32 protein-coding genes (2 of these 32 cut by a window edge) are annotated in these 57,671 nt (G+C 42.5%); 24 read left to right on the plus strand and 8 right to left on the minus strand.

Features of this window, described 5'->3' with window-relative positions; translation table 11 throughout:
• Window positions 1-497 carry the beginning of an acyltransferase family protein gene (locus KTO63_RS10680; RefSeq protein WP_217791270.1) on the minus strand. 649 nt of this gene lie to the left of the window's left edge, so only the first 497 of its 1,146 coding nucleotides appear in the window; the start codon lies at window positions 495-497; the stop codon falls past the left edge of the window.
• A gap of 605 nt (window positions 498-1,102) precedes the next feature.
• Between KTO63_RS10680 and KTO63_RS10685 the strand changes: the two genes are divergently transcribed.
• The 4 genes from KTO63_RS10685 to KTO63_RS26445 all read left to right on the plus strand — a co-directional run bounded on the left by KTO63_RS10685 (window position 1,103) and on the right by KTO63_RS26445 (window position 8,649).
• Window positions 1,103-4,183, plus strand: a complete 3,081-nt coding sequence (locus KTO63_RS10685; RefSeq protein ID WP_217791271.1) for a SusC/RagA family TonB-linked outer membrane protein — start codon at window positions 1,103-1,105, stop codon at window positions 4,181-4,183.
• Window positions 4,184-4,318: 135 nt separating this feature from the next.
• Window positions 4,319-5,962 carry a RagB/SusD family nutrient uptake outer membrane protein gene (locus tag KTO63_RS10690; RefSeq protein ID WP_217791272.1) on the plus strand — a complete coding sequence of 548 codons (1,644 nt, stop codon included), beginning with the start codon at window positions 4,319-4,321 and terminating at the stop codon, window positions 5,960-5,962.
• Between the two features lie 306 nt (window positions 5,963-6,268).
• Complete coding sequence (locus KTO63_RS10695) at window positions 6,269-7,018, plus strand: rhamnogalacturonan acetylesterase (protein WP_217791273.1); 750 nt, start codon at window positions 6,269-6,271, stop codon at window positions 7,016-7,018.
• 5 nt (window positions 7,019-7,023) lie between these two features.
• Entirely contained in the window at window positions 7,024-8,649 is a 1,626-nt protein-coding gene (locus KTO63_RS26445; protein WP_317195755.1) for a glycoside hydrolase family 43 protein, read from the plus strand.
• A gap of 492 nt (window positions 8,650-9,141) precedes the next feature.
• On the opposite strand, the gene KTO63_RS10705 is transcribed toward KTO63_RS26445, so the two are convergent.
• The 6 genes from KTO63_RS10705 to KTO63_RS10730 all read right to left on the minus strand — a co-directional run bounded on the left by KTO63_RS10705 (window position 9,142) and on the right by KTO63_RS10730 (window position 17,649).
• A complete protein-coding gene (locus KTO63_RS10705; RefSeq protein WP_217791274.1) occupies window positions 9,142-10,194 on the minus strand; it encodes a LacI family DNA-binding transcriptional regulator in 1,053 nt (350 codons plus the stop codon).
• Between the two features lie 155 nt (window positions 10,195-10,349).
• Window positions 10,350-10,763, minus strand: a complete 414-nt coding sequence (locus KTO63_RS10710; RefSeq protein WP_217791275.1) for a helix-turn-helix domain-containing protein — start codon at window positions 10,761-10,763, stop codon at window positions 10,350-10,352.
• Window positions 10,764-10,792: 29 nt separating this feature from the next.
• Window positions 10,793-10,975: a type II toxin-antitoxin system HicA family toxin gene (locus KTO63_RS10715; RefSeq protein ID WP_217791276.1), complete on the minus strand. Its 183-nt coding sequence runs from the start codon at window positions 10,973-10,975 to the stop codon at window positions 10,793-10,795.
• A gap of 62 nt (window positions 10,976-11,037) precedes the next feature.
• Window positions 11,038-13,062, minus strand: a complete 2,025-nt coding sequence (locus KTO63_RS10720) for an aceric acid hydrolase (protein ID WP_217791277.1) — start codon at window positions 13,060-13,062, stop codon at window positions 11,038-11,040.
• 76 nt (window positions 13,063-13,138) lie between these two features.
• The gene (locus KTO63_RS10725) at window positions 13,139-14,572 is read right to left on the minus strand and encodes a sialate O-acetylesterase (protein ID WP_217791278.1); all 1,434 of its coding nucleotides are present in this window, start codon (window positions 14,570-14,572) and stop codon (window positions 13,139-13,141) included.
• A gap of 278 nt (window positions 14,573-14,850) precedes the next feature.
• Complete coding sequence (locus tag KTO63_RS10730; RefSeq protein ID WP_217791279.1) at window positions 14,851-17,649, minus strand: family 78 glycoside hydrolase catalytic domain; 2,799 nt, start codon at window positions 17,647-17,649, stop codon at window positions 14,851-14,853.
• Between the two features lie 287 nt (window positions 17,650-17,936).
• Between KTO63_RS10730 and KTO63_RS10735 the strand changes: the two genes are divergently transcribed.
• The 14 genes from KTO63_RS10735 to KTO63_RS26450 all read left to right on the plus strand — a co-directional run bounded on the left by KTO63_RS10735 (window position 17,937) and on the right by KTO63_RS26450 (window position 44,232).
• Entirely contained in the window at window positions 17,937-21,440 is a 3,504-nt protein-coding gene (locus KTO63_RS10735) for a malectin domain-containing carbohydrate-binding protein (protein WP_217791280.1), read from the plus strand.
• Window positions 21,441-21,710: 270 nt separating this feature from the next.
• Window positions 21,711-24,440: an alpha-d-galacturonidase gene (locus KTO63_RS10740; protein WP_232373119.1), complete on the plus strand. Its 2,730-nt coding sequence runs from the start codon at window positions 21,711-21,713 to the stop codon at window positions 24,438-24,440.
• Window positions 24,441-24,506: 66 nt separating this feature from the next.
• Window positions 24,507-26,054, plus strand: coding sequence for an MGH1-like glycoside hydrolase domain-containing protein (locus tag KTO63_RS10745; RefSeq protein ID WP_217791282.1), 1,548 nt, complete (start codon window positions 24,507-24,509; stop codon window positions 26,052-26,054).
• A 55-nt stretch (window positions 26,055-26,109) separates the two neighbouring features.
• Window positions 26,110-27,666, plus strand: coding sequence for a glycoside hydrolase family 28 protein (locus tag KTO63_RS10750; protein WP_217791283.1), 1,557 nt, complete (start codon window positions 26,110-26,112; stop codon window positions 27,664-27,666).
• 75 nt (window positions 27,667-27,741) lie between these two features.
• Window positions 27,742-30,570 (plus strand): glycoside hydrolase family 95 protein, encoded by a 2,829-nt coding sequence (locus KTO63_RS10755; RefSeq protein WP_217791284.1) that lies wholly within the window; start codon window positions 27,742-27,744, stop codon window positions 30,568-30,570.
• 2 nt (window positions 30,571-30,572) lie between these two features.
• A complete protein-coding gene (locus tag KTO63_RS10760; RefSeq protein ID WP_232373120.1) occupies window positions 30,573-32,969 on the plus strand; it encodes a glycoside hydrolase family 2 TIM barrel-domain containing protein in 2,397 nt (798 codons plus the stop codon).
• 240 nt (window positions 32,970-33,209) lie between these two features.
• Window positions 33,210-36,560 carry a glycosyl hydrolase gene (locus tag KTO63_RS10765; RefSeq protein WP_217791285.1) on the plus strand — a complete coding sequence of 1,117 codons (3,351 nt, stop codon included), beginning with the start codon at window positions 33,210-33,212 and terminating at the stop codon, window positions 36,558-36,560.
• 420 nt (window positions 36,561-36,980) lie between these two features.
• Window positions 36,981-37,442: an IS200/IS605 family transposase gene (tnpA, locus tag KTO63_RS10770; RefSeq protein ID WP_217791286.1), complete on the plus strand. Its 462-nt coding sequence runs from the start codon at window positions 36,981-36,983 to the stop codon at window positions 37,440-37,442.
• A 386-nt stretch (window positions 37,443-37,828) separates the two neighbouring features.
• Window positions 37,829-38,935: a glycoside hydrolase family protein gene (locus tag KTO63_RS10775; protein WP_232373121.1), complete on the plus strand. Its 1,107-nt coding sequence runs from the start codon at window positions 37,829-37,831 to the stop codon at window positions 38,933-38,935.
• 307 nt (window positions 38,936-39,242) lie between these two features.
• Window positions 39,243-39,689, plus strand: a complete 447-nt coding sequence (locus KTO63_RS10780) for a MaoC family dehydratase (protein ID WP_217791287.1) — start codon at window positions 39,243-39,245, stop codon at window positions 39,687-39,689.
• Complete coding sequence (locus tag KTO63_RS10785) at window positions 39,689-40,861, plus strand: CaiB/BaiF CoA transferase family protein (protein ID WP_217791288.1); 1,173 nt, start codon at window positions 39,689-39,691, stop codon at window positions 40,859-40,861. Before KTO63_RS10780 ends, KTO63_RS10785 begins: the two co-directional genes overlap by 1 nt.
• Window positions 40,862-40,863: 2 nt before the next feature.
• Window positions 40,864-42,012 carry a CaiB/BaiF CoA transferase family protein gene (locus KTO63_RS10790; RefSeq protein WP_217791289.1) on the plus strand — a complete coding sequence of 383 codons (1,149 nt, stop codon included), beginning with the start codon at window positions 40,864-40,866 and terminating at the stop codon, window positions 42,010-42,012.
• Window positions 42,013-42,254: 242 nt separating this feature from the next.
• Window positions 42,255-43,118: an amidohydrolase family protein gene (locus tag KTO63_RS10795; RefSeq protein WP_217791290.1), complete on the plus strand. Its 864-nt coding sequence runs from the start codon at window positions 42,255-42,257 to the stop codon at window positions 43,116-43,118.
• A gap of 70 nt (window positions 43,119-43,188) precedes the next feature.
• Window positions 43,189-44,232 carry a Gfo/Idh/MocA family protein gene (locus KTO63_RS26450; protein ID WP_217791291.1) on the plus strand — a complete coding sequence of 348 codons (1,044 nt, stop codon included), beginning with the start codon at window positions 43,189-43,191 and terminating at the stop codon, window positions 44,230-44,232.
• 317 nt (window positions 44,233-44,549) lie between these two features.
• On the opposite strand, the gene KTO63_RS10805 is transcribed toward KTO63_RS26450, so the two are convergent.
• Entirely contained in the window at window positions 44,550-45,461 is a 912-nt protein-coding gene (locus KTO63_RS10805; protein WP_217791292.1) for an AraC family transcriptional regulator, read from the minus strand.
• Between the two features lie 153 nt (window positions 45,462-45,614).
• Here KTO63_RS10805 and KTO63_RS10810 point away from each other — a divergent pair, with 153 nt between their 5' ends.
• The 6 genes from KTO63_RS10810 to KTO63_RS10835 form a co-directional block, all read left to right on the plus strand.
• A complete protein-coding gene (locus KTO63_RS10810; protein WP_217791293.1) occupies window positions 45,615-46,307 on the plus strand; it encodes a DUF3826 domain-containing protein in 693 nt (230 codons plus the stop codon).
• Window positions 46,308-46,384: 77 nt separating this feature from the next.
• Window positions 46,385-49,759 carry a SusC/RagA family TonB-linked outer membrane protein gene (locus tag KTO63_RS10815; RefSeq protein ID WP_217791294.1) on the plus strand — a complete coding sequence of 1,125 codons (3,375 nt, stop codon included), beginning with the start codon at window positions 46,385-46,387 and terminating at the stop codon, window positions 49,757-49,759.
• Between the two features lie 34 nt (window positions 49,760-49,793).
• Window positions 49,794-51,785: a RagB/SusD family nutrient uptake outer membrane protein gene (locus tag KTO63_RS10820; RefSeq protein WP_217791295.1), complete on the plus strand. Its 1,992-nt coding sequence runs from the start codon at window positions 49,794-49,796 to the stop codon at window positions 51,783-51,785.
• Between the two features lie 290 nt (window positions 51,786-52,075).
• On the plus strand, window positions 52,076-53,764 hold the full coding sequence (locus KTO63_RS10825) for a pectate lyase family protein (RefSeq protein WP_232373122.1): 1,689 nt from the start codon (window positions 52,076-52,078) through the stop codon (window positions 53,762-53,764).
• Between the two features lie 166 nt (window positions 53,765-53,930).
• Window positions 53,931-54,605, plus strand: coding sequence for a DUF3826 domain-containing protein (locus tag KTO63_RS10830; RefSeq protein WP_217791296.1), 675 nt, complete (start codon window positions 53,931-53,933; stop codon window positions 54,603-54,605).
• Between the two features lie 389 nt (window positions 54,606-54,994).
• On the plus strand, window positions 54,995-57,671 hold the 5' portion of the coding sequence (locus tag KTO63_RS10835; protein ID WP_217791297.1) for a DUF6298 domain-containing protein. 476 nt of this gene lie beyond the right edge of the window; the window shows 2,677 of its 3,153 coding nt (coding positions 1-2,677); the start codon lies at window positions 54,995-54,997; its stop codon lies beyond the right edge, outside the window.

Raw genomic sequence — 57,671 nt, forward strand, 5'->3', positions numbered from 1 at the left:
GCATAAAAGATATTGACCACATATTCATAGAACAATGACCAGGCTGGGCCATTGAGTGGGTATGTTTCTGCCCAACCGCGGATATCCATAGAAGGAGGGATGGGTAACATTGTGCAACCTATCACCATTATAAGCAGCATTTGCCATACCGGTGTTTGTCCTATTATAGGAAATACGCCAGACGACTGAAAATAATAACAAACCGCGCCGATGATTGATCCCATGACAACCATTGGTTGCAGCCTTATAAGTCGGCGTTTGAAAAAATTGCCAATTGTCATTTTGCCCCATCTGTCGTCATAGGCATATCCTATAACAAAGCCTGAAAGCAAAAAGAAAAAATCTACGGCAAGGTAGCCGTGGTTAATGATCTGATCCTGGTGACTGGTGGCGTGCGCTTCGCAAAGGTGAAAAGCAACTACCATCAGTGCCGCAACACCGCGTAAGCCATCCAGTATGGCATAGTGCGGTTTCGTAGATAATGAATTCGTCTTCATGTCGTCAAAAGTAATGTTGGGTTGAGCTAATGGGCTGCAAAATAGCATTTAGTGATGAGTTGAGAGTGATGAGTTTTGAGTAGGGAATGAAGAATATTGAGTGGTGAAAGATAAGAGCCGTAAGCTCTGAAGTATAAACAATTGACTGTGCACGGAATAAGTAAACTTCTGGTGCACCGAATTCATACCTGTTGGCTTTGCCAGCGGAAGGGCCAGCCTTTGTGTTAAGCCAACAGGCGAAGGAATTGTAAGCCTGTTCGGGGTGCCAACTCACAACTTAAAACTCACAACTCACCACTTTTCTCGGGAACGTTTGCGTACAAATATATCGCTCATCACTTAGTGCAAAGATTTGATTTTGGTATTTTTAGCTGCGGATCAAATAACGTTTGCCAAATGAAAATTTCTTCATCAGACCTAGGTCGTCGACTTAGCCGTCATAACCTTTGCAATGAAATAAATTCCAGCCAAAGTACACTGGGATTATTATTTCTCCTCCGTCCCCGTTTGTCTTCCGTCGTTTTTTCCAATTCTGTTTTGATGAGATAAGAGAACTCTACAAATTGACTTAAGCGTTTTAAATACATACCACAACAATTACTATTATGAAACCATTACTAACGATTGCCCGGGAGCATTTGTGTAATACAAATCCTCTCCTAAGAAAAGGCGCCATCTTGTTGGCTGCATGCGTGCCTTTGGTGTCATTGGCTTCGCCATCCATTGAATTGAGGCGGCATTTGAATGCTGTCGTAACAAATTTAGATTCAAATCATCCACTGGGTATTATTACGGGTAAAGTAACTGACGACAAAGGCGAGGCGCTCGCTAACGTTTCTGTTATGGTAAAAGGCCAGAAAAAAGGTGTTTCCACCAATTTGCAAGGCTTGTATTCCATCAATGCAGAAAACAATTCAGTGCTTGTTTTTTCATTTATTGGTTATGATGCGCAGGAAGTAGTGGTTGGTGGCAGAGCCACCATCAATGTGTCACTCGCCACTAACAAGAAAGAATTGGAACAAGTGGTGGTAGTGGGTTACGGACAGGTGAGGAAAAAAGATCTTACCGGTGCCGTAGTCTCTATCAAGGGTGATGAAGTTAAAAAAGTGGCCGGCAACAACGTGATGGAAAGTGTGCAGGGTAAAATGCCGGGTGTTGATATCGTAAGGACAAGCGGTGCTGCAGGTGCGGGCGTGAACATCACTGTTCGCGGTAACCGTTCGATTCAAGCGCAGAACAATCCATTGTTTATTGTAGATGGTATTCAATATTCCAGTTACCAGGATATCAATCCCAATGACATACAGTCAATGGAGGTTTTAAAGGATGCATCTTCAACCGCCATTTTTGGTGCAAAGGGTGCAAACGGTGTTATCATCATCAGTACTAAAAGAGGTACCAGCGGAAAGCCTCGTATTAGTGCGGGCGCATATTACGGGCAAAGCAAAGTGGCCGGTTATCCTAAACCAATGACAGGCCCGGAATTCGCTGATCTTAAACGCCAGGCGTACCGCACAGCAGGTATATGGAAATCACCTGCTGATGACTCGCTTGTGTTTACAAGTGCATCAGAACTGGCGGCTGTAAGAAACGGCGTATCTACATACTGGCCAGGATATTTGATACACAATGGTTCCCAACAGGACTATAACATTGGCGTTGCCGGTGGCAGCGAGAGAACAAAAGTGTACTTCTCTGTTGACTACTTGAGAGAAACAGGTATTCTTTCCAACGACTATAACAACAGATACGCAGTTCGCCTGAACATTGAACAAATGCTGGCGAAAACATTTAAAGTAGGACTGGAAAGCCAGTTGACCTACTATAAAGGAAACTCAAGGCAAGATGGTGTACTAACAGTTGCAAACAAAGTATTGCCATACTACACACCATATAATGACGATGGAACGCTGGCAAAATATCCCGGCAATGGTGCGCAATTCAATCCATTGATGGAAGAGGTACCTGGTGCATACATTAACGAAACCAATACCACACGCATTCTTTCAACAGCGTACGCAGAATGGAAACCGCTGCAGGGGCTTACTATCCGTTCAAATTTGGGTATTACCAACAATAACTCACGCAACGGATTCTTTGAAAGTGCCAATACCATTGATCGTGCATTGTCTTCCGGTTCTTTATCAAGAGTTTCAAATGCATTGGGCACAGATCTTATCTGGGAGAACATTATTACTTATCAGAAAAAAATCAATAAACACAATTTTGAACTTACAGGCGTAACCAGCTATATTGCTAACAAGCTGGATAGTTCAAGGGCAGAGGGAACAGGGCAATTGCTTCCCAGCCAGTCTTATTACGCTTTGCAGAACAATCCGGCCAATCTTCTCGTCTCAAGCAGTTACGTTGGTAGTAATTTAATTTCCGGTGCATTTCGTTTGAACTACAGCTATGCAGGAAAATATTTACTGACAGCAACTGTACGCGCAGACGGTTCTTCCATTTTGTCAGAAGGAAATAAATGGGCCTATTTCCCTTCTGTTGCTGCTGGCTGGCGCATAATTGATGAAGACTTCATGAAAGCTCAGCATATTTTCTCAGAACTTAAATTGAGAGCCAGTTATGGTGTGGCCGGCAACTATGCTGTGGCTCCATATGCAACGCAGAGTTTATTAGCGCTCATTCCTTATCAATACAACGATAAAAGTACACTTGCTTATGGCTTTAGTCCTCGCGCAGGAAATCCAAATTTGAAATGGGAGCTGACCAATACGCTTAATATTGGGCTTGATTATGGATTCTTTAAAAACAGGTTGCTGGGAACATTTGACTTCTATGATTCAAGAACACATGATCTTTTGTTAAACAGAACTTTGCCAACAACTTCAGGATATTCGCTTATCACACAGAATGTTGGTAAAACACGCAACACTGGTTTTGAAATTGGTTTGACTAGTGTGAACATTGAGAACAAAAATTTCTCATGGTCATCAACTTTAACTTTTACGCACAACAAAGAAAGAATTGTTGATCTGGTAGACGGACAAAGTGATATCGCGAACAGCCTTATTATTGGTTACCCGGTGAAATCATTTTGGGACTATGAAAAGATAGGTATTTGGCAAACATCAGAAGCTGCAGATGCTGCGAAGTACGGCTCCAATCCTGGTGATATTAAGGTGCGTGATCTTAGCGGTCCTAAGGGTGAACCCGATGGTAAGATTGATTTTAACTATGACAAAAAAGTTGTAGGATCTGCAGTGCCGAAATACACCTTTGGTTTTGGAAACGATTTGAAATACAAAGGCTTTGATTTTAATATTTTCATAGTTGCGAGAGTAGGACAAACATTTGTTTCTGACTACGCGAACAAATTCGAACCAAACGCAATTGAGAATGGCGCTGTTGTTGATTACTGGACACCAGAGAATGCAACAAACGACTACCCAAGACCAAACTCAAAAATATCCAGAGCTGCATTGCCATATGCAACAACACTTGGATACAAAGATGGTTCCTTCCTGAAGATAAGAAGTATGACTTTGGGTTACACACTACCAGCTACAGTTAGCAATAAAATGCATGTTAGCTCACTGCGTTTTTATGTAAGCGCGAAGAATTACTTCACAATGTCTAAAGTTAAAGACTACGATCCGGAAGGAAGCGGTTCATTCGAAAGACCGTTGACAAAACTGATTTTAGGAGGTTTGAATATTGATCTGTAAACCATTTAAGAAGTCAATTATGAAATGAGCATAATAACAATTTTGTCACTCAAGACGTGATTGTTCGTGCGAATTCCCTGCCCGACAAGGTCAGTCAGGCGGGCATCTGACCAAAATAAAATAAAAAATAAACAGATGAAAAAGAATCATCTATATATATACTTCGTTGCACTGACCGTTATCATTTCGGCGTGCAATAAAAAGCTGAACGAATACAACCCCAGCGGAATCACGCCTGCAAATATGTACACCAATGCCATCGGTTTTGAAACCCTGGTAAATGCTGCTTACAGTTACGACCGCTTTTGGTACGGAAAAGAAGAAGGCGTAAGTGTTTCTGAAATGGGCACCGACATCTGGACAAGCGGAAGTGGTGATGTGTATCCACAATTAACGCAATACCTCAATTTGCATTCGGTGGGTAGTAATACCGCGTCGCTTAGTTTGTTGTGGGATAATTTCTATGCGGCGATCAACTTGTGTAATACTGGTATTGCAGGTGTCAACGCGGTGACGGATTATACCGATGCACAGAAAAAAATGAGAGAAGGTGAATTGCGTTTTCTTCGTGCGTTTTATTATTGGCACATAGTAGAAACATGGGGCGGCGTAAACTTTACCACTGCACCAACTGTAGGTGTTGTAACAACCGCCAATCGCACTCCTGTTGATACTTTCTATCGCCAGATATTTACTGACCTGCAATTTGCTGTAGCTAACCTTCCGGCAACTACCAGCGATTATGGTCGGGTAACAATTCCAGCTGCCAAAGCATTTTTGGCAAGGATGTATCTGACCCGTGGTATGAATGCCGAGGCTGCTGCTCTGGCAAATGATGTGATAAAAAATTATGGATTTTCTTTGCTCAGCAACTACGTTGATTTGTGGAACATGGGCAACCTGAAAAACAAAGAAGTGATCTGGTCCGTTGACTATTCAACAAACTTAACACTTAATGATCTCGCAACTAATGCGTATCCACAAGGTCACTCGCGTGGTTCAAACAGCGACCACCTCTTGTATTTAATGGTGTACGACCAGGTGAACACTGCAGCATTGATTCGTGACATTCCTAATGGTCGTCCTTTCAACCGTTACATGCCAACCCTGGCTTACCTTAAAATGTTTAATAGAAATTTTGATTCACGTTACGAAGGCTCTTTCCAGTCGCTATGGAGAGCCAACAAAGCAGGTGGCGGATTTAAAGTGGGTGATACTGTGTGCTATGCCACTCCAGACACCGTAAAAGATATTGCATCAAAAAAATATAAAGTGTACGATGTTACGCAAGTGTACAAAGCCAATGGAGCATCATTGCAAAACAAGTTCTATGTTTCTCTTTCCAAGTTCAAAGATTCAACCCGTGCAAGCCTGGCGGAAGCTCAAAGTGCAAGAGATGTATTTGTAATTCGCCTGGCGGAAATGTACTTGGTTGCTGCAGAAGCAAAATACAAACAGGGCGATCTCGATTCAGCGGCTTATTTCCTAAATGTAGTAAGAAAGAGAGCTGCACTGCCGGGGCATACAAACGATATGGTGATTGCATCAGCCCAGGTAAATCTGGATTTTATTTTGGATGAAAGAGCAAGAGAACTTGGCGGCGAACAATTGCGTTGGTTCGATTTAAAACGCACTGGCAAATTGATTGACCGTGTAAGAACCATGAATCCGGATGCGGTGCCTGTATCGCCAGATGATACCTTGCGTCCTATACCGCAAAAGCAACTGAACGCGGTAACGAATAAAGGAGAGTTTACACAAAATAAAGGATACCAATAGGCAATTAATAATTAATAATTAATAATTAGTCACTGTGAGTTTAGTTTGATTTAATTGATTTGAGAAAACATTGGCAAGCTTGGTTTAATAAACCGAGCTTGTCGGTGTTTCCAACTTAATAAGTTTACAAATGAGACTATCAGTTTTTAAGAATTTAAAAAAATAGAACCGAAAAATAGAGTAAGTATGATACTTTTATCGTTGCACAATAATTCATCTGCATCATCTCTCGTTACCAGTAACAAGCAGGGAGCTGCACCCTTATTAATTTTTAATTATTAATTATTAATTCGAAATACTACAAGAATGAAAAAAAGTTTCGCTGTTCTCCTCATCGCGCTCGCCTCCTTCGCTCTTCCGCCTAAGAAAATCAAAATATGGTTGGTAGGAGATTCAACAATGTCTGATAAAAAAACAGAGGCTTATCCTGAAACAGGTTGGGGCATGCCGTTTAAATATTTTTTTGATTCTACAGTTGTCGTTGATAACCGTGCACAGAATGGCAGAAGCACAAAAACATTTATTTCTGAGGGAAGATGGCAGGCAGTTATGGATGGCTTGAATGAAGGCGATTACGTGTTCATACAATTCGGTCATAACGACGAAGTGCCCACAAAAGTAAATAGCTATGTGACGGAAGATGTTTTTAAAAGCAATCTTCAAAGATTTGTAAAGGAAGTAAGAAGTAAAAACGGCGTTCCTGTTTTATTGACACCTGTCGCGAGGCGAAAGTTTGACAACGCAGGAGTAGTGGAGGAAACGCATGAAAAATATGCAGCAGTGGTGCGCAATGTAGCAAAGGAGGAAAAAGTATTGTTCATAGATCTTGATGAGAAAAGCAAAGTACTATTGCAGCAATATGGAGTGGAAAATTCTAAATTGTTGTTTAATCAATTGCAGCCCGGCGAACATCCAAACTATCCTGAAGGCAAAGAAGACAACACTCACTTCAATGAGTTGGGTGCAAGAAAAATGGCGGAGCTGGTACTTGCAGAAATAAAGGAACAGAAATTCGATATTGCAAACAGAATAGTTCAAGGAAAAAACAAAAAGTAAAGGACGTGCGAAACAAGAAAATCATTGGTGCATTTTTAATTACTACATTTTTAACCACCATTCACGCAAACGCTCAGGTATCAAAAGTTTGGGTTTCAGACCAGGGAAACGGAACCTACAAAAATCCGGTGATCAATGCAGATTATTCAGATCCCGATGCGATTAGAGTAGGAGATGATTATTATCTCATTGCTTCAAGTTTTGACGCAGTACCGGGATTGCCGATACTTCATTCCAAAGATCTTGTGAACTGGACAATCCAGGGTTATGCGTTACTTCGCCAACCGCCGTTTGATCATTTCTCTACAACGCAACATGGCAATGGCGTTTGGGCGCCAGCCATCCGTTATCACAACAACGAGTTTTACATCTACTATCCGGATCCTGATTTTGGTATTTATGTAACGAAAGCAAAAAACATCAATGGTCCGTGGAGCGATCCTGTGTTGGTAGAAGCCGGCAAAGGTTTGATTGATCCATGTCCGCTTTGGGATGACAATGGAAAAGTCTATCTCGTGCATGCCTATGCTGGAAGTCGCGCAGGTATCAAAAGCATTGTTGTTGTAAAACAATTGAGCGTTGACGGAAGCAAAGTAATTGACGAAGGTAAACTTGTATATGATGGTCACGAAACCGATCCAACATTGGAAGGTCCGAAGTTTTATAAACGCAACGGCTACTACTACATCTTCGCACCAGCGGGTGGTGTAAGCACCGGGTGGCAATTGGTTTTACGGTCAAAAAATATTTATGGCCCGTATGAAAGAAAGGTTGTAATGGACCAGGGAAAATCTCCCGTCAACGGCCCGCACCAGGGTGCATGGGTAGATACAAAAACAGGTGAGCATTGGTTCCTGCATTTCCAGGATAAAGAAGCATATGGACGTGTCGTGCATCTGCAACCCATGACATGGAAAAACGATTGGCCCATTATCGGCGTTGACAATGACGCCGATGGCAAAGGCGAACCCGTTGTAACGTATAAGAAACCTAATGTTGGAAAAGTGTATCCAATCACGACACCTGCAGAAAGTGATGAGTTCAATGGAACAACGCTTGGTTTGCAATGGCAGTGGCAGGCAAATCCTAAAGCTACGTGGGCATTCATGAACACAGCAAAAGGAGCATTGCGTTTGTACGCATCGCAAATTCCTGATTCTGCAAAGAGTTATTGGGATGTCCCTAACGTGCTTCTTCAGAAATTTCCTGCGGAAAAATTTGTGGCCACCACGAAACTTACTTTCACAATAAATCCGAAAATAAAAGATGAAAGGGTAGGGCTGGTCATTATGGGACAAAGCTATGCCAGCATAGGATTGCGTTCTGCAAAGGATGGACTGAACATCGTCTATGCAACATGCCGTAACGCTGTTAACGGCGAACGTGAAACAGAAAAAGTGCTGGGAAGTTTATCCGGCAAAACAGTTTACTTCCGTGTAACGGTGAACGAAAAAGCGAAATGCGAATTCAGCTATAGCCTTGATGGTGAAAAATTCATCAGCACCAATGAAACATTCCAGGCAGAGCCCGGTAAATGGATCGGTGCGAAAATGGGATTGTTTTGCACACGTACAGTTGTGACGAATGATGCGGGATGGGCTGATGTGGATTGGTTTAGAATAACTGAGTAACCGAATAACTGAATAACCGAATAACTGAGTGACTGAATAGTCCGTCTGCAACAATCCCGTAAAACAAGACGGCGCCGCCATTGCGAGCCACTGCATTAAAAGTATGTTCAAGTAAGCAAAGGCGAGTTTCATTAAAAACGAGTGTGGTGAAGCAATCTCCAAAGAGATTGCTTCACCACACTCGTTTTCGGTTTGTCAGGTTGTAAATATGCATGCTTCATTCTCCGCAGTGGCTCGCAATGACGATGCGGTCTTGTTAACGATGGGACAACGGAGGGATAAAGTGGAAAGAAGTAGTATTCATTGTTCAATAAATATTCAAATGCTGAAGTGTGCGACGCAACGATGTTTAATTAATAATCTATTGCTGAGTTCAAAATAAAGCTCTTGCACATTTTCACAATGTAAGATAGTCCTTGAATTATCAACTAAATATCCTAGAGATCAGTTGTTAGAGGGAAGGTTGACAGTAAAGTTCAGTTATTCAGTTACTCAGTTATTCAATAATTCAACTGTTCGCTTCACGCTCGAATCCCTTACTACCAGCTCTGCAGGCAGTACACGATTTTCAAAAACTTTTACAGCGCGATTTGCCTCCATAATATTGATCAGCATTTCGGTCGCAATTTTTCCCATTTCAAATGCAGGTTGTTTGACAACCGTAAGAGAAGGTTGCAAGAGATCCGTTGTTTCGGAGTTTGAAAAACCAACCACCGCAATGTCGTTCGGCACGCGGATTCCGTTTGATTTAAAATATCGCAGCACACCCATGGTGATCTTATCCGAACTCGCGAAAATAGCGTCTGGCCTTTGTTTTAGCATAAACAATGCATTCATTTCTTTTTCGAGCTCTTCGTAAAACAAACCACCGTGTGCACAATACCTGATCAGGTCTTCATCGATGGGAATATGATGATCGCTCAATGCTTTCTTGTAGCCGTTCAATCTTCCCTGCGTGATAAAAGAGTGTTGAGAAAGAGAGATACTTGCGATCCGGGCAAAGCCATTTTCAATAAGGTGAGTAGTCGCATTGTAACTGCCTGTAAAGTTGTCGACGGTTACTTTGTGTGTTTTGATGTCATTAGCTACCCTGTCGAAAAATACGATCGGCAAACCTTTGTTCTGTAAGCTTTTGAGGTGATCAAAGTTTTTGGTTTCTGCTGATACTGAAATCAATAAGCCATCAACGGAACGTGACGAAAGATAATTGAGGCCAATCATTTCCCGCTCGAAAGACTCATGAGTTTGTGAAATAATTACATTGTAGCCCCTGTCATAAGCGATTGATTCAATGCCGTTTATTACTTGTGAAAAAAAACTATTGGCTATTTCGCAAACCACAATTCCAATAGAACGGCTCCTTTTTTCTTTCAGGCTTAAAGCGATGGGGTTAGGCCTGTAATTGTGCTCCTCTGCATATGCACGAATGAGTTTTTTCGTCTCCGGACTAATCTCATGACTATCCCTCAATGCACGGGAAACCGTGGATTTGGATAATCCCAATGCAGTGGCGATGTCTTTTATCGTAATGGCGTCAAACCTCATAAATTGGCACTAATACAGCATGCTAAAAATAGACAATTTAGTATTATGGCAATTTGTTGATTATTAAAAGGTTAGTTCGACGCTGGTTAAAAGTTTGTTTAAAAACAAAAGGCCGGCAAAGCCGACCTCGTATGAAAGCTCAGGAGAAATAATATTTAACTACCGCCATAAAGGGAAACTGCCGCCAGTTCTTTACCAAGCTCCCTTATCACTGCTTCAATTTTTTTAACCTGTTCAAGTGATGGATGTTTTATGCCTGATTTGTATTGCCTCACCAGACTGGCATTTAGTCCAGCCATTTCAGCAATATAGGATACTGTCAAATAATTGTGCTTTTCAAAGAAGGCTTGCACATCGTAAGCAAATCTAAATTTTAATTTGCCTTCTTGAAATCCCTTCCACGATCGATCGGTTTTACCCTCATGATTCCAGTAGTCCACTGCCAGCTCACGTAAATTACTTTCAATTTCATTTTCCGTTTGCCCCGCAGTGGTTGCAAGGTAGTTTCCTTTTTGAAAGCGACCCCACAATTCGCCATCGCCTTTTTCAATTATTATTTCTAGTGTCATAGATTGATGGTTATGAAAGTGGCAGGGTTTTACAACCCCGCCTTTTTCCAAATTTGTCGTAAAGTTCCGGAAGGAATGTCCTTTTTCCCATGTTCTGGTATTGTTACCAGGTTCGGATTGTCCGGATGTTTAAAGGTTTTATGAGAACCTTTTTGACGTTCAAAGACCCAGCCATGCTTCAAAAGAACTTTAACGACCTCAGAAGCTTTCATAAATCAAAAGTAACGCCTGTGTTACTTTTATCCAAATCTTTTTTTGTCGCCATTTCTTGTTCTTATCTGCTCACAGGCAGCCACACACTCATCTCGCTGTGTCCGCGATTGGCCCAGGTATAATAGGGAATCAGCTGTATTGTTGTCTCTTTCGTTTTGTTTGAAAACTCCTGGTACAGCCTGTTTTGCCAATTGTTGTTGTTCACGCGGCATGCTGCTTTACCGGTTAGCGACATTACCTCGCTGCCTGAAATATTGATCGGTTGGAGTGTAAATTGTATAGATGCAGGAAGCATGATATCAGCAACTTTCTCATCTTTCGGCAAATCAGTTGATTCAAGACAATACACTACCGGCCCGCGTTTTACAGCCACCATGTTGCGGGAATCTTCCACTAGCGGATTCGACTCCATCAACTTTGTTTTCATCGGCAATGTAAGAACGATGCTGTCATTTTTCTTCCACGCTCTTTCTACTTCAACATAAGTCTCGGCATGAATATTTTCAACAGGTTGTCCGTTTACAATAATAGTTGCTTTACTGCACCAGCTTGGAATACGCAGGAACATGGAAAACTTTTTGGAAGGCACCTGCTGCATTTTAATAACGATCTTGTCGCTCCACGGATAGTTTGACTCTTGCGAAAGTTTGACAACAGAACCATCTTTCAGTTTTGTAGAAAGTTCGTTGCCACTGTACAAATTGCAATAAATCCCTTTGTCTGAAATGCTGTAAGCATAGTCGGAAATTTCTGCAATAGTGCGAATGATATTAGGAGGGCAACAGTTGGACAACTTGATATATGCTTGTCTTCCGCCTGCCCATCGAAGTGTGTAAGGGAAATTATCAAACGAACTTAATGGGTTTGTGTAGAAAAATTCATTGCCAGTTAAGTTGATGCCCGACAAAATACTGTTATACAAAGTTTGTTCCAGCACATCAATGTATTTTGAATTGGCTGTAGCCTGGAACATGCGCCAGTTCCACAACAGGTTGCCAATATTGGCGCAGGTTTCATTATATGCCATCGTATTGGGCAACTGATAATCGAGGCCGTAAGCCTGGTGTGTTTTTTGAATTTCATTGGGATTGTAAGATGTGCCGTTTGGCGAAACGCCATCATACATAGCGCCACAACCGCCAGTGATATACATTTTCTTAAACACAAGATCGTTCCAGATATGATCGAGGCAATACATTAAAGAATCATCCTTCGTTTCTGCATACACATCAGTTACGCCAGCGTACAAATAATTTGCACGCACCGCATGTCCGATCGCTTTTGTTTGCTGGCGAAAAGGTACACGATCCTGGTTGTCATCTGTACCGTCATTAGTATACCCGCGAATGTCGATCAGGTTTTTAGCGAGGTTCAAATATGCTTTATTGTTGGTCGTTCTATACAATTCTATAAGTCCCATGTAATGCGAAGGGCAAATTGCATTACGCGCCAACTCTGGTGACGCATGTTGATAGTAGGCGTCCAGGAAATCAGCAGCCTTTATGGCTATATTGAGCAATGTTTTTTTTCCTGTCGCACGGTAATGAATACAACCGGCAGTCATCAAATGTCCGAAGTTGTATGCTTCAAAATTGATGCGCTCCGCAAATGCTTTGGCCTTGCCCGGATCTTTTCTTGCCTCTATCAATGCAGGCGTATAGATGTAACCGTCTGTACGTTGTGCCTTTGCGATTACAGCAATCGCTCCATCCATCATGGAATCAAGCCTCTTGTCTTTTGTTACCGCATACACTGCAGCAACAGCCTCCAGCACTTTGTAAAAATCTCCGTCATGAAAAGAAGGACCGGAATGTGAGCCGGTATCAATGCCCGCTGCGATTTTAAAATTCTCGAACGAGTGGCTTATATTGGCGTCTGTATAAACGTGCCAGATGTTAGGAATCATTTCGTTTTTACAAACATCAAAACGTTCTGCCCAAAAGCCTTTCGTCCATTGCACGTCGCCCATGTTTGTAGAACTCAATTTTACGTTCGGACTTTGCGACGTATTAACAAGGCTTCTGTTTTGTTGCGCAAAAACATTTGCAGTTAGAAATAGCATCCAGGCAAACAGAAATCTTTTCATGTAGTTTCAGTTTAAGAAATCGTTACAAAAAAATCATCACAAATCATGAGAATCATGAAAATCAGTGTTCCTTCACTCACCAATTATCGGTCCTGAACGAGGACGCCGGCAGCCCTTCAGTGCTGAACAGCAGCCCATCTTCAGGAACGTCTTTAAATGCATAACGAACAGCAACCGGTTGTTTTACCTGTGGTGAAGAAACGATTACCGTATTTTTTGAAATGCTTGCAGTGGCAGGGTAGAAGACCTTGTCGTTTCCTGCAATTTCAAAATTGGCTAGTTTTTTTCCATAAGATGTTAACCAATTCTCTGCATTTTTAAAAGATACAATAGCAGACGTGTCTTTTATTTTTATGGAATCATAAAGTGGAGCCAGGTATCCAAAGCCTTTTGCATCGTAGCTTTTAGCCAGTGCAATGTAAGCAAGACGAAGTCCCGGCGTTTCTTTATTCATCGGGTGAATTGTTTTTGCATCTCCCGCGTCAAGCAAAACAGACATTGCTGAGTTAGGAATCAACTCAACAGATTTTCTTTGAGCGTCACGCAAATAGGCAGAGTTGTATTTTTCTGTAGCATTTTTATCTGCGAGTTGCTTGTAGCCATACGGCGCAATTTGTGTGTAATAAAAAGGAAAGTCGCCAATGCCCCATTCACTGCGCCATTGCTTCACTGCAGCCGGCAACAGCTTTTCGTACAGATCAGGATCTTCGTAGTTAGATTCGCCCTGGTAAAAGATACAACCTTTAATAGTGTAACCTTCCACCGGATGCATCATGCCATTGTATAGCGTAGTGGGGGTACGGCTCACGACTTTTATGGAATCGTCTTTTTTAGGAATGGTGATGGATGGAAATGTTTTCAATGTTTCAGGATTCATCCATGCCTGGATAGAGGAACCGCTGTAACTGCAGTTGATCAACCCGATAGGAACGTTGTCCATTATGGCATTCAGGCGTTTGCCAAAATAATAACCAACTGCACTGAAGTTGCTTACCGACTCGGGGTTTGCTTCCTTCCATTCAGAAGGTTTGCTGTTTTCTTGTGGTGTAGTAACTGACGAACGTGGTACGGTATACAGTCGGATGTTTTTATTTTTCGACAAAATGATCGCTTCATTGGAGCCGATGAGTGGTTGTCCCTTGAAGCCCTTCATCGCCATCTCCATATTCGATTGTCCGCCACATAACCATACTTCTCCAATCAGAATGTTCTTCAAGGTTACCGGTTTGCCATCACTAATTGTAAGTTCGTAGGGGCCGCCGTAAGAGGGCGTCGCAATTTTTAATTTCCACTTTCCGTCGGCATTTGCCTGGGCTGTATATTTTTTCTTGTTCCATGAAGAGGTGACCGAGATGTTTGCGCCGGCCTTTGCCCAGCCCCAGATGGCAACATCCGATTGCTGTTGCAAAACCATATTGTCTGTAAATAAAGACGCGAGCTTAACCTGTGCTGACATTGAGCTGTAAGCGATAGACAGGATAAATAGCAGTGATGATATTTTAAGTTTCATATGTTTTTTTAGAAAGAACGCAGATTTTCATGATTGTCATGATGAGAAAGATTTTTTTGACCAAACAATTTTTCCGAAAACATGGTGGCCATATTTAGTTGCGAAGACTGCTTGTCATCCCGACGAAGGAGGGATCTGGGTGTTTACTTAAACTGCCTGTTAGTGCCAAACTCAGATCCCTCCTTCGTCGGGATGACAAGTGCCATCTTTGGGTTTTTTTAAACAGGTTAACCTGTTTGAAAAATATCAAATCCGTCAAATCGTGACAATCATGAAAATCAGTGTTCCGTATTTTTTATTGTGAACCAATATTCTCCAGAGCCAATGTTCACGGCTGTTCTACCGTTTTCATCGCCTAGAATTTTTATCTCACTTTGCTTTGATAATAATCGATTGCTTTCAAAAATTTTCGATTGCTCCGTTGTCGGTAAATAGACTACTGCGGTAGTGTTACCTGGAATTTTTACGTGTATAGAGAATACGCCGTTCTCTGTTTTCCAATCACTCACAATAGTGCCATACATGGTCTCGTAACTGCCTTTGGCAAAATAAATATCACCCACAATCTCTGGCTTAATAACAATACTCTTGTAACCCACAGAACTGTCGACCTGGTTTATGCCAAGCAAGCCATTGTAGAACCATTGCATGATATGGCCGAGCATCAGGTGATTGTTTGACACATCCTTCAATGCCTGCCACGACTCCGTAAGAGCAGTCGCGCCTTTTTTAATTTGAAAACCATAACCCGCAACATCATCGCGATTGTTCATTTCATAGATCAATTGTGAAGCATTGCCTTCATGAAGGGCGCGTACCAGGAAGTGATAACCAACATCTCCGGCAGTTAGTTTTTTCCCTGAAGCGCCAATGGAATCGACAAGATTTTTCATCACTGGCGGTCTGTTTTCTTCGTTTACCAAACCTACGCAAAGCGGCATTGCCATTGATGTTTGACTGCCTGTTGCATAAACATTTGTAGCGACGTTAAAGAATTTATCGTTGAATGCTTGTTTAACCTGCTGCGATAAAGTGCTGTACTTGTCTGCGTCCGTCGTATTGCCGAGCAATGCGGCTACTTTATTCATCAAACTCAAATCATAATAATAGATGGCCGTTGCAGTTAAAGGAATGGGCGTTAGTTGAGCCACTCCCGGGTGATTCGGTCCGTAGTCGTACCAGTCGCCAAGTCCATAAGAAAGGATATGATTGGCTGATCTGCCCTGAAGGTAGTCCGCATACTTCTGCATCATCGGATAGGCGATAGAAAGTATATCTTTATCGCCATACCATTTGTAAATTAACCATGGTACAATGATGGCAGCGCTTCCCCATTCCGGAGAGTCGCGGAAACCAAAACCATGATCATCAAAGAAGGCAAACTCGGGCGCAATGTCAGGCACCAGGCCCTCCGCAGTTTGTGCATCCATCATATCATACACCAGCTTGCGATAGAGATTGTAAGTTTCGAAATTGCTTTTGATGCCATCGCCCATTAAGTAATCCTGTTCCAACCAGCTCAGTTTTTCCCTGTGCGGACAATCCGTTAACACACTTTGCATATTGCTTTTTATGGCCCAGCGTATGAGCGTATTGATCTGGTTGAACAAATGATTGGAGCATTCAAAGTTTCCCGCAGTGGGCGAGCTGTTTCGAGTGTGCAGGGATGTCAGACTTATGATGGAAGGCAAATTACTTTCTTGTTTTGTATTTGCAGGAGAGCCACCTTCCACCTGTACATAACGAAAGCCATAATAGGTAAAGCGTGGCCGCCATGTTTCAAGGCCGTCACCTTTTAGTGTGTAGGAAAAATAGTAAGGCTTGCCTGTTGCTTTTTGATTCGCAAGGCTGTCGTCGGTGATTAATTCTGCGGGCGTCAATTTAATGGTTTGTCCTTTCTTGCCGGTAACTTTTAGTTCAACAATGCCGGAAATGTTTTGTCCGAAATCATACATGTAAATTCCTTTCGCTGGTTGGGAAATGACCGGCTTGTTAAATGCTTCGAAAACCTGCACAGGGTAATCTTTCTCCGCTTCCAGCCTGCCTTGCGGAGATTTTACCAATATTGCATTTTTCCATGCGGTATCAGAAAAAGATGCCGTGTTCCAACCTTTTTGTTCTAGTGTGGCATCGTAGTCTTCGCCGCCATAAATGCTCGAGAATGTTATCGGTGATGGCATGGTTTTCCAGCTATCATCCGATACTATATTTTGCACGGTGCCATCGCTATAAGTAAGCTGGATCTTGCAGATAATTGTAGGATTGCCATAAACGGCAATTGCTTTGAAGTACCGCTCCCTGTTGATATTGTAAAAGCCATTGCCCACGATAACGCCAATTGCATTTTGTCCTTTCTTTATTAAGGAGGAAACATCGTAAGCGTTGTACAGACAGCGTTTATCGTAAGACGTCCATCCCGGCGCAAGAAAACTGTTGCCCACTTTTTGGCCGTTAATACTTAGTTCATAATGTCCCAATCCACTGATAAAAGCCAATGCTCTTACAATCGTTTTATTGGCCGCGAAAGTTTTCCTGAAAAGAGGAACAGTGGTTCTTGCTTTCGCTTTGTCGGGTCCCAATTTTTTCTTTACATCCGGACTGTGAACGCCGGGCACAATGCGCGATGTGTCAGGTAGTTCTTCATAGCCGATCCATTTTGCATTGCTCCAGTCATCATCTGTGAAAAGGCCCGTGGTAAAAGAAGTTGGTGCGCTCCAACCAGATGCCTGTTGCTGGTTGTTCCAGCTTTTTACGCACCAGAAGTAAGTCGTTGCAGGTTGTAATTTTGTTCCGTTATAGGGGATGAAGATATTTTCAGCACTGGATACTTTTTCTGAGTTCCAAATTTCACCAATGCCCTTTTGCAAGTTGCTTTTGTTTTTTGAAACAAGTATTTGATAAGCCGTTTGACTGCATCCGCGATTGCCTTTTATTTTCCAGCTAAACTTTGGTTGAACTGCATCAATATTTAAAGGAGCAAGTTTGTCTTCGCATTTTAAATCGTAAACGGAAATGTTTTGTGCAGAAACGGCACAGCAAAAAAAGCAGATCAATAAAGCCAGGCAAAATTTGTTCATAATCAGCGATCGTTATTTGTATTGCAGGCGATAAAGTTAATCAATACACGTTACGAAAAACACGCAATGCTATCATTAAATGTTCGCAAAAACAATATCATTTTTCGCTGATTTAATGGACTATTTTACAACAGGAAAGTTTGCGCATGAAATTTTTGATCTTTTGCAATCCTTGTTATTGTTGGGTTGCGACAGTTTCCTATTTTTAATGCGCTGGCTGGTTTTGTGAGAAAATGTACTTTATCGCTCATTGTGCTGTAGCCATGTTTAAATATCCATTAACGATTATGCTCAAACTTAAACGGATTGCCTTTTGTCTGCTGTTCATTTTTTCTTGTGTGAAGATGTTCGCACAAGGGGGGCGGAAAGATGAATCCTTGAACGAAGGGTGGTACACAAAGATGGATACTTCCGACAACGTGGTGACAACAGCTTTCAATGTAAAAGACTGGCAAAATGTAAATATTCCGCACAACTGGGATCAGTATGATGGTTACAGGCGACTGAAGCATGGCAATAGGCACGGAACGGCCTGGTACCGCAGATCCTTTTCCTTTAAAAATATTGATAAAACAAAGCGCTACTTTCTCTGGTTTGAAGGGGTAGGTTCGTACGCTACAATCTGGCTGAATGGAAAGCAGATTGGGCAACATGCGGGTGGTAGAACGACCTTTACCCTGGATATCACAAATGCGATTGACAAGGAAAATGTATTGATCGTGAAAGCTGCGCATCCAGCTATGATCAACGATTTGCCCTGGGTCTGCGGCGGTTGCTCCGATGATCGCGGCTTCTCAGAAGGTTCACAGCCGCTTGGTATTTTCCGGCCGGTTCATTTGATCACCACCGGTGAAGTGCGCATTGAGCCATTCGGCGTGCATGTGTGGAACGATAACAAGATATCAAGTGCTAGTGCGGAGTTGCATTTGGAAACAGAAGTTAAAAACTATGGAGCCCAATCAAAAAAGATAACAGTAGTTAATACGTTGTTTGATGCATCTAACAAGGTGGTTGATGTGTGCAGGGAAAATGTAACATTGATTGCCGGTGAGTTAAAAACAATTTCGCAGCAGACAAAGACTATTGCCAATCCTCATTTATGGTCTCTTGAAAATCCTTATCTCTATAAATTACAAACAACAATTGAAGAAAAAGGGAAGGTTTGCGACCGGGACGCTACTGCTTATGGCATTCGCTGGATCAGCTGGCCGCAAAACAGGAACGACGGATCGAAGCAGTTTTTGTTAAATGGAAAGCCAGTGTTCATCAATGGCACTTGCGAATACGAGCACATGATGGGCAAGAGTCACGCATTTAGCGAAGCGCAGATAAAAGCAAGAGTTAGGCAGATTGAGAGTGCAGGTTTTAACGCTTTTCGTGATGCACATCAACCGCATAATTTGTTGTATCAAAAATACTGGGATCATGACGGCATATTGTGGTGGCCGCAGTTTTCTGCGCACGTTTGGTTTGATTCACCTGAGTTTCGCGAAAACTTCAAAACGCTATTGAGGGAATGGATAAAAGAAAGACGAAACAGTCCATCAGCAATATTGTGGGGGCTGCAAAATGAGAGTGTAATGCCCGCTGACTTTGCTAAAGAGTGCTCCGATATTATCCGCGGGCTTGATCCAACGGCAACCAATCAGAGAATGATAACAACCTGCAATGGCGGTGAAGGAACGGATTGGAATGTGCCGCAAAACTGGACAGGTACTTATGGTGGAGACCCGAACACATACGGAGATGATTTAAAGAAACAACTGCTCGTAGGAGAATACGGCGGATGGAGAAGTCTTGGCTTACATGCAGAAAATGCAGCACAGCAAAAGATTAACAGCGAAGAAAAAATGACGGAGTTGATGGAGTTGAAAGTGAAATTGGCTGAGTCTGTGAAAGATTCCGTATGCGGACATTTTCACTGGCTGTTTGCTTCGCACGAAAATCCCGGCAGATCACAGGGAGGAGAGGGTTTGCGAGAATTGGACAGAATTGGTCCGGTGAATTACAAAGGTTTGTTGACAGCATGGGGAGAGCCGACGGACGCATTTTACATGTACCGCTCAAACTATGCAGATAAGAACAAAGAACCGATGGTTTACATTGTATCACACACCTGGCCTGACAGATGGATCAAGCCCGGTTTGAAAGATGGCATAATAGTGTATTCCAATTGCGATGAAGTGGAGTTGTTTAATGATGCGGACAAAACTATTTCACTTGGCAAAAGAAAACGAAACGGCATCGGTACTCACTTTGAGTGGAACCAGGTGAATGTGCAGTACAGTGTGCTGTATGCTGAAGCTCGAGTAGGTGGTAAGGCGGTAGCACATGATATGATTGTGTTACACCATTTGCCACAGGCGAAACAGAAAACTGCAGCGGTTGAAACCGCTATTACAAAAGGAGCAGCGGGTTATAATTATTTGTATCGCGTTAACTGTGCTGGTGGTGAATACAAAGATGTGAATGGAAATCTGTGGCATGCAGATGTTGATCAAAAATTGACTTCAGATTGGGGCTCAATTTCATGGACAAAAGATTTTCCGGGCATTTCTCCATTTTATGCAAGTCAGCGCACAACCAATGAACCAATCGCCAATACTAGTGATGATGCATTGTTTCAAAGCTTCCGTTATGGCATGGATAAGTTGCAATATGATTTTCCGGTTGCCAATGGTGACTATCTGGTAGAGTTGTTTTTTGCAGAACCGTGGTACGGCGCGGGTGGTTCATTGAATTGCAAAGGCTGGCGGATGTTTGACGTATCGATCAATGATAAAGATGTCTTGCATGATTTCGATATTTTTAAAGAAGCTGGTTTTGCAAAAGCGATAAAGAAAGCCTTCAACGTGCATGTGACCAATGGCAGGATTAAAATTTCGTTTCCTGATGTTAAGGCCGGAGAAGCAATCATAAATGCAATTGCAATTGCGACGAAAAGTAAAATTGCTAAGCCTGCGCCCGCATCATCTCCTTTAATTGGCGAGTTCAAAAAAACTGCAGCTGCAGGTAATTGGGAAACCGGCTCCTGGCTCAATGCAGGCGACAAAGTGTATGCTGATAAAGACATTTTATTTACAGCATTGCCTCCTGAATTGTATGGTGCAGAATGGTTGAAGGTTTCATTCGGAAAGCAATCCGGAAACAATGTATTGGCAAGCTTTACGACAAGCGAAGCTGCCGACGTGTATGTGGCAGTTGCCGACACTATAAGAGAGTTGCCCGCGTGGTTAAAAGGTTTTAATGATGCTCAGAAAAAAATAGTAACGGATGAAAATGGTGGTAGAGAATTTTCGCTGAAACACAAGCGTGTGGCCAAAAACACCGTGATTGAGGTAGGAAATAATTACCCCGTTTTTGTAAATCCTGCATCCAATATGGAAGGAGCATATGATCTGAAGCCAACAACCAAATACGAAACAGAGAAGGCTACATTAATCGGTCTGCAAGTGGCGAAGGATGAATTGTATGGCAAGCAATATGTGCAATTTGATAATGGCGTTCAAGGCTCCATTGCATGGAATATTTACACGGGCGTTGCGGACGTATATTCGTTGCATTTCAAATACCTCAACACGACCAGCAAAAAAATCATGATGCGAATGAAACTGGAAGCAACCGATGGCTTGTTGATAACCGACACGATTGTTGAGTTTCCCGTTCGGGAAGGAAAATGGGGCGTAGCAGACAGTTCAACCGGAACATTCATCAATGCCGGAACCTATAGGATTATTCTTTCTCCGGTGGATGAGGGTGGGTTGATGGTGGATGCGTTGGAAGTGCAATGAATTTGAAAATTTGAAGATTTGAAGATTTGAAAATTCATTCAGTGCAAGATGCTCTGTTTCTATTTTGGCTATCGAACAGGGCTCCATTTTCAAATTTTCAAATTCCCAAATTTTCAAATTGTAAAAAAGTCCATCCCAAGACGTGAAAAAGGCATTTTTTACAAGTGCTCACTCGAATAAATTTGTAAGCTATTAACCTGCAATTATTTACGAATGCTTCCTGTATTGAAGAATAGAACTAGTTTGTTTTTGTTTGTCATCGTGTTTTGCATGATGAATATTGCTGCCAATGCACAGAATAAAAAGGCAGACAAAGAAATCAATCTCCTCCTTTCTGCAAATGCATCCAAACGTGCGCAATTCGGTGCAGGAAAAATTTCCGATGCGTTATATCAATCCGGGTATGTTGCGAAAACAATTGTGGGTGGAAAGTCCGCTGCAAAAAGTGTAACGATAGTTATTGGAAAGTTGGATGATGATATTTGCAGGAATGAAATTGCACAGAATAAAATTGCCATCGAAAAGCAGCCGGGTAAAGAAGGCTTCGTAATAAAACAAATTTCTTCTAGTAAAATCCTCGTTGCGGGCGCAGATGAAAGCGGTGTTTTGTATGGATCGCTGGCACTGACGGACAGCATAAAAAAAAACAATAAGGTTCCCGAAAAGTTGAACGTTACTGATCAGCCGGAAATGGTGCTGCGTGGCGCTTGTGTGGGTTTGCAAAAGCCTGCCTATCTGCCTGGCCGCAATGTATATGAGTATCCATATACCGAAGAAACTTTCCCCTGGTTCTACGATAAAAAATTGTGGCTGCAATATCTCGATTCACTTGTTTCATACAGATTGAATTCACTGTATTTGTGGAACGGTCATCCGTTTGCTTCTTTAGTTAAACTGAAAGATTATCCTTACGCAGTAGAAGTGGACGATGCTACTTTTAAGAAGAACGAAGAGATGTTCACGTTCCTCACTGAAGAGGCTGATAAACGTGGTATTTGGGTGATTCAATCATTTTACAACATTATCGTTTCGAAACCTTTCGCAGAGAGAAATAATTTAAAAACGCAGGACAGGAACAGGCCGATCATTCCGATCATCGCAGATTATACAAGAAAATCAATTGCTGCATTTGTAGAGAAATATCCAAATGTTGGCTTGCTTGTTACGCTGGGAGAAGCGATGGAAGGAGTTGGCCAGGATGATATCGACTGGTTCACTAAAACAATTATTCCCGGAGTGCAGGATGGTTTAAAGGCGCTTGGCTCAAATAGGCAACCACCAATCGTTTTACGAGCACATGATTCCGATGCTCCATCTGTAATGAAGTATGCATTGCCCTTGTATAAAAATTTGTACACGATGGCGAAGTACAATGGCGAAGCGCTTACGACATACACTCCACGTGGTTCCTGGGCCGAATTGCATCGCACACTGAGTCGCATTGGAACCGTGCATATAGAAAATGTACACATCATGGCGAATCTTGAACCGTTCCGTTATGGTTCTGCCGATTTTATTCAAAAATGTGTGCAGGCAATGCACAATGTTTACGAAGCAAATGGCTTGCACTTGTATCCTGAAGCCTCTTATTGGGACTGGCCTTACACTGCTGATAAAAGTTCTCCGCGCTTGCTGCAAATTGAACGTGATTGGATATGGTACAAAACATGGTCGCGCTATGCGTGGAACTGCCATCGGGATAGAGGAGGTGAGATCAATTATTGGGGCGGTGAGTTGGGTGACAAATATGGTTGTGATTTGTTACAGGGGAAAAATATACTGGAGGCTTACGAACAGGCCGGAGAAATAGCGCCAAAGCTGCTCAGACGTTTTGGTATTACAGACGGCAATCGACAAACATTGACACTCGGCATGTTGATGCCGCAGTTGATCAATCCCAACAGGTTTGGCTTGTTTACATTGTTGTATACTTCAGAAAGCCCTGAAGGCGAAATGCTGATCGAGTATGCGGACAGGGAATGGAAGCATCAACCTCATGTTGGTGAAACGCCAGTGCAAATTGCCGGTGAAGTGGTTGAACATGGAAGAAAGGCAAAAGAAGCCATTGACAAAGCGGCATCGTCTGTAACGAAAGACAAGGCAGAGTTTGAACGGCTGAGAAACGACGTTTATTGTTATGATGCATTGGCGAGATCGTATTCGGAGAAAGCAATTGCGGCCTTGTCTGTATTGCGTTACAAGTACTCAAAGGATAATGCTGACCTGGAAACAGCCTTGGATCATTTGAAAAAAAGTGTAGATGCTTATGAAGAGTTGACGAATCTTACAAACGATACCTACTTGTATGCAAACAGCATGCAGACTTCTCAACGCAAAATTCCGATTCGCGGTGTGGATGGCACTTTCAAAACATGGAAGGAGTGTTTACCTGTTTACCAGCAGGAGTATAATTATTTGAAAAAGAATATTGACTCGTTGAAGACTTCAAGTCAGGCCGTAAAAATTAAAACACAACCTGTAATATTGAAGAATGCTCCTGTTAAGTTGTTGAGTAAGGTTGAAGGTGAATATGTTGTTGGAAGTGGAGCTTCCGTTTTTAGTGATACAGCATCTGCAATTACAGGTTATGCTCCTGAAATAAAGGATTTGAAAGGTATTCGTTTCTCAAGGACAGAGCAAAAAAAATCAGGTACAGAGGTGACATTCAAGAGTGACAAGGCGGTGAAAGTTGTGGTTGGCTTTTTCAAAATAAAAGACAAAGCGAATTATCTTGCTCCGTCTGATCTTGAAACGGATGCGACCGCAAATGATCTTGGGCAGGCGGATATTAAACTGGCGAATGCCTTATCCGTGGCAGGGTTTCCATTGTTGAACATTCATACATTTTCATTTCCTGCAGGAACCAATACCTTGAAGCTGTCAAAAGGTGCATGTCTTGTGTTGGGCTTCATTGATGGTTCGACAGATGTGCCGCGTTACAATGCAGGCGTTGGCATAACGGGAGAGAATGAGGATGTTGATTGGTTGTTCGAAAAGTAGAGACAAGGCAATGCCTTGTCTGTACAGCGAGCGCGATAAAAATTTGCTTTTTGCTAAAAATATAAGATGAAGAATATTAGTATCACATTTGCGATCGTATTGTTTTCCATGCAGTCATTGATTGCGCAGGATTACAAGCCTTCATTTATCAAAACAGATAAATTGAAGAATGATGTTGTGTACTTCAACTCGATTGATTCTGGAGATGTACAGAACTATGTGCCGAATGATAAAGCATACGATTGGATAGTGCAGAATACCCCGTTGTTTGAATGCCCCGACAGTACTATACAAACAGTATACAATTACCGCTGGTGGACGTTTCGCAAACATTTAAAGCAAACACCGGATGGTTTTGTTTTTACGGAATTCATCATTCCTGTTTCGCATGCAGGCAAGTATAACGCCATCAGCAGTGCGCTTGGGCACCAGGTGTATGAAGGTCGTTGGTTGCACGATCCCAAGTATATACAGCAATATTTGAACTTTTGGTTCTTTGTTGACAGTAAAGAGAAGAAACAGTTCATGCATCGTTTCAGTGGTTGGGTAGAAGATGCGGTGTATAATTTTTATCTTGTTAACAATGATTTGAACTATGTGAAATCCGTAATGCCTGCGATGGACGCTGACTATAAGTTGTGGGAGGAGGAAAGAAGATTTCCTGATGGTTTATTTTGGCAGTATGACGTGAAGGACGCGATGGAAGAATCGATTAGTGGGTCGCGCAAATTCAGGAACAGAAGACCGTCTATTAATAGTTACATGTATGGCAACGCGGTGGCGATGGCAGAGATGGCGACGTTGACTGGAATTGATTCGATTAAAGGTCGTTATACCAGCAAAGCGACAGAAATTAAAAACGGTGTAGAAAACAGATTGTGGAACGAAAAGGATGCATTCTTTGAAACAGGAATGGAGAAGGGGGATACTTTGGCCAACGCAAGAGAGGCCATAGGCTTCACACCGTGGTATTTTAATTTGCCAAGTGACAATGATAAGTTCGCCAAAGCATGGTCGCAGATCATAGACACAGCAGGCTTTATGGCTCCCTGGGGTTTAACAACTGCGGAGAGAAGACATCCCGCATTCCGTACTCATGGCGTAGGTAAATGCGAGTGGGACGGAGCGATCTGGCCGTTTGCATCCACGCAAACATTGAAAGGATTATCTCATTTGTTGACGGATTATAAACACAAGGGAGGGATGACTCCACAGGTCTTTTACAACGCATTTCACACTTATGCAAGCTCGCATCAAATGGATGGTGTGATTTATATTGGCGAATACCAGGATGAAAAAACCGGAGCGTGGCTAAAAGGAAACAACCCGCGCAGCAGATATTACAATCACTCCGGGTTTTGCGATCTTGTGATCAATGATTTAGTTGGGTTCAAACCTCGCACAGACAATAAGATAGATGTTAACCCATTGTTGCCTGCTGGCGAGTGGGATTGGTTCTGCCTTGAGAATATTTCGTATCATGGCAAACAAGTTTGCATCTTGTGGGATAAGAACGGGAAGAAGTATGGCAAGGGAAAAGGATTTCGTATTTATGTTGATAACAAAGAAGTTTATCACGGCAAGAAATTGACACATGTTACGGTTGATCTTTAACGTATTTTACAAAGTCAATCGCATTAAAATTGAATCTTAAAAAAACGACTGCCTTTTGAAAAAGTTATTCCAAATATTTTTAGCGAGCATCATTCTATGCTTTTCAGCAAGTGCGTTACATGCACAGCAATACTACAATGTGCTTAATTATGGCGCAAAACGTGACAGTAGCAAACTCTGCACGCAGGCCATCAAAAGCGCTATCGATGCAGCATCTAAAGCCGGAGGCGGTACGATTTATTTTCCAGCCGGTAAATACCTCACAGGGCCAATCCATTTAAAGAGTAACATAACAATATTTATCGACGCTGGTGCGGAATTGCATTTCAGCGACGACTTTGATAATTATCTTCCAATGGTAGAGTCACGTTGGGAAGGAACCGACGTGCAAAATTTTTCTCCATTGTTCTACGCTTACAAAGCCGAGAATATTACCATTCGTGGTCGCGGCATTATTGATGGTCATGGAAAAAAATGGTGGGATTTTCACCATAAATTGTACGATAAAACAACGCCGCGCAGCAAGTGGCAGGATACATTTGCTTCAAACAACAAAAATGTAGTTATGCCTGAAGTGCCAGACATGATTCAGCGTGGCTTTCTTCGTCCGCCATTCATACAGCCGATGTATTGCAAGAATGTTTTGATAGAAGGAATCACCATTCACAATTCCCCATTCTGGACAGTGAACCCTGAGTTTTGCGAAAACGTAACAGTAACTGGCGTTACAATACAGAATCCTGTATCACCGAATACGGATGGCATTAATCCTGAGTCTTGCCGCTATGTGCATATTTCCAATTGCCACATAAGTGTTGGTGATGATTGCATCACCATCAAATCAGGTAAGGATAGTGCAGGAAGAAAGATGAACGTACCTGCGGAAAATTATACGATCACAAACTGCACGATGCTTTCGGGTCATGGTGGTGTGGTGATTGGAAGTGAGATGTCGGGCAGTGTAAAAAAGATTGCTATTTCCAATTGCATTTTTGATGGAACAGACAGAGGTATACGCATTAAAACGGCAAGAGGTCGCGGAGGCGTTGTAGAAGATATTCGCGTTGACAATATCATCATGAAGAACATCCGCCAGCAGGCTATCGTATTTGATATGCAATACACAAAGACCGCGCCACAGCCGGTTACGGAAAAAACGCCCATCTTTAGAAATTGTCATTTTAGCAATATCACCGCTGACGGAAATGAAGCAATATTGATCGATGGCATAGAGGAAATGCCAGTAGAGAATGTGACGTTCCATGATGTGCGCATGAATATGCAAACGGGCGTTACGATTAGAAATGCGAAGAACATAGAATTTCACCAGGTTGCCATTACTGCAAAAAAGAGTGTTTCTTTTTCAGTTGAGAACACTGCAGGCATTGAGTTAGACGGCGTTAAGACTTTACAACCTACTGCGGGTAAACCTTTGATCACAATGAAAAGCATGACTGATGCATTTGTTCACGGTTGCAATCCTGTTAAGGGGACAGATGTTTTCTTACAAATAAGCAATGTTGATTCTTCAGAGATTGTGATCAAGGACAACAACTTCAAGAATGTGAAAGCGATTTTATCGGAGGACGTAAAAAATATTAAAGTGGAGTAGTGTTAATCAAAAGTAAAAAATAGAAATTAAAAAGCCTCTCATGCTTTCACTTTAACACTAGACTAAATGCCGAGAATGAAATTTTTAATGCTGCCCATTTTTACAACATTGTTTTGTGTAACATCAAAATCACAAAACAATGATCTGCAATTGTGGTACAACAAGCCGGCGGAGAAATGGACAGAGGCTTTGCCAATTGGCAACGGGCATTTGGGTGCGATGATTTACGGAGGTGTGGGGGAAGACAGAATTCAGTTTAACGAATCGACTTTGTGGAGTGATGGTCCGAGAGATTATAACCGCAAAGGAGCGTATCAATACTTGGAACCTATTAGGAAGTTATTGGCAGAAGGTAAACAAAAGGAAGCCGAAGAGCTGGCGCAGGAACATTTTATGGGTTTGAGAAGCAATGAAAAAGGGTATGAAACGAGGAGAAAAGAATGGCTGCAAAAAGTAAAAGGCGATGTGATTATCAGCTCTCCTCAATGGAACAATGCGCAATGGGAAAGCATGCAGTTACCCACACTGAACGGTTGGGAAACGGCGGGCCTCGAAGGGTTAGACGGAGCGGTTTGGTTTAAAACAACTTTTGCATTGCCCGATGATTGGCAAGGTAAAGAACTGCTGATTAGTTTAGGCAAGATTCGGGATCTTGATATTACCTATATCAATGGTAAACAAATCGGAAGTACGGAAGATATCACGACCAATAGATTGTATAGCATTCCTGCCAACCTTCTGAAGAAAGGAATCAACGAAATCGAAGTGCAGGTCATCAACTATTTTGACAAAGGAGGCTTTGCGGGAACCAAAGGCGATCGCGAAATATTTGCTATTTATCCAAAAGAAAGAAATGGCAAAGAGAGTGTGAAACTCAAGACTGTATGGGAGTATTGGATACAGAATGATGATGCACCCGCAATGCCAAGGTACCAGGCCGACTATCAGCCTTTTGGTGAATTACAATTAAGTTCACAAGTTGCAGACATAAGTGAATATCGCAGGACACTTGATATATCGAATGCGGTGTCAACGGTTGCCTACAAAAGTGGCAATGTTACTTATACAAAAGAATATCTCGCCAATTATCCGGACAATGTCATTGCTGTTCATTTAAAGGCTTCAGGAAAGGGCAACGTGAACTATAAAGCGACATTTACTACCGTTCACAAGAATTATTCGATTCGGAAAATTGATGATCATACATTGGCACTGGATGTTGCGGTAAAAAATGGCGCGATGAAGGCTACTGCTTATTTGTACGTCGATAACAAAAATGGCAGAGTGGAGGTAGCGGACAAGGCGCTTCAAATCAGCAACAGCGATGAGGCGACATTATACATGATCGCTGCAACTAATTTCAAAAACTATCGTGATGTTTCCGCAGACGCAAATGCCATTTGCAAAGCGAAACTCGCTGCAGTTAAGAAGTTGATTTATGAGAAAGTAAAAGCGGCACACATTGCAGACTACAAAAAATACTTTGATAAATTTTCTCTTCAGCTGAATGGGGGTATAGCAAATTCCGGATTGCCAACAGATGAAAGGATCAAACAGTTTTCGATAACAAATGATCCTGCTTTGCTAACACTGTATGTGCAATATGCAAGGTATTTGATGTTGTCATCTTCGAGGCAGGGAACGAATGCTGCAAATCTGCAGGGCATCTGGAACGATTTGCTCACGCCACCATGGGGGAGTAAATACACGACCAATATAAACCTGCAGATGAATTACTGGCCATCGGAATCTTTGAACTTATCGGCTTGTACACCGCCTTTATTTAAGTTAATAAAAGAAGTTGCAGAAGCAGGAAAGGAAACAGCAAAGGAGTATTACAATGCACCGGGTTTTGTACTGCATCACAATACAGATCAGTGGCGGGGAACTGCTCCAATCAACGCCAGCAATCACGGTATTTGGGTAACTGGTGGCGCATGGCTCTCCAGTCATCTTTGGGAGCATTATTTATTTACGCGGGATAAAACTTTTCTTCAAAACGAAGCTTATCCTGTGATGAAAGCTGCCGCCGATTTCTTTGTGCATTTTTTGGTTAAAGATGAATCAACAGGTTGGCTGATCAGCACTCCTTCCAATTCCCCGGAACATGGCGGATTGGTTGCAGGGCCGACAATGGATCATCAAATTATTCGTGAACTTTTCAGCAATACAATAGAGGCTGCCAAAGCATTGGGCGTCGATGAATCGTTCAGAAAAAAGTTACTGCAAAAATATGATAGCATTGCACCTAATCAAATCGGCAAGTACGGGCAGTTGCAGGAGTGGTTGCAGGATAAAGATGATTCAAGTGACACGCATCGTCACGTCTCGCATTTGTGGGGCGTCTATCCCGGAAAGGACATTACATGGAACAATGAGAAAATGATGAAAGCTGCGAGACAATCATTGTTGTATCGCGGTGATGATGGTACAGGATGGAGCATTGCATGGAAGGTGAATTTGTGGGCTAGATTTAAGGACGGTGATCATGCCATGAAGATGTTGCAGAAATTATTATCAGATGCTACGGCGGGCAAAGGAAGTGAAAGCGGCGGTGTTTATCCAAACCTGTTCGATGCGCATCCGCCGTTTCAGATCGATGGAAATTTTGGTGGTGCTGCTGGTGTCGCTGAAATGTTGGTGCAGAGCCACATGGGCTATGTAGAACTTTTGCCGGCATTGCCTTCTACGCTTCCAGGCGGTGTTGTGAAAGGCATTTGTGCAAGAGGAAATTTTACCATAAATATGCAATGGGAAAAAGGAAAACTTATGCGTGCCGATATTACCTCAAATGCAGGAAGTAATTGCATTGTAAAATGTGGTGATAGAACCGTAGCGTTTAAAACAGTGAAAGGAAAAACATATTCATTAGATCAGGCATTGACATTGATACAAACAAAGTGATCATGAAAATCAGGTTATACTTACTTCTTTTTATTTCGATCATTGGTGCGGCAAATGCTTTTGCACAAACGACTTCAAGCGGCGCAATGTTGTTTGATGACGACTGGTTGTTTTGGCGCGGCGGGGCATTGGGTGGCGAAAAGCCCGACTACAAAGACAATGATTGGCGAAAAGTAAATCTGCCACATGATTGGAGCATTGAAGATCTACCGGGTACCAATTCTCCTTTTAGTCCATATGCAATAAGCCAGGTGAGCGGTGGTTTTACAACAGGTGGCACTGCATGGTACAGGAAAAAGTTCTTTGTTGCCAAGACAAAAAAAGAACAGCAAACGATCATTCAATTTGACGGTGTTTATATGAATGCAGACGTTTGGCTAAATGGCAAACGACTGGGCAATCATCCTTATGGTTATACATCCTTTTGGTTCGATATTACAAACTTAATCAAGCCCGATACGATAAATGTTATTGCTGTACGTGTGAAAAATGAAGGCGAAAACAGCCGTTGGTACTCCGGTTCCGGGATTTACAGGCATGTTTGGTTGCAGGCATTTGATCCTGTTCATGTTGCGCATTGGGAAACTTTTATTAGAACATTGAATGCATCAAATGCGAAAGCTTCCGTGCAATTGAACACTGTTTTGAAAAATGAAAGCAAGCAAAATACAGACATTCGGGTAGTTACAAAAATATACGACAATCAAAATAAAGAGGTAGCCCAGCAAAGTTCAACACAACAAATAGCAGGTTCTGGCGAAGCGAAACTAGAACAACAATTCAATGTTGATCAACCAAAACTATGGTCTGTCGAAAGTCCGGTGTTGTATAAAGCCGTTGTATCGTTATATCACAACGATGAACTATTAAATGAAGAAACAACAGGCTTCGGCATAAGAACCATTTCATTTGACGCGACAAATGGTTTTCAGCTAAATGGTAAAGCCATGAAGCTGAAAGGAGGTTGTATGCATCACGATAACGGCCCGCTTGGCGCTGCGGCATATGACAGAGCTGAAGAAAGAAAGATAGAACTATTGAGGGCTGCAGGTTACAATGCTATCAGAACATCGCATAATCCACCATCTCCTGCATTGCTAAGCGCGTGTGACCGTTTGGGCATGCTGGTGTTGGAAGAAGCGTTTGATATGTGGAGGGAGAAAAAAAATGCAGAGGATTACCATCGCTTCTTTGATAAAGAATGGAAGAACGATATTGAAAGCATGGTGAAGCGCGACAGGAATCATCCGTCCGTTATCATGTGGAGCACTGGTAATGAGATACCCAACCGGGATAAGCCCGAAGTAGCGGCAGTTTCAAAAATGCTTACAGAACACATTCATTCACTGGATGCAACACGGCCTGTAACCTGCGGTGTTAATGGAGTCGGACCGGATAAAGATTCTTTGTTCGCAACAATGGATGTTGCAGGCTACAACTATGCGTTGGATAAATATGAAACGGATCATCAACGTGTGCCAAACAGAGTGATGTTTGCGTCAGAGTCTTTCGCGATTGATGCATTGAATTACTGGAACGCTGTTGAAAAATATCCATGGGTGATCGGCGATTTTGTATGGACGGCTTATGACTACATTGGAGAGGCAAGTATTGGCTGGTTAGGTTATCCGCAGCGTGGCTGGTTCTATCCATGGAACCTTGCGTATTGTGGCGATATCGATGTGTGTGGTTGGAAAAGACCGCAATCTTATTATCGTGATGCAATATGGAAAAACGGAACGCCGCTTTCCATTTTTGTCACACCGCCTGTGCCAACATTCTCTGACAAAAATCCGGCATTAGAAAAGTGGAGCACGTGGAACTGGCATGATGTGCAATCAAGCTGGAACTGGAAGGGTAGCGAAGGAAAGCTTTTGGTAGTGCATGTTTACAGTGCTGCCGAACAAGTGGAGCTTTTTCTTAACGGTAAATCGTTAGGCAGAAAATATAGCGGTAAAGACAGTGCTTATACCGCTACATGGGATGTTCCATACACGCAGGGAACACTTAAAGCTATTGGATATAATGGCTCATCGAAAATTGCAGAAACGAAGTTGGAAACTGCCGGGGCCGTTTCACAAATTAAAATGCAGGCCGATAGAAAAATCATCGATGCAGATGGACAAGACTTGAGTTACGTGACAGTTGAGTTAGCAGATGCAAAAGGTGTACGCAACCCCACCGCAGAAAATCTGTTGAAGTTTTCAATTAAGGGAGGAACAATTGTAGGCGTCGGAAATGCGAACCCGAAAAGTGTTGAAAGTTGCCAGCAGCCTCAGCGCAAAGCGTGGCAGGGAAGATGCTTAGTAATTGTGAAGGCGGGTAAGAAAAAAGGCGACATCGTTTTGAAGACAACAAGCGGAACGTTGAAAAGTGAAGTGAAGATTGCTGCGAAATAAGAGAGAAGGAACGCAGATTTTCATGATTGTCACGATTTGTGATGATTTTTTTGTTTTGAGATTTGATGTTTGAAATTGATAACACACTTTCGATGTTGAAATAGAAGTTGCGGTTTACAAGACCTGACAGGTTTTAAAAACCTGTCAGGTCTTGGTGTTGCAGCGAAATAAACGCTTTCAAATATCAAATCTTGACAATCATGACAATCATGAAAATCTGCCTTCTAAATAAATCATCGAATGAAGAAAGTTTTATTATACATCATTATCACACTTTTGTCGGTGCAGTTATTTGCGCAGAATGATACTTCTTTTTCGCGGCCCTGGGTGTTTTGGTACTGGATGCAAGGCGCGGTATCGAAAGAGGGTATTACCGCTGATCTGGAAGCAATGAAAGCCTCAGGCATTGGTGGCGCTTACTTAATGCCCATACAAGCGCCCGGTGAAAAACCTTTGGTAGATACACCAACAATACAACTTTCTCCGCGCTGGTGGCAAATGGTAAACTACGCCTTTAAAGAAGCGAAGCGTTTGGGATTGCAAATAGGCATGCATTATAGCGACGGTTTTGCTTTGGGCGGCGGGCCATGGATTAAGCCGGGGATGTCCATGCAAAAAATTGTAAGCATTGATACAGTGGTAGAAGGCAATAAGGATTTTAATGCAAGTGTACCAACTCCGCAAATCAATGAGAATTATTATCGCGATATAAAAATTGTGGCTTACCCAACGCCCGACGGCGCCGATATTTCAACACGCAATACAGTGCCTGTAGTCACAACAAATATAGAAGGGGCCAACGCACAATTGCTGGTAAAGCGAGGCAATAAAGAGGGCGTGAAAAGTGACAAGCCTTGCTGGATACAATATGCATTTCAACAGCCGTTCACTTGCCGTTCTATTTTGATTACCACCGGTGGAAATAACTACCAGGCACATCGTTTAAAAATTGAAGTGAGTGATGATGGAACGAACTTCAAATTTGTAACACAACTCGTACCTCCGCGCCATGGTTGGCAGGATACAGATGCGCCGGTTACGCATGTAATAGAACCTGTTACTGCAAAGTATTTTCGGTTCTCTTACGACAAAGAAGGAACAGAGCCGGGATCAGAAGATTTGGATGCTGCAAAATGGAAGCCGGTGCTAAAGCTGAATGGTCTTGAACTATTTGGTAAACCTCAGATTAACCAGTTTGAAGGAAAATCAGGAGAGGTGTGGCGCATAAGTTTGCCGACAACGCAAGAGCAAGTTCCGGAAGCGTTGTGCGTGCAACAATCTTCAATAATCGATCTTTCAAAATTTGTAGATGCCAGTGGTCGCTTGCATTGGAAAGTGCCTGCGGGCAAATGGACAATCTTGCGAATCGGACATACATCAACCGGCCACACTAATGCGACCGGCGGCGGTGGCAAAGGACTTGAGTGTGATAAGTTTAATGTAGATGCGATCAAGTTGCAGTTCGATAATTGGTTCGGGGCAGTATATAAAAATACAGACAAGGGATTAGCGCAGCAAGTGCTGAAATTATTTCATGTGGATAGTTGGGAGTGTGGCAGTCAGAATTGGTCGTCAAACTTTGCGGAAGAATTTGCGAAGCGACGCGGGTATGACATGATGCCGTATTTGCTTGTAATGACAGGCGTTCCGGTTGAAAGTGCAGATGTCTCAGAGCGCTTTCTGCGTGATGTAAGACAGACGATTGTTGATTTGATTGGTGATAAATTTTATGCAACACTCGCCACTCTTTCTCATGAAAAAGGTTGCTTGTTCACGGCAGAAAGTGTAGCGCCAACAATGACGAGTGATGGTATGTTGCATTATAAATACGTTGACATACCGATGGGTGAATTCTGGTTAAGAAGTCCAACGCATGACAAGCCGAACGATATGCTCGACGCCATTTCTGCCGCACATATTTATGGTAAAAGAATTATCCAGGCAGAAGGGTTTACCGAATTGCGAATGGCATGGGACGAACACCCTGCAATGCTTAAATCGATACTCGACCGCAATTATGCTTTGGGCATCAATCGCATCGTATATCACGTGTTTGCACACAATCCTTGGCTGGATAGAAAGCCTGGTATGACGCTTAATTCGGTCGGATTATATTTTCAGCGCGATCAAACATGGTGGAAGTCTGGAGCGGCATGGGTTGAGTACGCGATACGTTGTCAGAAGTTATTACAACGCGGTGTGCCGGTCGCTGACGTTGCAGTGTTCACAGGAGCAGAAATTCCGAGACGTTCTGTTTTGCCCGAAAGACTTATTTACACATTACCAGGTGTAATGGGAAAAGACATTGTTGAAAGAGAAGAGGCACGTTTGAAAAATATTGGTGTGCCTGTTAAAGAAATGCCTGCCAGTGTTTGGAGCACAAATATTGCGGAACCTAAAGATTGGGTGAATCCATTAAATGGTTACGCATATGATTGTATCAATGCTGATGCGTTGCTGATGGCAGAAGTAAAGAACGGCCGCATCGTTTTGCCCGGTGGCGCAAGTTATGGTTTGTTGATTATTCCTTCGAAGCATCCGATGTTGCCGGATGGTACAATAATGAGTCTGGCAATTGCAAAACATTTGTTGCAGTTGGTAAAACAAGGTGCGAGTATTTTGCTTCCCGATGGTTTGAAGGAATTGCCCGGGCTGGCATCGTCAAAAGAGGATGCAGTTTTGAAAAGCATAATAGAGGAAATTCGCAACTCTGGTAAAGATCGAATTGGGCAAGTGCCTTATATGAAAGCTGACTTTGAAAACTTCGGTTTGCAACGCGATGTTTTTTTTGCAGACGACCAGAATAAAGTAGTAAAAAATATTGCCTACACACATAGGGTCGACGGCAATACAAATATTTATTTCATCAGCAATCAAAGTGATAATGCTGTTTCGCTGAACGCATCACTAAGGGTTTCCGGCGGTGTTCCTGAAATATATGATGCCGTGACAAACGGAACGCTCGCCGCAAAAAACTGGAAAGTAATTAACGGAAGAATCTTATTGCCATTGCATCTTGAAGGAAGTGGCTCTTTGTTTGTGATCGTAAAAAATGAGGCCACCAGGAAAGTAAAATCATCAACAGGATTTAATCACTCTGAGTTTGCAACACTCTCTACGATCAATACCTCGTGGAGTGTAGTGTTTGATAGAACCTATGGCGGTCCTGCGAAACCACAGGTGTTTACCTCACTTGCGGATTGGACGTCCATCAACAATGATAGTGTGAAATATTATTCAGGCACTGCCATTTATACAACAACGTTTAATTGGAAGGCTTTGTCTGTTGGTAACAGAATATGGTTGGATGTGGGAACGGTAAACAACATTGCGCAAATAAAAGTAAACGGCATAAACTGCGGTGTGGCATGGACAGCACCATATCGTGTTGATATAACAAAAGCTTTGAAAACAGGCGTAAATAAATTAGAAATTGCAGTGACAAATACATGGGCCAACAGATTGATCAGGGATCATTCTTTGCCGGAAGCAGAAAGAGTTACGAATACGGAATCGCCATATAGGCTGGAAGGAAAACCTTTGTTACCTGCAGGTTTGCTGGGGCCGGTGACGTTGTTGAATGAGAAGTAAGGAGCGCGTGTAATAAGTCATATTTATGCCCGACGGGCAATGAAGTTTTATGCAGGGAATTTCTATTGATATTATTTTCCTACGGGAAAAGGGGGGAGCGATTAGTGTTTTAAAAAATATTTGCCAGAAAGCCTGAAAGAAATCAGGTGTCCTGTCCAATGGAACCATGAGGTAAGTCTTTTTTGTTGACGCTAGTAGGAAACAAATAAGGATTTAAATGATAGAGGCGTTCCAATTTGCCCGTAGGGCAACAATATCAATAGAATTCCAATGTCATGTGAATTATTGCCCGTAGGGCATTAATCGACAAAGAATATTGGTTAAAACACATGTGAGATAAAATATGTATCGGGTAGAAATGGAGAAATGAACGCTTGAAAAGGAAGAAGAATATATTTGTTCATAAAGCTTTTTAAGTTCATGGCAAATACATATTCTCAGATTTATGTTCATTTTGTGTTCGCTGTGCAGAGTAGAATAAGTTTAATCCGCGATGAATGGAAAAATGAATTGTACAAGTATATGACAGGCGTAATTGAACAGCAGGGGCATAAATTATTTCAAATAAATGGAATGCCTGATCATGTGCATGTACTGGTAAGCATGAACTGTACACAATCTCTATCGGATTTGATGTATCATGTGAAAAGGAGTTCTTCTTCGTGGGTAAATCAGAAAAGACTTGTGCCAGGTAGATTTTCGTGGCAAGAAGGATTTGGTGCGTTTAGCTACGGCAAGTCACAAATAGGCGATGTTATCAGGTATATTGAAAACCAGGAGGAACATCACAAAACGCGAAGTTTTATGGAAGAATATGTTGCATTCCTAAAGGCATTTGACGTTGAGTTTGATGAACGATATGTGTTTAAGTCGATTGATTAAATACCCATTGTTAATGCCCTACGGGCAAAAATGTCTTTAGGAAAGGGTTTCTATTGATATTATTTCCCTACGGGAAATGGTGTCTAAGCTCGGAGTTTTCATAAATATTGATTAGAGAATCTTGAAAGAAATCTGACGTGGTATTTATAGACTGCGTGGGTAGAATTTTTTATTGTTGACGGGAACCGAACGATGCTTTTACAAGGGTTGTTGCGTTCTAATTTGCCCGTAGGGCAACAATAGCAATAGGCTTCAATGTCGTATGAATTTTTGCCCGTAGGGCATTAACTGAATAATGTCGAATGTGAGAATGAATACAACAGAAGCTAGTGTCGGGTTGGATTTGAGGTTTTAAACAATATTCGGAGTAATTAATGTTCAAGATAATGAAGCACTTAGCCTATTACACTTTCTTTTTTGCTTTGGTGGTATCTATTACCGCAACTGCGCAAACTTCCAAAGAAGTGCCGCAGGGGACAATGCAGGAAATTTATGAAGAAATCAAAACACCTTATAAATACGGCCTTGCGGTTGTTCCGGAAAGCAGCGACAAGAAAATTGATTGCCCCACGGTGTTCCGTAAAGGCAACAAATGGTATATGAGCTACATTCAATTTGATGGTCGCGGCTACGAAACATGGCTGGCTACAAGTAATGATCTCTTGCAATGGAAAACATTGGGGAAAATCTTGTCGTTCAGTGATACGACGCAATGGGACACGCATCAAAAAGCTGGCTACGTGGCATTGGAGGATTATACATGGGGCGGATCTTACAACCTTCAAAAGTATGATGGCAAGTATTGGATGTCATATTTCGGAGGCAATGAAAGAGGCTATGAGGCAGGTCCGCTTGCCATCAGTATTGCGTACACTTCTGGCGATGCAGCGAAGGCGCATGAATGGGATAGAATGCCTGCACCTGTTTTGACAGCAAAAGACAATGATGTAAGGTGGTGGGAAAACAAGAAGTTGTTTAAAAGTTCTATCATTTGGGACAAACAAAAACTGACCGGTTATCCTTTCGTGATGTATTACAATGCGAATGGAGATTCTGCCATCAACAATATCAAAACAAGATGGTACGAAAGAATCGGCATGGCTGTGTCGAAAGACATGAAGACCTGGAAACGTTATGAAAAGGAGCCTGTAATGCATCATCCTGTGGGTATAACAGGTGATCCGGTGATACAGAAAATAGGAGATGTGTGGGTTATGTTTTATTTCGGTGCCTTCTGGAAAGGTAGTAAGGACGGCGCTTACAACCGCTTCGCCTGTTCCTATGATCTCGTGCACTGGACAGACTGGAACGGCGATAACCTCATTCAATCATCAGAACCCTTCGACGCCAAATGGGCACACAAATCTTACGTAGTTAAATACAAAGGTGTCGTTTATCACTTCTATTGTGCTGTTGATAAAGCTGATCATCGCGGCATTGCCGTTGCTACTTCGGTTGATAAGGGAAAAAGCAAAGTGGAATTTGTAAAATAGTTGATTACTTGAGACGCGAATACTCACCACTAAGGCACTGAGGGCACTAAGCCTCACTAAGGATTGTTTCTAATTTAGACATTTCTTAGTGAAACTTAGTGCTCCTTAGTGTCTTAGTGGTAAACATTCGAGGTTTGCTCGTTCATGACTTTCGTACACCGTACTTCGCACTTCGCACATTTTCCGATGGGTAATAACAATCGAAATTGGAATATAATCCATTCCTTTTTGCAAATAATCTATTGCGGCAAACTGTTTTCCACGCTAAGTTCGCATTGTATCACAACCAGATTCAAAAGAGCGGAGTATGGCGCAAAACAGGTGGTTTGAAGAGATCGTTTTAGGCGAAGGCAGGCAAACCCTTTCGAAGGCAATTACAGAAAAAGATATTGATTTACACGCAGCGCAGACAAGTGATTTTTTTCCTCATCACATGGATGCGGAATGGTGCGCAACGCAACCTTTCAAAAAGCGAATGGCACATGGCACGCTGGTGTTTAGCATAGCAATAGGACTTACAGCTTCGGATATCAACGAATTGGCAATGACGTATGGCTACAACCGCCTTCGCTTTGTAAAACCTGTTTTTATAAACGATTCCATCAACGTTAAAACGACCATTGTCGCAAAAGAAGATCATAAGAAACCTGAGTTCGGATTAGTATTTGAATCTGTGGAAACATTTAACCAGCATAATGAACTGGTTATGGTTTGTGAACACGTGTATCTCGTTCAACGAAAAACAATTGCTTGATGACTGACATTGTTTTGCCATTAAATGGATTAGTTGTACTGGAGTTTTGCCAGTACCTCTCAGGCCCTTCAGCTGGTCTGCGTTTGGCAGATCTTGGTGCAAGGGTGATAAAGATCGAACATCCCGAAAAGGGAGAAGCCGGAAGAAAATTGTCCATCAAAAATCTTTGGGTGGGCAGCGACAGCTTGCTATTTCATACCATCAACAGAAACAAAGAAAGTTTTACAGCCGACCTTAAAAACGCAGAAGAATTACTAACGGTTAAGCTCCTGATTAAGAAAGCAGACGTGCTGATCCATAATTTCAGACCGGGAGTAATGGAGAAAATCGGGCTGGATTATTCTACTGTAAAACAAATCAATCCGTCACTCATTTACGCAGAAATTTCCGGTTACGGAAAAGCCGGTGCATGGCAAAGTAAGCCAGGACAGGATTTGCTGTTGCAATCCATAACGGGCCTTGCATTCGCCAGCGGCGACCAGGATGATGCACCTGTGCCTTGCGGCGTGTCGATAGGTGATAATTTATGCGGCGCGCAATTGGTGCAGGGTATTTTGGCCGCACTTATCAGAAGACAAAAAACAGGACAAGGCGCTTTAGTGGAAACAAGCTTAATGGAGTCGTTGCTCGACTTTCAGTTTGAGTTGCTCACCACGTATTTCGCTTCGAAGCAACAGCCGGTAAGAAGTAAGGTAAGCAATGCGAATCCCTTGCTCAGTGCGCCTTACGGCGTGTATGCTACACAAGATGGTTACATTGCTATTGCCATGATGAACCTCGCGCAGCTTGCTACAGCGGTTGACTGCCATATTTTACATAGCTATTCGCAAAGCGATGCCTTTGCAAAAAGAGATGAGATAAAAGAAGTAATTACGCAACATATCGCCGGCAACATTTCTTCATACTGGCTCGAAAAATTGCATGCGGCGGGCTTGTGGTCCATGGAAATAATGGACTGGCAGCAGCTATCCACGCATGAAGGTTATCTGTGTCTCGAGATGGAACAAACCATCAATGTTCCCGGTTCAGATATTACAACGACAAGATGTCCCATAAAAATAGACGGCAATAGAATTTATTCCGGCACGCCCGCTCCGTTATTGGGAGAGCATAATCAAAAAATTCACGAAGAAATTTTAAGTGAACCCGTATTCACGCAGCCAAAACTTTAGCCATGAAATTATTGCAGGACATTGTTGTATTGGATTTTAGTCAATTCTTATCAGGACCTTCCGCCAGTCTCAGGTTGGCCGACATGGGGGCCCAGGTAATCAAAATAGAAAAAAAAGGAACTGGAGATATCTGTCGCCAGTTGTATGTTTCAGATGTAATGATTGAAGGCGAGTCTACTATTTTTCACGCGATCAATCGCAACAAGCAGAGTTATGCTGCAGATCTGAAAGATGAAAACGATCTGCAAAAAATCAAACAACTGATCGCGAAAGCAGATGTTATGGTGCACAATTTCAGGCCGGGTGTAATGAAAAGACTTGGTTTGACTTACGAAGACGTGAAGAAAATAAATCCTCAGATTATCTATGGTGAAGTAAGTGGTTATGGAGACGAGGGCCCCTGGAAAGGCTTGCCGGGACAGGATTTGCTGTTGCAAGCGATATCGGGACTTTCATGGCTCAGTCATAATAAGGACAAGAAGCCAACGCCAACAGGAGTTGCAGTTGTAGATATTTTAACCGGCACTCACCTCGCTCAGGGGCTGTTAGCAGCTTTGTATCGCCGCGGTACTTTGGGTGTGGGAGCTTTGGTGCAGGTAAGCATGTTGGAGAGTATTCTTGACTTTCAATTTGAATTGCTCACTTGTTTTTACAACGATGGTGGTCAGTTGCCACAACGCAGCGCTATCAGCAACGGGAACGCTTATCTTTCCGCGCCATACGGTATTTACAAAACGGCTGATGGTTATGTTGCTTTGGCAATGGGCGATATTCCGTTACTGGGAAAAATATTGATTTGTAATGAATTGGATATGTTTCAAAATAAAGACGAATGGTTTACGAAGCGTGATGAAATAAAAGACATTCTGACCCGACATCTTGCACCACAAACAACCGCGCACTGGTTGTTGCTGCTGGAGCCTGCGGGTATTTGGTGTTCGGAAGTAATGAACTACGACACGCTCATGCAAAAGGATGCATACAAATTGCTGCAGATGGAAATGGAAGTGCGCACCGGCACCGGTTATGCGGTCAAAACGACCCGGTGTCCCGTTCGAATTGATGGCAAAATATTACACTCAGCATTAGGTGCGCCCGTTTTGGGCGAACATAACACGCAGATAGAAAAGCAATTTTCGGTTATACCTTAAAAAAATACTGTTTCATCTCTTCACAATGCCACACAACCATATCAGGCCTCATTTTTGGCCACAATTTATCTTAGAATGGTCGTAATCTCGTTCTAACGGTACTTGCTATTATGGCAATTACGCTATATTGCAGCAAGGTTACCTATGTATAGAACGGATTTGTCATTCACATTCCTTTCTTTACTGACGGCTGCCTCACAAAACTCTGATTTTAACCATTTTACAAGATTGCTTGAGGCTCCATGTTTAATCCGATTATTGATACACATATTCACGTTTGGGATCTTGATCATGCCAGGTATGCCTGGTTAGACAACGAAGGCCCTATGCTCCAACGCAGTTTTAATATTCACGAAATTGAAAGTGATCGTAAAGAACTGAATATAACGAAGGGTATTCTTGTGCAGGCTGCCGACAACCTGGAGGATACCGGTTGGATGCTGGAAGTAGCCTGCCAGACAGATTGGATTGCCGGGGTGGTGGGCTGGCTTCCGCTGCAGGATCCATTGAAAACGGAAAAGCTGTTAGCCGAAAAATATCTTTCTAACAAATACTTCAAAGGCGTTCGCCACCTGATCCATAACGAACCTAATACACAGTGGCTGTTGCAAGAAAGTGTTTTGCAAAGCCTTGAAATACTTGCAAAGCACGATATCGCTTACGAAATCGTGGCTGTGCAGCATGAACATATCGAAACAGCCATAGCCGTGGCAAAAAAAATACCTTCCTTACGCATGGTGTTTGATCACCTCAGTCAACCCCCAATCGATCAAAATGAGAAGTTTGGAAAATGGGGCGTGTTGATGAAAGAAGCGGCTGCGCATTCAAATTTCTATGCAAAAATTTCAGGTCTTGGCCTTGCCCAGGATAATAAGACCAGGCGCAAAGCAGCAGACATTGGCTCATATGTGTCATTTGTTGTGGAGCAGTTTGGAGAAGATCGCGTTTTTTGTGGAAGCGATTGGCCGGTTTCTTTAAAAGCAGAATCTTACAAGGAATCCTGGCAATGCTACAGGCAGCTAATAGAAACTCTTTTTAGTGAAGCTGTAAGCAAAAAAATATTCTGTGACAATGCCTCGCAGTTTTACAAATTGTCTGGTTTGTAAATTGTTGGGCGAATGTAATTCGCCCCTGCATCATGATATTATATAACCTTCAACATCATTTTGATCTTTCGTGACTACAAGACCAATATATATTCTCGGTGCAGGTGGAATAGTGAATGACGCGCATTTGCCGGCATACAAAATCGCCGGTTATAACGTGGCCGGTATTTTTGATGCGAATGAAGAAAAAGCAATCGCAACGGCCCACAAATTCAGCATTCCCGCTGTATTTGATTCGTTGGACTCCCTTGTAAAAAGCGTTCCTGCCAATGCGGTTTTTGATGTTGCATTGCCCGCCTCTGCTTTCATTGAAACATTAAAGGCTTTGCCAAATGGTGCAAGTGTGCTTTTGCAAAAGCCAATGGGAAATACATTGGAAGAAGCGAAGCAGATCAGGCGAATTGTCCATGAAAAGAAAATGTTGGCGGCGGTAAATTTTCAACTGCGTTACGCACCATTTGTAACCATGGCGCGTTCAATCATTTCCCACTTGGATATAGGGGAGATTTGCGATGTTGAATTCAATATCAACGTGTACACGCCCTGGCATTTGTGGGATTTTTTATACTCCTTGCCACGCGTTGAAATTTTATATCACAGCATTCATTATATCGATCTTGTCAGAAGTTTTCTCGGCAATCCAAAAAGCGTTTATGCGAAAACAACGAAGCACCCGCGCATGAAGGAACTGGCATCTGTGCGTTCCAATATCATTATGGATTATGGAGAAATGATCAGCGCCAATATTATTGTGAATCACTGTCACAATTTTGGTACAAAGCATCAATGCTCCAATTTAAAAATTGAAGGCACCCGCGGCGCCATCAACATTCAAATGGGCTTGAACATGAACTACCCGCAAGGCATGCCGGATGTGTTTGAATATGTAATACTGGAAGAAGGCAAAGAGCCACAGTGGAAAACACTTCCTGTCAACGGCACGTGGTTGCCTCACGCCTTCATCTACAGCATGGAACAATTGCTACTCGCTGCCGACGGCAAAATTCCTGCACCCGATAACTCTGTTGACGACTGCATCTACACCATGGCGTGTGTAGAGGCGGCGTATGCGTCGAGTGCGAAAGGAGGGGTAAATCTCGAAGACGTCAATTAATAATTAATAATTAAAAATTAATAGGTGCTGCAGCAAATATCTTGATGACATTCATTTAACGCCTTAGTGAAACTTAGTGGCCTTTGTGCCTAAGTGGTAAATGTTTTGAAGTTTCAATATTGATCTGTTTATAAACCGCTAGACTCAAAGTCGCGCAAATTTTTTTTAACACTAAGGCACTAAGGGCACTAAGTTTCACTAAGAATGCAGCAAATAATCCAATCATAAAAAAACATCAGCGTAAGTCAGTCCAATCTGCGTCATCTGCGTGCTCTCTCCATTTTCAAATTTTCAAATCCCCAAATTTTCAAATTGCCTCAATCTTTCTTCACACTCCTGTATTTCGTGGGAGGCATGCCAATTACTTTCGAAAATCTTCGTGAGAAATAATACGGGTCATCGAAGCCCATTTGCGAAGCCACTTCTTTTATGCTAAGGTCCGTAAGATCCAGTTGCTGACAGGCTTTCTGCATTTTCATCTGTATAAAATAATCTATCGGCGAGTAGCCTGTTTTTTGTTTGAAAATGTCAGAAAAGCGAGATGTTGAATAATCGTAGCTGGCGCTTAGATCCGGCAGCGAAATGTTTTCGTGGATGTGTTCACGCATGTACAGGATGGCGTTGTCAACACAATCATTTTTCTCCTTTGTATTTGCAATGCTGTGTTTTGCGGCATATACAAACAGCGTGAGAAAGTGCGGCAGGCACATGTTTGCGAACAGGAGATTATCTGTGCTGTAGCCAAGTTCAAGGGTTTTGTACATTTTATTGAACTGCGTAAAAATCTCGTCATTGCTTTTAATGTAGGCAGGTTTGTAGTGCTCCTGCACCGTACGAAGTGAGTTGAAGTGCGGCAATAATTCGCCCCCAAAGTGTATCCAGTAAATACTCCATGGATTTTTTTCCAGACTTCCGTAGCTGTGCTCAACATTTTGCGGCAAAATGAAAAACTCGTTTGGGCCAACTTCGTACTGTTTGTCTTCTATTTTATAAAAGCCATTTCCGTCAACACAGTAAAACAGGAAGTTTTCGGGCAAGCCTTTCTTTCGATAGGTGTAATGGCCCTCTGCCTGCGGATAATATCCAAGACTGCACAGGTACAATTGCTTCAGCCACATATTGCTTTGAATATGCGACTTTACGAGAGGCTTTGGGATTTCTATACGCTGGCGGCCCTGGCCGTACCAGATATTTTTGTGGGAACCGCGTTTGTTTGTTTGTTCTTGCATATGGCAAAAAATCTTTGGGAACGATTGCGTAAAATCTCGTACGATTTTTACGATGGATTTTTCCTAAAAATAGGAAAATAATCCATTCAATTAGTAAAAGATGTCATTGTTAACGAATATGAATATTATCATCTTTGAGAGATCAAAGCAGCCATGAAATTTAATAACAACGATGCATTTGCCAAATTACTGCCTGCCGTTCTAATAGCGGTACTCACCTTAATAACAGGTCAGGTAGTGTTGGGTCAAAACAACAACTCATCGGAAGAAAATGAAGCTGCTTACATTACCACCATCACAGAAAGATCCCAGAAAATTGTCTCTCCCCTCAATCTTGATGCCCCAAAAAAGCAAAAAATATGCGATATTGTGAAGCAGCAATACAGAGACCTGAATGCTCTTTATATATCCCGAGATAGTTTAGTGAGATTGGCCAAAGCTTCAAACCCGGTTAATAATACCACCCTCAATTCCATCGAAGACTCTACAACGGATTTAGTACGCAGGTTGCATGCGCAATACATTGAAAAACTTATCGCAGAAAACTTAAGTGAACAACAGGTAACAGTGATAAAAGATGGCATGACATATGGTGTGTTGGATGTTACTTATAAAGCTTACCAGGATATGATCCCGGCGCTTACTGCTGTGCAGAAAGTGCAAATTAAAGCCTGGCTCACAGAAGCAAGAGAATATGCTATGGATGGAGAATCTGCAAAGAAGAAGCATGCATGTTTTAGAGTATACAAAGGAAAGATCAACGAATACCTTGCAACACAGGGTTATGATCTGAAGAAAGAAGAAAAGGACTGGCAGGCAAGATTAAGAGAGGCAAGAAAAGGGTAAAAGCAGTCAAACAAAAAAGAGAATACGAAACCAAAATAATTTCTTAATTACTAACGAACGCTATAACTAATACTGCCATGAAAAAAATTGACGAAGGCGCTATTAAAAGACTCGCACTTATTGTAGTAGCAGGCTTTGCGTTGACTAACCCTGTTTTTTCGCAAACACCCTCTACACCTACAACACAAACTGCACCCAAGGTTAATGTATCCGGAAAAGTCGTGGGCTCCGACGGTAAACCTCTAGCAGGCGTTTCAGTGCTGGTTCAAGGTACAACGAACGCAACTCAAACAGCAGAAGACGGCACATTTAAATTGAGCGCTCCGGACGGCGGCAAATTGTCGTTTTCACGAGTGGGCATGAAATATGTTTCCTACTCATTAGCAGGAAATAAGAATGACATTGTGATTACCCTGCAGCAGGAGAACAAAGACATGGACGAAGTAGTGGTGATCGGTTATGGTACACAGAAACAAAAAAACATCACAGGTGCCATAGTATCAGTTGATACAAAAAAAATGGAGGATATGCCTGTTGCAACAGTTACCGAAGCCTTAAGGGGTCAGGTACCTGGCTTAAACGTTGTAGGTGGTAGTACCCGCCCCGGTTTAGCACCAACAATCAACATTCGCCAGCAATTCGATTTTGGTAAGGATGGCAGTAGTTCAAATCCGTTAATTATCATTGATGATGTGATACAGATAGACGCCCAGAGCGGTAAGCCGAGTATGGATCAGTTCAATCTGCTTGATCTTTCTGAAGTTGAAAGCATCACCGTTTTGAAAGATGCAAGTGCAGCTATCTACGGATCAAGGGCATCACAAGGCGCCATCATTGTTAAAACTAAAAGAGGTAAACTTGGTGCTCCAAGAATTTCTTACTCAGGCAAGTTTGAAACAAATGATGCGGTGAGCCATGGTAAAGTAATGAATGCGCATGACTACGGTATATATTCCAACCGCATGGGACGTGCATTAAACTGGACCACAGCTAACATGTTCGATAGTACAGAGCTTGTGAAAATGGATTCATTGAATTATGATTGGTTGGGCGATGCCTGGAAACCGGCAAATGCAATGCAACATGCAATAAACGTGAGTGGTGGTACTGACAGAGCTACATACTATACCGGCGCATCTTACTATTCGCAAAATGCAAACCTTGGTTCACAGGATTATAAAAGATTCAACTTCAGATCTGGTGTTGATGTAAAAGTGGCAAACAATCTTAAATTGTCTGCAACCATCGCAGCCCAAAATTCTGATCTTGAAAAGTCTTTCACTAAAACAAGTGTGAACGATGGTTATGCAAACGGTGGTGAGCAGAATGACTATGGTATTTTGCTACATATGCCAAAGTATATTCCTTATAAGTACAATGTCAATGGTACAGATTATTTCATCTCTCCCGCGCAAAGTGCAAAAACTGTTGCCGGTAACGTAACCTCTTCACAGGTAACAAGCATCAACTACTTTGCATTGTTGAACAATAATTCGAAAACTTTCAATAATACTTTTGGCTACAACGCAAACTTCTCTTTGCAATATGATATTCCTTTCATCAAAGGCTTATCGGCAAAAGTATCTTACGCTATTGCGGGAACAAGCGGCAGAACTGAACAAAATGCGTTCGCACCAATATTGGAGCGTGCTACCAATACCAACACTGCAGGTAATCACTTGTATAGTTCGCCTGGAATAACGTGGGCTGCTCCGGCAAAAGCTACAACAGGGTCACGTGTTACTTATGACAATACCGTTTCGAAGAACATTCAACAAAACTTTTATCTGACGTACGATCACTCTTTTGGCCCCCATAATATATCTGCCATGGCAGGCGCTGAAAAAGCAACAAATAACCTGGATGACAACTACCAGCTGTATGCTTCGCCAAATGGTGATGTTTACAATGGAACATCCTTTACGTCTCTTGGTACGCTTGATCCTACCAACTCCCTTACAACAAAATATGCTGGAGGAAGCCTGTCTTACTTTGGACGTGTGAGCTATAACTATTCCAATAAATACATGGCACAGTTTGTAATAAGAACAGATGCCTCTACGCACTTTGCACCAGAGAACTACTGGGGTACTTTCCCTGGGGTGTCTGCGGGTTGGGTGATATCTGAAGAAAACTGGTTCAAGGATAACGTAAGCTGGGTAAATAACCTGAAGCTGCGTGCATCATTGGGTAAAACAGGTAACGACAACATTAAGCCATGGAAATGGATGCAGGTGTTTGATCTTACTCAAAAAGGTATAGCTTTTGGCAACAATGGTGGTACATATACCTACGCTGTAAATCCAAGCGTTACTCCTAACAGAGATGTAAAATGGGACTGGACAATACAGCGCAACATTGGCCTTGATTTCGCAGTGTTGAAAAGCCGTTTGTCAATGAGTGTTGATTACTATTTCAATTCAGGCCACGACATCTTAACTTATTTGACAGATTACTCTGGTGTTCCTGTAACTGAAGGCGGAAGCTTTGCAGACATGAACTACATAGACATGAATATTTGGGGCGGTGAGATATCTGCAACCTGGAGAGATCACGTTGGTAAGGTGAACTATTCTATTGGAATGAACTTTGGTTACTCAGATAACAAAATGACTAAGTATTTCGACAGACCATTCGACTATCCATCTCTGGCGACTACGAGAAGAGAAGTGGGTAATTCAACCATTACTCCAGCCTGGGGATATAAAACATGGAAACAAACTTCCAGTCACGATGGTATGTTGCGTAACCAGGCTGATGTTGATGCATACTGGCAATACCTGAGCGATAATGCTGCAAAAGCCGGTAACGCTCCTTCTTACATAGGTATAACTGATAAAACTGCCATTAAACCAGGCATGTTAGCTTATGAAGACGTCGCAGGTAATAAAGATCTGAATTCAAAAACAATAGCAGGTCCAAACGGACAGATAGTAGCTGACCAGGATTATGTAAGATTCGCTAAAAAGAACAGAACATACGGTATTACTACCAATTTAGGTCTTACATGGAAAGGTATCAGCTTCCTGGCTCAGATCGGAACATCATGGGGCGGTATAAACAAACTGGATTATATGAAACAGGCGACAGGATCTTCTAACTTCTGGTGGTCGCAGCCGGTTTACCTGAACGACATGTTCGATCCGGTTGACAATCCAAATGGAAAATATCCAAACGTTGCGTATTATGATTCATTTGGCGGAACTAACTCTGATTTTTTCCTTATGCCAACTTTCCGTATGGTTGTTCGCAGCATGAGTGTGGGTTACACCATTCCTCAGCAGGTAACAAGAAAAGCAAAAATTGAAAATGCAAGAGTATTCCTTTCAGGAATGAATTTGTGGGACCTCTATAACCCATATCCTAACCATTACCGCAATATGTATGATGCACCTACTGTGACCTATCCTACATTGAGAACATGGGCGTTGGGAGTTAACCTTGGATTCTAAAATGATTTTTTGTTAAAGAATTAATCTGATCAAAATGAACAAGAAAAAAATAATCTATATACTTTCTTCACTCGCGATACTGGCAACAGGCTGCAGCAAAAAATTTCTGGAAGATTTAAAAAGCTACAACCAATTTGATGAAACTATTTTCACCAATGAGGCGCAATCTCAACTGTACATCAACGGTACGTACTATAACTACTATAATACGTACAAACTTCCAACAGCAACATTGGTAGGCGTGTACGATGATTCAAAAACAAAAATGACGGAAGAAATGGGAGGAACGGTTGCTGACAGAATCAATCCTACCAAAACGCTTGATGGAACAAACACAACGGATTATGATGGTTATTTTGGTGTAGTAACAGCATCTGTTACCAACAACCCTTATACACGCATAAGAAACTGTAACTTCTTCCTTGAGAAAGTTGACGAGTTGGGTAAAAATCTTTCCGCATCATTCAAAGCGGCTGCAAGAGGACAAATGTATTTTTTCCGTGCGCTGCAATATTATGACCTCGTAAGAACTTATGGTGGTGTTCCAATTGTATTGCAAGCGGGCCAACTGGGAGATCCTTCTATTCAGGTGCCTCGTTCTACTTCTACAGAAGTTTTCGCGCAAATCATTAAGGACCTCGATTCTGCGGTGGCGTTATTGCCAACAAGAGGCATGCCTAACGCATGGGTAGATGGTTCGGATTATGGCAAACTAACCGGCGGTGCTGCACTGGCAATGAAGAGCCGTGTTTTGCTGACGGCCGCGAGTCCTTTATTCAACGCCGATTGGGATAATACAGGTAATGCCCGCTGGCAGGCTGCTCTTGCTGCAGGTTTAAAAGCTGAAACTGACTTAACTACGCAGGGTTATGGTTTGTATGGTACAAGCGCGAAAGATTGGTCAGAAATGACTTTTAAAAATGATAACGCTTTCAACAAAGAAGCGATCATGGTTCAGCTAACATCTTCGGCTTCTGCTGCTGCCGGTTCTCAAATAAACAATGCATGGGAAAGTGCAGTCCGTCTGCGCGATGTAGCAGGTTCGGGAGATGGCGTTTCTGCTCCTAAAGAAATGCTCGACTTGTTTCCGATGGCAGATGGTACACGTCCAACTACAGAGAATGGATATGTTGATACTTTCTTCTTTGCAAACAGAGATCCTCGTTTCTACCGCACATTTGCTTTCTCCGGCGCGAAATGGCCATATAAAGCAAATCAAAATAAAGTAGTTTGGATTTACAGATGGAAAAAAGATGCTAACCAGACCACAGGAATTTATTACGCAAACATCGCAGCGAATAGCCCTGCCGTTGTTCGTAAATTTTCAAATCCTGCTGCCGATTCTACAATATTCGCATACTCGGGAACAGATATATTCGAATACCGTTATGCAGAGTTACTGTTGAACATTGCAGAATGTTATGCAGCAACTGGTGACATTGCAAGCGCTGTTACTTACCTCGGTAAGATCCGTCAACGCGTTGGTTTGCCTGCTGCAAACAATTACGGTATTGGAAACCTTACTACAAAATACCAGGCTTTGGAAGCTGTTTTGTATGAGCGTCGTGTGGAATTAGCTTATGAAGGAAAACGTTTCTGGGATGTTCAGCGCTGGATGTTGTACGACAATACTCCAAACAGTACGTCTTCCAAGTTGGGTACAACTCCGTTGAACGGAAGTTCGAGAAATGGTTACTATTGGCAAAGCCAGGTGCTGAACAATACAGACCCGCTTACAGCAGTAGATCGTGCAAGCATTTCAATTGATCCTGACCAGTGGGGTACCGCTGCATTCACTACCCAAACTGATAAATTGAAAACACTGTATCGTTCAAAATTCACACGAGCACCTCTTGATAAACCATGGGATGCAGTAAACAGTGCGCAGTCAAGCATCTTGTTCAGACCAAATTATTATTTGTCCGGCATCAACTCTTCCGTTATTTCCACCAATACGTGGATCACGCAAACAACACAATGGAAAGACGCGAGCGGCATCATGGGTACATTTGTACCGAATAACTAATTCTCAGTAATACAAAAAGGGAGAGAGTTTTTCTCTCCCTCCCTAACGGGCTTGAAACCCGTAACCCTCAATAATTAATTCTTTATTACTTTACGGAAACACAAAACGTTTCTGCACAAACAGCAATCAATTTTAACTTATACCATTTTTTAAAAAGATCTGATGAAATGAGTTATAAAAATTTTCGAGCAATTTAACATTCACCGCGATGAAAATTTTTATGGCGAATTCCCTGCCCGACAAGGTCAGTCAGGCGGGCATCTGGCCAAAATGAAATAAAAAATATACAGATGAAAAAACACTTTGTGTCAATGTTTGTGATGTCTTCATTATTGGGGTTAGGGTTCAAGGCTTCTGCCCAATATCCGCAAGTGCCTGCAGACATTCAGGCCTCGGCAGATTCAATGTTGAAGGAAGAGTGGAAGAACTCCAACGAAGCCTGGGCTAAGGCATATCCGGTTATTCAATACGAAGCCGCCAACAATCAACGTCCATACGTTCCCTGGGCACACAGAACGGAAGATTTGCCACAGGCAGATATTCCAGCATTCCCTGGTGCGGAAGGTGGCGGTAAATTTGTTCTTGGTGGCCGCGGAGGAAAAGTAATTTATGTGACAAGCCTCGAAGACAGAGGCTCCGGCACATTGCGCGAAGCCTGCGAAACAGGAGGAGCAAGAATTGTGGTGTTCGCTGTTTCAGGTATCATCCGTTTGAAATCACCAATCATTGTGCGTGCGCCGTACATCACAATTGCTGGTCAAACAGCGCCTGGTGATGGTGTTTGCGTAGCTGGTGAAACTTTTTGGGTAAACACCCACGACGTTATCATTCGTCACATGCGTTTCCGTCGCGGTGAAACAAATGTGGGTCGTCGCGATGATGCGATAGGCGGCAACCCTGTTGGTAACATCATGATCGATCACGTTTCTGCAAGCTGGGGACTTGACGAGAACATGAGTATGTATCGTCACATGTACAATGACAGCACTGGGAAAATTGAAGACAAATTTCCTACTGCCAATATCACTATTCAAAATTCTATTTTCTCGGAATCGCTCGACACTTACAACCACGCGTTCGGTAGCACATTGGGCGGTGTGAACTGCTCGTTTATGCGCAACCTTTGGGCAGACAATACAGGACGTAATCCATCGGTAGGCGAGAACGGCATCTTTAACTTTGTGAACAACATCGTGTTCAACTGGGTACACCGTTCTGTAGATGGTGGCGATTATACCGCGATGTATAACATGATCAACAACTACTTTAAACCGGGTCCCGCTACACCTAACAACAACCTCCGTTTCCGTATTTTGAAACCGGAATCAGGACGAAGCAAATTGTCTTACAGACAGTATGGCCGTTGTTATGTAAATGGCAATATCGTAGATGGTAACGAGCGTGTAACAAAAGACAACTGGGATGGTGGCGTACAGGTTGAAGAACTGCCGAACGCCGGTGAATACACTCCATACATGAAATGGAACAAGCCATTACCAATGCCTCAGTTGACCATTATGACAGCTGCGGATGCATACAACTATGTACTGGCAAATGCTGGTGCTACTTTACCTAAACGCGATGCCGTTGATGAGCGTATCGTTGCACAGGTGAAAACTGGGAAAATCACTACCTCTCCAAATGTGGTAGCACCTACAACACAATTTAAACATCGTCGTTTGGCACTTGATTCCTACAAGATCGGTATCATTACCGATGTATCTCAAGTAGGCGGCTATCCTGAATACAAAACTGCAACCCCTCCTAAAGACACCGACAAAGACGGCATGCCTGATACATGGGAACTGGCAAACGGCTTGAATCCGAAAGATCCATCTGATGCCGTTAAAGACATCAATGGTGATGGATACACCAACATTGAAAAATACATCAACGGTATCGATCCAAAGAAAAAAGTAAATTGGAAAGATTCTAAATTGAACGTAGATGTGCTAGCAGTAAGAGGCGGCTTGAAATAATAAAGTAAAAAGTAAAAAGTCAAAAGTCAAAATGGTTTCTGCTTCGGCTCCTAACTTTTGACTTTTGACTTTTTAATTTTGATTTCTAATCAGTGCAAATCAGTTAAATCAGCGTCATCTGCGTGCTCCCTTTTTGACTTTTTAATTTTGACTTTAATTTTCGAACATGAAACTATACGCATTATTCCTGGCACTCGCGATCCCTTGCATGCTCCACGCGCAGGATACAACCAAAGCAGCTAAAGAAGCTGAATACAACAATGTATTGGTAAAACGTGCAGATAAAATAGTTGCTGCGCTCAACATAAAAGATACTTCGGTGTATAATCGGGTATTGCAAACCGTTGTTCAGCAATATAAAGATCTAAACGCTGTTCATGATGCACGCAACGCCAAAACGAAAGAAGTAAGAAGCAACAAAACAGAAGATAAAAAAGTAACAGAAGATAAAGTCGCGGCTTTGGAAAACGAAGCAAATGCAAAATTGTATGATCTGCATTGCGCATATTTTGCAAAGCTTGCGGTGGATCTTACCCCTGAGCAGGTTGAGCAAATAAAAGACGGCATGACATACAATGTATTGCCTATTACTTACAAAGGCTACCAGGCGATGCTGTTAAAAGCAAGCCCTGAAGAATTCAGACAAATCAAAGTTTGGCTGACAGAAGCCCGCGAACATGCGGTAGATGCAGAGTCTTCTGAAAAGAAACATGCATGGTTCGGCAAATACAAAGGCAGGATCAACAACTACCTCGCATCGCGCGGTTATGATATGAAGAAAGAAAGCGCAGATTGGGCGGATAGAGTGAAAAAAGAGGAAGCGGCGAAGAAGAATAAGTAGAGACGGATAATAATCCGTCTTGGTTTTGAGACGGATTAATCGTCTTTGAGACGGATTAATCGTCTTTGAGACGGATTAATCGTCTTTGAGACGGATTGTCATCCGCCTCTACTACCAATGAAAGGTTGCTAGTCATCCCGACGAAGGAGGGATCTGGGAGTTTACTTCGTCGGCATGGCAGTGCCAAACTCGGAGTCCTCGCGCCTCGGGATGACAAGCAAAGCTTTTATACAAGTTGGCAATAAGTTTCAAATCTTATAAGTTTTTCGTTTATTGTTCATTGATATTTTACTTCGTAATTTTTGATTTTGTAAAGTAGCAGAGGCGCCGCATTGCGTCTCTGCAAATTTTGTAACAAAACGTGTAGCAAAAAAGAACAGAGAGGTTTCATGCATCAGTATAAAAAACATAGCGCTCTTCTAATTGGTTTTGTCGCCATCGCTCTGCAGATGGTATCAGCGCAAAAGAAAAATGTTAAGCCGGTTTACCCTGTTGATGTTGACCCAAAAGGAAAACTTGTGTACGTGGCCGACTCATTGGGCAATCGCGTTCCAGATTTCTCTTACTGCGGCTACATGGCCTCAGAAAAAGAAATTCCAACTGTCGCAGTAAAAGTGGTTGTGCCTGTAAAAGCAGGAGATGCAACAGTACGCATACAAGCAGCGTTGGACTATGTTGCGTCTCTTCCATTTGATAACAACGGCTTTCGCGGCGCAGTATTGTTAGAGAAAGGAACTTATGAAGTGCTTGGTGGTTTGCAAATCAAAGCTTCCGGTGTTGTCCTTCGTGGAAGTGGTATGGGAGAGGATGGCACCATTCTCTTAGGTGCCGGAGATGACAGGCAAACATTAATTAGAATTGTTGGCAAAAACGACAAAAAAGAAAATAATAAAATCGCAGTTACAGATAATTACGTCCCTGTAAATGCAACTACATTCACACTTGCATCAGTAATAAATCTGAAAGTTGGTGACGACATCGTTATCCAACGTCCCTCCACAAAAGAATGGATTCAAACATTGGGCACTGAGCATTTCGGCGGAGGCATCACTGCCCTGGGCTGGAAAGCTGGTGAACGAGATATTTTCTTCGACAGAAAAATTACAACCATTAAAGGCAACACCATTACCATTGATGCGCCATTGACTACAGCGCTGGATAAACAATATGGCGGAGGCACAGTAAATACTTATCAGTGGAGCGGAAGAGTTAGCAATGCCGGTGTAGAAAATCTGCGCTGCGTATCCACATTCGATAAAAATAATTTGAAAGATGAGAGCCATCGCTGGATGGCCATTACCATAGAAAATACACAGGACGCCTGGGTGCGCCAGGTGACATTTGAACACTTTGCTGGTTCTGCGGTAAACGTGTTGGAAACCTCCAAACGCGTGACAGTTGAAGATTGTAAATCATTGTCGCCTGTATCGGAAATTGGCGGTCAACGTCGTTATACATTTTTAATTACAGGACAACAAAACCTTGTGCAGCGCTGCTACGCAGAGTTTGGTTACCATGATTTTGCAGTGGGTTATTGTGCCCCCGGTCCGAATGCTTTTGTGCAATGCGAAAATCATCTGCCTTATAATTTTAGCGGTGGTATTGATAGTTGGGCATCAGGAATATTGTTTGACATTGTCAGCAGCGATGGCAATGCATTGCGTTTCGGCAATCGCGGACAAGACGGACAAGGTGCTGGATGGAGCGCGGCCAACAGCGTATTCTGGAACTGTTCTGCTGCAAGAATAGATTGCTACAAACCGCCAACCGCGCAGAACTGGTCGTTTGGTTCATGGGCACAATTTTCAGGAGATGGGTATTGGGGCAATTCAAATAACACGATCGGCCCGCGAAGTTTCTTCTACGCGCAACTTGCTGAAAGATTGAATAAAAATGTGGAACCACAGGCACAAATTGTAAAAGTAGAAACAGAAGCATCGAGCAGTCCTTCTGTAAAAGTAGCTGCAGAGTTAACGACGCAATCTGTGAATCCGCGTTTGCAATTGACGGAGTGGATCGACATGTCTGCAAAAAGAAATCCGATCAGCACCGATGCAGGCACGGCAAAAACAATTGATGTGATAGGCTACAAAGCGCCTGCTGCCGCTGCGTTGGCGCCTACCATGAAAATAGTGAATGGTAAGATTGTTCGCGGAAATGAGTTGCTGATCGGTAAAAGAATTTCTGTGCCGTGGTGGTCAGGTGGCGTACACGCATCTGATTTGCAAGCAGCAAAATCAAAACCTGCAATCACTCGTTATGTACCTGGAAGAGAAGGCGAAGGACTGACTGATGACTTAAACGAACTGACAGATAAATTAAAACAAACCGGTGCAATAGGAATGGAACAAAACTATGCATTGTGGTATGAAAGAAGAAGAGACGATCATGAGCGGATCCGCAGAATGGATGGTGAAGTATGGCCACCATTCTACGAGTTGCCATTTGCAAGAACAGGGCAAGAGTTTGCATGGGACGGTTTGAGCAAATATGATCTTACCAAATACAATAAATGGTACTGGCGCAGATTGAAGCAATACGCCGATCTCGCAGATCAAAAAGGATTATTGCTTGTTCACCAGGATTATTTTCAGCACAACATTATTGAGGCAGGAGCACACTACGCCGATTTTCCATGGCGGCCTGTAAACAATATCAACAACACAGGTTTTCCTGAACCCGTGCCATTTGCAGGCGACAAACGTGTGTTTATGGCGGAACAGTTCTACGACACCACACACCCTGTTCGTACGCCTTTGCATAGAGCTTACATAAGGCAGTGCCTGGACAATTTTGCCGATAACAATGGCGTGATACAAACGATAGGAGAAGAGTTTACCGGGCCTTTGCATTTCGTGCAATTCTGGGTAAACACTATTGCTGCATGGGAGAAAGAGAAAAATAAAAAAGAAATCATTTCATTGAGCGTAACAAAAGATGTGCAGGATGCAATTCTTGCTGACAATAAATATGCGGCAACGATTGATGTGATTGACATACGTTACTGGCATTACAGAAGTGATAGTTCCGCATATGCACCATTGGGGGGGCAAAATCTTGCGCCAC

The sequence above is a fragment of the Pinibacter aurantiacus genome (assembly GCF_019130065.1).
GTDB classification, from domain to species: Bacteria; Bacteroidota; Bacteroidia; order Chitinophagales; family Chitinophagaceae; genus Pinibacter; species Pinibacter aurantiacus.

Excerpts from the sequence above, each read along its gene's own strand:
- KTO63_RS10765 (WP_217791285.1), top strand. The coding sequence starts at position 33,210 with ATGAAGAAAGTTTTATTATACATCATTATCACACTTTTGTCGGTGCAG.
- KTO63_RS10725 (WP_217791278.1), bottom strand. The coding sequence starts at position 14,572 with ATGAAACTTAAAATATCATCACTGCTATTTATCCTGTCTATCGCTTAC.
- KTO63_RS10780 (WP_217791287.1), top strand. The coding sequence starts at position 39,243 with ATGGCGCAAAACAGGTGGTTTGAAGAGATCGTTTTAGGCGAAGGCAGG.
- KTO63_RS10720 (WP_217791277.1), bottom strand. The coding sequence starts at position 13,062 with ATGAAAAGATTTCTGTTTGCCTGGATGCTATTTCTAACTGCAAATGTT.
- KTO63_RS10695 (WP_217791273.1), top strand. The coding sequence starts at position 6,269 with ATGAAAAAAAGTTTCGCTGTTCTCCTCATCGCGCTCGCCTCCTTCGCT.
- KTO63_RS10810 (WP_217791293.1), top strand. The coding sequence starts at position 45,615 with ATGAAATTTAATAACAACGATGCATTTGCCAAATTACTGCCTGCCGTT.
- KTO63_RS10685 (WP_217791271.1), top strand. The coding sequence starts at position 1,103 with ATGAAACCATTACTAACGATTGCCCGGGAGCATTTGTGTAATACAAAT.
- KTO63_RS10820 (WP_217791295.1), top strand. The coding sequence starts at position 49,794 with ATGAACAAGAAAAAAATAATCTATATACTTTCTTCACTCGCGATACTG.
- KTO63_RS10740 (WP_232373119.1), top strand. The coding sequence starts at position 21,711 with ATGATGAATATTGCTGCCAATGCACAGAATAAAAAGGCAGACAAAGAA.
- KTO63_RS10705 (WP_217791274.1), bottom strand. The coding sequence starts at position 10,194 with ATGAGGTTTGACGCCATTACGATAAAAGACATCGCCACTGCATTGGGA.
- KTO63_RS10815 (WP_217791294.1), top strand. The coding sequence starts at position 46,385 with ATGAAAAAAATTGACGAAGGCGCTATTAAAAGACTCGCACTTATTGTA.
- KTO63_RS10825 (WP_232373122.1), top strand. The coding sequence starts at position 52,076 with ATGAAAAAACACTTTGTGTCAATGTTTGTGATGTCTTCATTATTGGGG.
- KTO63_RS10805 (WP_217791292.1), bottom strand. The coding sequence starts at position 45,461 with ATGCAAGAACAAACAAACAAACGCGGTTCCCACAAAAATATCTGGTAC.
- KTO63_RS10730 (WP_217791279.1), bottom strand. The coding sequence starts at position 17,649 with ATGAACAAATTTTGCCTGGCTTTATTGATCTGCTTTTTTTGCTGTGCC.
- KTO63_RS10715 (WP_217791276.1), bottom strand. The coding sequence starts at position 10,975 with ATGAAAGCTTCTGAGGTCGTTAAAGTTCTTTTGAAGCATGGCTGGGTC.
- KTO63_RS10745 (WP_217791282.1), top strand. The coding sequence starts at position 24,507 with ATGAAGAATATTAGTATCACATTTGCGATCGTATTGTTTTCCATGCAG.
- KTO63_RS10710 (WP_217791275.1), bottom strand. The coding sequence starts at position 10,763 with ATGACACTAGAAATAATAATTGAAAAAGGCGATGGCGAATTGTGGGGT.
- tnpA (WP_217791286.1), top strand. The coding sequence starts at position 36,981 with ATGGCAAATACATATTCTCAGATTTATGTTCATTTTGTGTTCGCTGTG.
- KTO63_RS10795 (WP_217791290.1), top strand. The coding sequence starts at position 42,255 with ATGTTTAATCCGATTATTGATACACATATTCACGTTTGGGATCTTGAT.
- KTO63_RS10760 (WP_232373120.1), top strand. The coding sequence starts at position 30,573 with ATGAAAATCAGGTTATACTTACTTCTTTTTATTTCGATCATTGGTGCG.
- KTO63_RS10775 (WP_232373121.1), top strand. The coding sequence starts at position 37,829 with ATGAAGCACTTAGCCTATTACACTTTCTTTTTTGCTTTGGTGGTATCT.
- KTO63_RS10755 (WP_217791284.1), top strand. The coding sequence starts at position 27,742 with ATGAAATTTTTAATGCTGCCCATTTTTACAACATTGTTTTGTGTAACA.
- KTO63_RS10830 (WP_217791296.1), top strand. The coding sequence starts at position 53,931 with ATGAAACTATACGCATTATTCCTGGCACTCGCGATCCCTTGCATGCTC.
- KTO63_RS10790 (WP_217791289.1), top strand. The coding sequence starts at position 40,864 with ATGAAATTATTGCAGGACATTGTTGTATTGGATTTTAGTCAATTCTTA.
- KTO63_RS10690 (WP_217791272.1), top strand. The coding sequence starts at position 4,319 with ATGAAAAAGAATCATCTATATATATACTTCGTTGCACTGACCGTTATC.
- KTO63_RS10785 (WP_217791288.1), top strand. The coding sequence starts at position 39,689 with ATGACTGACATTGTTTTGCCATTAAATGGATTAGTTGTACTGGAGTTT.
- KTO63_RS10735 (WP_217791280.1), top strand. The coding sequence starts at position 17,937 with ATGCTCAAACTTAAACGGATTGCCTTTTGTCTGCTGTTCATTTTTTCT.